This is a genomic window from Acetoanaerobium noterae (assembly GCF_900168025.1).
GTDB lineage: Bacteria > Bacillota > Clostridia > Peptostreptococcales > Filifactoraceae > Acetoanaerobium > Acetoanaerobium noterae.
This window is the reverse complement of record NZ_FUYN01000005.1, coordinates 57,672-115,342: the sequence shown is the minus strand read 5'-3', so window position 1 is coordinate 115,342 and position 57,671 is coordinate 57,672. Positions and strand designations below refer to the sequence as shown.

57 protein-coding genes and 1 tRNA gene (2 of these 58 cut by a window edge) are annotated in these 57,671 nt (G+C 30.5%); 1 reads left to right on the top strand and 57 read right to left on the bottom strand.

Features of this window, described 5'->3' with window-relative positions; genetic code table 11:
- The 25 genes from hemZ to hflX all read right to left on the bottom strand — a co-directional run.
- Positions 1 to 989: the 5' portion of a coproporphyrinogen dehydrogenase HemZ gene (gene hemZ, locus B5X47_RS10255; RefSeq protein WP_159446460.1), read on the bottom strand. Its footprint begins 418 nt before the window's first position; 989 of the gene's 1,407 nt are visible here — the first part of the coding sequence; the start codon lies at positions 987 to 989; the stop codon falls past the left edge of the window.
- Entirely contained in the window at positions 979 to 1,614 is a 636-nt protein-coding gene (locus B5X47_RS10250; RefSeq protein WP_079590061.1) for an MBL fold metallo-hydrolase, read from the bottom strand. The genes hemZ and B5X47_RS10250 overlap by 11 nt, the downstream gene beginning before the upstream one ends.
- Positions 1,615 to 1,624: 10 nt before the next feature.
- On the bottom strand, positions 1,625 to 2,089 hold the full coding sequence (dtd, locus tag B5X47_RS10245; protein WP_079590060.1) for a D-aminoacyl-tRNA deacylase: 465 nt from the start codon (positions 2,087 to 2,089) through the stop codon (positions 1,625 to 1,627).
- 10 nt (positions 2,090 to 2,099) lie between these two features.
- On the bottom strand, positions 2,100 to 4,289 hold the full coding sequence (locus tag B5X47_RS10240) for a RelA/SpoT family protein (protein ID WP_079590142.1): 2,190 nt from the start codon (positions 4,287 to 4,289) through the stop codon (positions 2,100 to 2,102).
- Positions 4,290 to 4,436: 147 nt separating this feature from the next.
- Positions 4,437 to 4,949 carry an adenine phosphoribosyltransferase gene (locus B5X47_RS10235; RefSeq protein WP_079590058.1) on the bottom strand — a complete coding sequence of 171 codons (513 nt, stop codon included), beginning with the start codon at positions 4,947 to 4,949 and terminating at the stop codon, positions 4,437 to 4,439.
- 24 nt (positions 4,950 to 4,973) lie between these two features.
- Positions 4,974 to 7,307 (bottom strand): single-stranded-DNA-specific exonuclease RecJ, encoded by a 2,334-nt coding sequence (gene recJ, locus B5X47_RS10230; RefSeq protein ID WP_079590057.1) that lies wholly within the window; start codon positions 7,305 to 7,307, stop codon positions 4,974 to 4,976.
- Between the two features lie 4 nt (positions 7,308 to 7,311).
- Positions 7,312 to 8,982, bottom strand: coding sequence for an ABC1 kinase family protein (locus B5X47_RS10225; protein WP_079590056.1), 1,671 nt, complete (start codon positions 8,980 to 8,982; stop codon positions 7,312 to 7,314).
- Between the two features lie 106 nt (positions 8,983 to 9,088).
- The gene (gene secF, locus B5X47_RS10220) at positions 9,089 to 9,952 is read right to left on the bottom strand and encodes a protein translocase subunit SecF (RefSeq protein ID WP_079590055.1); all 864 of its coding nucleotides are present in this window, start codon (positions 9,950 to 9,952) and stop codon (positions 9,089 to 9,091) included.
- A gap of 12 nt (positions 9,953 to 9,964) precedes the next feature.
- Complete coding sequence (secD, locus tag B5X47_RS10215) at positions 9,965 to 11,209, bottom strand: protein translocase subunit SecD (RefSeq protein WP_079590054.1); 1,245 nt, start codon at positions 11,207 to 11,209, stop codon at positions 9,965 to 9,967.
- 137 nt (positions 11,210 to 11,346) lie between these two features.
- Entirely contained in the window at positions 11,347 to 11,613 is a 267-nt protein-coding gene (yajC, locus tag B5X47_RS10210) for a preprotein translocase subunit YajC (RefSeq protein ID WP_079590053.1), read from the bottom strand.
- A 90-nt stretch (positions 11,614 to 11,703) separates the two neighbouring features.
- The gene (gene tgt, locus B5X47_RS10205; protein WP_013361525.1) at positions 11,704 to 12,819 is read right to left on the bottom strand and encodes a tRNA guanosine(34) transglycosylase Tgt; all 1,116 of its coding nucleotides are present in this window, start codon (positions 12,817 to 12,819) and stop codon (positions 11,704 to 11,706) included.
- Positions 12,820 to 12,838: 19 nt separating this feature from the next.
- Entirely contained in the window at positions 12,839 to 13,864 is a 1,026-nt protein-coding gene (queA, locus tag B5X47_RS10200; RefSeq protein WP_079590052.1) for a tRNA preQ1(34) S-adenosylmethionine ribosyltransferase-isomerase QueA, read from the bottom strand.
- A 14-nt stretch (positions 13,865 to 13,878) separates the two neighbouring features.
- Positions 13,879 to 15,357 (bottom strand): SpoIID/LytB domain-containing protein, encoded by a 1,479-nt coding sequence (locus B5X47_RS10195; RefSeq protein WP_079590051.1) that lies wholly within the window; start codon positions 15,355 to 15,357, stop codon positions 13,879 to 13,881.
- 12 nt (positions 15,358 to 15,369) lie between these two features.
- Positions 15,370 to 16,371: a Holliday junction branch migration DNA helicase RuvB gene (gene ruvB / locus B5X47_RS10190; RefSeq protein WP_079590050.1), complete on the bottom strand. Its 1,002-nt coding sequence runs from the start codon at positions 16,369 to 16,371 to the stop codon at positions 15,370 to 15,372.
- A 21-nt stretch (positions 16,372 to 16,392) separates the two neighbouring features.
- Positions 16,393 to 16,992 (bottom strand): Holliday junction branch migration protein RuvA, encoded by a 600-nt coding sequence (gene ruvA, locus B5X47_RS10185; RefSeq protein ID WP_079590049.1) that lies wholly within the window; start codon positions 16,990 to 16,992, stop codon positions 16,393 to 16,395.
- Between the two features lie 9 nt (positions 16,993 to 17,001).
- On the bottom strand, positions 17,002 to 17,493 hold the full coding sequence (gene ruvC / locus B5X47_RS10180) for a crossover junction endodeoxyribonuclease RuvC (protein ID WP_079590048.1): 492 nt from the start codon (positions 17,491 to 17,493) through the stop codon (positions 17,002 to 17,004).
- 72 nt (positions 17,494 to 17,565) lie between these two features.
- Positions 17,566 to 18,948, bottom strand: coding sequence for an MATE family efflux transporter (locus B5X47_RS10175; RefSeq protein WP_079590141.1), 1,383 nt, complete (start codon positions 18,946 to 18,948; stop codon positions 17,566 to 17,568).
- Positions 18,941 to 19,417: a MarR family winged helix-turn-helix transcriptional regulator gene (locus B5X47_RS10170; protein WP_079590047.1), complete on the bottom strand. Its 477-nt coding sequence runs from the start codon at positions 19,415 to 19,417 to the stop codon at positions 18,941 to 18,943. Before B5X47_RS10170 ends, B5X47_RS10175 begins: the two co-directional genes overlap by 8 nt.
- Before the next feature lie 114 nt (positions 19,418 to 19,531).
- Positions 19,532 to 21,538 (bottom strand): alpha/beta hydrolase family protein, encoded by a 2,007-nt coding sequence (locus B5X47_RS13975; protein ID WP_079590046.1) that lies wholly within the window; start codon positions 21,536 to 21,538, stop codon positions 19,532 to 19,534.
- An 88-nt stretch (positions 21,539 to 21,626) separates the two neighbouring features.
- A complete protein-coding gene (locus B5X47_RS10160) occupies positions 21,627 to 22,340 on the bottom strand; it encodes a YebC/PmpR family DNA-binding transcriptional regulator (protein ID WP_079590045.1) in 714 nt (237 codons plus the stop codon).
- 91 nt (positions 22,341 to 22,431) lie between these two features.
- Positions 22,432 to 23,181, bottom strand: coding sequence for an NAD(+) synthase (gene nadE / locus B5X47_RS10155; protein WP_143215805.1), 750 nt, complete (start codon positions 23,179 to 23,181; stop codon positions 22,432 to 22,434).
- Positions 23,182 to 23,184: 3 nt separating this feature from the next.
- Entirely contained in the window at positions 23,185 to 23,589 is a 405-nt protein-coding gene (locus B5X47_RS10150; RefSeq protein ID WP_079590044.1) for a CoA-binding protein, read from the bottom strand.
- A gap of 26 nt (positions 23,590 to 23,615) precedes the next feature.
- Positions 23,616 to 24,263 carry a YigZ family protein gene (locus tag B5X47_RS10145; RefSeq protein WP_079590043.1) on the bottom strand — a complete coding sequence of 216 codons (648 nt, stop codon included), beginning with the start codon at positions 24,261 to 24,263 and terminating at the stop codon, positions 23,616 to 23,618.
- 5 nt (positions 24,264 to 24,268) lie between these two features.
- On the bottom strand, positions 24,269 to 24,934 hold the full coding sequence (locus tag B5X47_RS10140) for a HEAT repeat domain-containing protein (protein ID WP_079590042.1): 666 nt from the start codon (positions 24,932 to 24,934) through the stop codon (positions 24,269 to 24,271).
- A gap of 1 nt (position 24,935) precedes the next feature.
- The gene (gene hflX / locus B5X47_RS10135; protein ID WP_079590040.1) at positions 24,936 to 26,234 is read right to left on the bottom strand and encodes a GTPase HflX; all 1,299 of its coding nucleotides are present in this window, start codon (positions 26,232 to 26,234) and stop codon (positions 24,936 to 24,938) included.
- A gap of 140 nt (positions 26,235 to 26,374) precedes the next feature.
- Here hflX and B5X47_RS10130 point away from each other — a divergent pair, with 140 nt between their 5' ends.
- Entirely contained in the window at positions 26,375 to 28,882 is a 2,508-nt protein-coding gene (locus tag B5X47_RS10130; RefSeq protein WP_079590039.1) for a transglycosylase domain-containing protein, read from the top strand.
- Positions 28,883 to 28,991: 109 nt separating this feature from the next.
- Here the strand turns inward: B5X47_RS10130 and B5X47_RS10125 are convergent, their stop codons facing one another.
- The 32 genes from B5X47_RS10125 to selD form a co-directional block, all read right to left on the bottom strand.
- The gene (locus B5X47_RS10125) at positions 28,992 to 30,230 is read right to left on the bottom strand and encodes a peptidase U32 family protein (RefSeq protein ID WP_079590038.1); all 1,239 of its coding nucleotides are present in this window, start codon (positions 30,228 to 30,230) and stop codon (positions 28,992 to 28,994) included.
- 29 nt (positions 30,231 to 30,259) lie between these two features.
- A complete protein-coding gene (locus tag B5X47_RS10120; RefSeq protein WP_079590037.1) occupies positions 30,260 to 30,919 on the bottom strand; it encodes an O-methyltransferase in 660 nt (219 codons plus the stop codon).
- 36 nt (positions 30,920 to 30,955) lie between these two features.
- On the bottom strand, positions 30,956 to 31,972 hold the full coding sequence (gene mltG, locus B5X47_RS10115) for an endolytic transglycosylase MltG (protein ID WP_079590036.1): 1,017 nt from the start codon (positions 31,970 to 31,972) through the stop codon (positions 30,956 to 30,958).
- A 16-nt stretch (positions 31,973 to 31,988) separates the two neighbouring features.
- Positions 31,989 to 33,314: a pyrimidine-nucleoside phosphorylase gene (locus tag B5X47_RS10110; protein ID WP_079590035.1), complete on the bottom strand. Its 1,326-nt coding sequence runs from the start codon at positions 33,312 to 33,314 to the stop codon at positions 31,989 to 31,991.
- 24 nt (positions 33,315 to 33,338) lie between these two features.
- Positions 33,339 to 34,220: a tyrosine-type recombinase/integrase gene (locus tag B5X47_RS10105; RefSeq protein ID WP_079590034.1), complete on the bottom strand. Its 882-nt coding sequence runs from the start codon at positions 34,218 to 34,220 to the stop codon at positions 33,339 to 33,341.
- Positions 34,207 to 34,752, bottom strand: coding sequence for an NUDIX hydrolase (locus B5X47_RS10100; protein WP_242951041.1), 546 nt, complete (start codon positions 34,750 to 34,752; stop codon positions 34,207 to 34,209). The genes B5X47_RS10105 and B5X47_RS10100 overlap by 14 nt, the downstream gene beginning before the upstream one ends.
- Entirely contained in the window at positions 34,718 to 35,836 is a 1,119-nt protein-coding gene (locus B5X47_RS10095) for a DUF3866 family protein (RefSeq protein ID WP_079590033.1), read from the bottom strand. Before B5X47_RS10095 ends, B5X47_RS10100 begins: the two co-directional genes overlap by 35 nt.
- Positions 35,837 to 35,838: 2 nt before the next feature.
- On the bottom strand, positions 35,839 to 36,642 hold the full coding sequence (locus B5X47_RS10090) for an MraY family glycosyltransferase (protein ID WP_079590032.1): 804 nt from the start codon (positions 36,640 to 36,642) through the stop codon (positions 35,839 to 35,841).
- Positions 36,643 to 36,669: 27 nt separating this feature from the next.
- The gene (locus B5X47_RS10085; protein ID WP_079590031.1) at positions 36,670 to 37,347 is read right to left on the bottom strand and encodes a glycosyltransferase family 2 protein; all 678 of its coding nucleotides are present in this window, start codon (positions 37,345 to 37,347) and stop codon (positions 36,670 to 36,672) included.
- Positions 37,348 to 37,364: 17 nt separating this feature from the next.
- Positions 37,365 to 38,225: a copper transporter gene (locus tag B5X47_RS10080; RefSeq protein WP_079590030.1), complete on the bottom strand. Its 861-nt coding sequence runs from the start codon at positions 38,223 to 38,225 to the stop codon at positions 37,365 to 37,367.
- Between the two features lie 13 nt (positions 38,226 to 38,238).
- Positions 38,239 to 39,360 (bottom strand): putative cytokinetic ring protein SteA, encoded by a 1,122-nt coding sequence (gene steA, locus B5X47_RS10075; RefSeq protein ID WP_079590029.1) that lies wholly within the window; start codon positions 39,358 to 39,360, stop codon positions 38,239 to 38,241.
- A gap of 117 nt (positions 39,361 to 39,477) precedes the next feature.
- Positions 39,478 to 41,157 (bottom strand): DNA repair protein RecN, encoded by a 1,680-nt coding sequence (gene recN / locus B5X47_RS10070; protein ID WP_079590028.1) that lies wholly within the window; start codon positions 41,155 to 41,157, stop codon positions 39,478 to 39,480.
- Positions 41,158 to 41,171: 14 nt separating this feature from the next.
- Positions 41,172 to 41,618, bottom strand: coding sequence for an arginine repressor (gene argR, locus B5X47_RS10065; protein ID WP_079590027.1), 447 nt, complete (start codon positions 41,616 to 41,618; stop codon positions 41,172 to 41,174).
- 28 nt (positions 41,619 to 41,646) lie between these two features.
- On the bottom strand, positions 41,647 to 42,447 hold the full coding sequence (locus tag B5X47_RS10060) for a TlyA family RNA methyltransferase (RefSeq protein ID WP_079590026.1): 801 nt from the start codon (positions 42,445 to 42,447) through the stop codon (positions 41,647 to 41,649).
- The gene (dxs, locus tag B5X47_RS10055) at positions 42,444 to 44,327 is read right to left on the bottom strand and encodes a 1-deoxy-D-xylulose-5-phosphate synthase (protein ID WP_079590025.1); all 1,884 of its coding nucleotides are present in this window, start codon (positions 44,325 to 44,327) and stop codon (positions 42,444 to 42,446) included. Before dxs ends, B5X47_RS10060 begins: the two co-directional genes overlap by 4 nt.
- A 28-nt stretch (positions 44,328 to 44,355) precedes the next feature.
- Positions 44,356 to 44,805 (bottom strand): divergent PAP2 family protein, encoded by a 450-nt coding sequence (locus B5X47_RS10050; RefSeq protein ID WP_013361557.1) that lies wholly within the window; start codon positions 44,803 to 44,805, stop codon positions 44,356 to 44,358.
- A gap of 10 nt (positions 44,806 to 44,815) precedes the next feature.
- A complete protein-coding gene (locus B5X47_RS10045) occupies positions 44,816 to 45,703 on the bottom strand; it encodes a polyprenyl synthetase family protein (RefSeq protein WP_079590024.1) in 888 nt (295 codons plus the stop codon).
- A gap of 3 nt (positions 45,704 to 45,706) precedes the next feature.
- Positions 45,707 to 45,916: an exodeoxyribonuclease VII small subunit gene (gene xseB, locus B5X47_RS10040; protein ID WP_013361559.1), complete on the bottom strand. Its 210-nt coding sequence runs from the start codon at positions 45,914 to 45,916 to the stop codon at positions 45,707 to 45,709.
- A complete protein-coding gene (gene xseA, locus B5X47_RS10035) occupies positions 45,903 to 47,114 on the bottom strand; it encodes an exodeoxyribonuclease VII large subunit (RefSeq protein ID WP_079590022.1) in 1,212 nt (403 codons plus the stop codon). Before xseA ends, xseB begins: the two co-directional genes overlap by 14 nt.
- Entirely contained in the window at positions 47,104 to 48,072 is a 969-nt protein-coding gene (locus B5X47_RS10030; protein WP_159446459.1) for a tRNA (adenosine(37)-N6)-threonylcarbamoyltransferase complex transferase subunit TsaD, read from the bottom strand. Before B5X47_RS10030 ends, xseA begins: the two co-directional genes overlap by 11 nt.
- Complete coding sequence (gene nusB / locus B5X47_RS10025; protein ID WP_079590020.1) at positions 48,062 to 48,463, bottom strand: transcription antitermination factor NusB; 402 nt, start codon at positions 48,461 to 48,463, stop codon at positions 48,062 to 48,064. Before nusB ends, B5X47_RS10030 begins: the two co-directional genes overlap by 11 nt.
- A gap of 50 nt (positions 48,464 to 48,513) precedes the next feature.
- Positions 48,514 to 48,879: an Asp23/Gls24 family envelope stress response protein gene (locus B5X47_RS10020; protein WP_079590019.1), complete on the bottom strand. Its 366-nt coding sequence runs from the start codon at positions 48,877 to 48,879 to the stop codon at positions 48,514 to 48,516.
- 45 nt (positions 48,880 to 48,924) lie between these two features.
- On the bottom strand, positions 48,925 to 49,935 hold the full coding sequence (gene plsX, locus B5X47_RS10015; RefSeq protein WP_079590018.1) for a phosphate acyltransferase PlsX: 1,011 nt from the start codon (positions 49,933 to 49,935) through the stop codon (positions 48,925 to 48,927).
- A gap of 142 nt (positions 49,936 to 50,077) precedes the next feature.
- Positions 50,078 to 50,254: a 50S ribosomal protein L32 gene (rpmF, locus tag B5X47_RS10010; RefSeq protein WP_013361565.1), complete on the bottom strand. Its 177-nt coding sequence runs from the start codon at positions 50,252 to 50,254 to the stop codon at positions 50,078 to 50,080.
- A 17-nt stretch (positions 50,255 to 50,271) separates the two neighbouring features.
- Entirely contained in the window at positions 50,272 to 50,775 is a 504-nt protein-coding gene (locus tag B5X47_RS10005) for a YceD family protein (RefSeq protein WP_159446458.1), read from the bottom strand.
- Positions 50,776 to 50,893: 118 nt separating this feature from the next.
- Positions 50,894 to 52,093: an acetate/propionate family kinase gene (locus B5X47_RS10000; RefSeq protein ID WP_079590015.1), complete on the bottom strand. Its 1,200-nt coding sequence runs from the start codon at positions 52,091 to 52,093 to the stop codon at positions 50,894 to 50,896.
- Positions 52,094 to 52,150: 57 nt separating this feature from the next.
- Positions 52,151 to 52,247: transfer RNA gene (locus B5X47_RS09995), tRNA-Sec, on the bottom strand.
- Positions 52,248 to 52,306: 59 nt separating this feature from the next.
- Positions 52,307 to 53,128, bottom strand: a complete 822-nt coding sequence (locus tag B5X47_RS09990; protein WP_159446457.1) for a sensor histidine kinase — start codon at positions 53,126 to 53,128, stop codon at positions 52,307 to 52,309.
- A 175-nt stretch (positions 53,129 to 53,303) separates the two neighbouring features.
- Positions 53,304 to 53,990 carry a response regulator transcription factor gene (locus B5X47_RS09985; protein WP_079590012.1) on the bottom strand — a complete coding sequence of 229 codons (687 nt, stop codon included), beginning with the start codon at positions 53,988 to 53,990 and terminating at the stop codon, positions 53,304 to 53,306.
- Between the two features lie 11 nt (positions 53,991 to 54,001).
- Positions 54,002 to 55,885 carry a selenocysteine-specific translation elongation factor gene (gene selB, locus B5X47_RS09980; RefSeq protein ID WP_079590011.1) on the bottom strand — a complete coding sequence of 628 codons (1,884 nt, stop codon included), beginning with the start codon at positions 55,883 to 55,885 and terminating at the stop codon, positions 54,002 to 54,004.
- Positions 55,886 to 55,896: 11 nt separating this feature from the next.
- Positions 55,897 to 57,315 carry an L-seryl-tRNA(Sec) selenium transferase gene (gene selA / locus B5X47_RS09975; protein ID WP_079590010.1) on the bottom strand — a complete coding sequence of 473 codons (1,419 nt, stop codon included), beginning with the start codon at positions 57,313 to 57,315 and terminating at the stop codon, positions 55,897 to 55,899.
- Between the two features lie 4 nt (positions 57,316 to 57,319).
- Positions 57,320 to 57,671 carry the end of a selenide, water dikinase SelD gene (gene selD / locus B5X47_RS09970; RefSeq protein WP_079590009.1) on the bottom strand. It continues 692 nt past the right edge of the window, so only the last 352 of its 1,044 coding nucleotides appear in the window; its start codon lies beyond the right edge, outside the window; the stop codon is at positions 57,320 to 57,322.

Below are 57,671 nucleotides of genomic sequence, written 5' to 3'. Positions count from 1 at the left end.
GGTTTTAATTCTTTTATATGACTTAAAGTTTTAGTTATATTTTCTATAGACTCATCTTCTAATCCTAAAATCAAATCCATATTAATATTATCAAAGCCTATATCTCTAGAAATTTTAAAACATTCAATAATATCACTTACTGTATGATTTCTTCCAATTTTTTTTAAAGTAACGTCGTTCATAGTCTGTGGATTTATCGATAATCTAGTTACAGGCGACATTTTGATAGCTTCGAGTTTTTCCCTATCCAAAGTATCAGGTCTTCCTGCTTCGAAAGTAAACTCTTTAACGTTTTTAAGCGGAACATAAGTTTGAAGAATTTTAATAAGTCTTTGAAATTGATTAATTGATAGAGTACTAGGGGTTCCCCCACCAATGTAAATCGACAACAATTCTTTATCGTAAATAACCTTATTACTATAAAAGAATTTTAGTTCCTTTTCTAAGCTATCTAGATATGGATCTATTAAATTTTGTCCTTTATCTAAGCTACATGAAAAAAAAGAACAATAGTTACATCTTGAAGGGCAAAATGGGATACTTATATAAATTGAATATGATTTCTCTATATCATCAAGATATTTAGATTGAATTTTTGCTATTCTCAACATCAAATCTATTTTTTCATCAGAAATATAATATATTTTATTCAACATTTTTTTTATTGTTATATAATCTATGTTCTTCTTTATTAAATCCTGAGCTATTTTAACTGGTCTAATTCCTGTGAGTATCCCCCAAGGATGATTTGAACTAGGATAAATACTTTTTAGAGCTTTAAATAAAGCTTTTTTATAGGATATAGTTTCTTTAAAGCCATCATCGACTTTTTCTATAAAGCATAGCTTTTCGCCATCATTTTTTATAATAGTTGAAATATCTTTAGCACTCCTAAACATTTCAATTTCAAGTTCATCACTAATATGAAATGAATTTAAGAGTTGCTTTACTTCAAATTCAACACTTTGATTGTCAACTTTAATAATCATGGAACTCATCTCTCATAAATGGATTTGAGGTTTTTTCATACTCTAGAGTTGTTGCGCCCCCGTGTCCTGGAAGAACAGTATAATTTATTGTAAGCTGCTTTAGTTTTTTCAGCGAAGCTTTCATTCTATCGGAATCCCCACTGTATAAATCTGTTCTTCCCATAGATCCAGCAAACAATGTGTCTCCACTGAACATTATTTCATTTACCAATATGCACATACTTCCCTTTGTATGACCTGGTGTATGCATAATTTCCAGCTTTAAATCCCCAAGTTCCAAAGTATCTCCATCGTGGAGCATCAAATCAGCATTAGAAGAAACTGAATTCATTCCTAATTGCTTTGAAAAATTATAGTCTGGGTTTTCAAGTATTTCTTTTTCCAAATAATGAATTACTATTTTGGGATTATAAGTATCCTTTAAATAGTTTATTGCTCCAATATGATCTCCATGAGCATGTGTTAGGATAATGTATTTTAAATCAAAACCATTGTCTTCAATTATATCTCTTATATTCTCAAAATCAGCACCTGGATCAATCACAGCTGCGCTCATCGAATTTTTATCCGCAATTACGTAACAGTTAACCCTATAGACGCCTACTTCTAGTTTTTCCAAAAACATGTACTTCCTCCTAAAATAACTTACTTGAGTCTAATAAAATTGTAACAGGTCCATCATTTTGAATGTCTACGAGCATATCTGCACCGAATATACCGACTTCAACTTTTATTCCTTTTAATTTTAAAGTTTCTATCATTTTTTCATATAGTGGTATTGCTATCTCTGGCCTTGCTGCATCTGTAAATCCAGGTCTTCTTCCTTTTCTACAATCTCCATATAATGTAAACTGAGAAATTAAAAGAATTTCTCCCTTTATATCATCAATTGATAAATTCATCTTTCCTTGCTCATCTTCAAATATCCTAAGACCTGATATTTTATCTGCGATATAGTCTAAGTCTTTATCATTATCTTCATGGGTAATTCCCAAAAATACTAAAAGACCTTTGTCAATCTCACCATTAATATAATCTCCATCAGAAGTATTTTGAATTTTAACACTCGCTTTTTTAACTCTTTGAACTACAGCTCTCAATTTATACCTCCTAGTTAAATAGTCTAAATATGTCGATAACTCCTTCTACCCGTCTAATTTGATTCATTATACTCTTTAACTGCTCTTTACTTAAAACTTCTAGAACTACATTCATAATCGCAGTTCCATCCTTGCTAGTTCTGGCATTAATTCCATTTACTGTTATTTTTTCATCAGCTAGTATTCTACTTACATCTGTAAATAAGCCTCTTCTATCAATTGCTTTAATTTGAATCTCAGCTTCGAAATTTTTATTTTTGTTTTTATCAATATCCCACTCAACATCTATTAGTCTTCCTCTTGAAGCATCATCGTCATTTAAAGTATTCGGACAATCAGATCTATGAATAGAAACTCCTCTACCTTTTGTAATATATCCTACAATATCATCACCTGGAAGAGGATTACAGCATTTTGCAAACCTAATCAAAATATTGTCAATTCCCTTTACATGAACTCCTTGATTACCAGTTTTTTTCTTTTGCGCTGATTTTTGAATTGTCTTTTCTTGGATTCTTTCTTGAATTTTCTCTTCTTTTAATTTATGATTGTCTGCTTCATATTTTTCTTTAAGCCTCGGCATTACTTGACTAAGTGTGATTCCACCGTATCCTAGCGCAGCATACAAATCATCTTCGCTTCCTTGTGTTACTAGTTTTGCAACCTGAACTAAATACTTGTGTTTTAGAAAATCTCCAATAGGAAACCCTTGTCTTTTAGTTTCTCTTTCTAGTATTTCTTTGCCTTTTTCAATATTTTCTTCTCTTCTTTCTTTTTTAAACCATTGCCTAATCTTGTTTTTAGCATGAGAGCTTTTTACTATATTTAACCAATCTCTGCTAGGTCCATTGGAATTTGATGAGGTCATAACTTCAACTATATTTCCATTTTTTAATTTGTAATCAAGAGGAACTATTCTTCCATCTACTTTAGCTCCTATACATCTATTTCCAACTCCAGAATGGACTTTGTATGCAAAATCAAGCGGGGTAGATTCAGCAGGCAATTCTATAACATCACCTTTTGGAGTAAATACAAAAACTTGATTTACAAATAAATCTATCTTTAATGATTCCATAAATTCAGTTGGATCAGATACATCTTTTTGCCATTCCATCATCTGTCTAAGCCAAGAAAGTTTTTTATCCATATCTGATTCATTAGGATCAATTTTTCCTTCTTTATACTTCCAATGTGCTGCAATACCAAATTCTGCAGTCCTGTGCATTTCCTTAGTTCTAATTTGTATCTCTAAAGGCTCACCATCTGGCCCTAGCACCGTAGTATGAAGTGATTGATACATATTCGGTTTAGGCATTGCAATATAGTCTTTAAACCTTCCAGGCATAGGTTTCCATATCGTATGAACTATACCTACTACCCCGTAACAATCCTTAAGTGAGTCTACCAAAATTCTTACAGCCATTAAATCATATATTTCTTCAAAAGATTTGCTTTGATACTTCATTTTTCTGTATATACTATAAAAATGTTTAGCTCTTCCTTTTATATCGCCTTCGATATTAGCTTCTGCTAATTTATTTTTAAGTAAATCAATTACACCTTGAATATATGCTTCTCTTTCTCTTCTTTTTTTAGATACTTTCTCAATTAAATCATAATAACCCTCTGGATCTAAATATCTAAGAGCTATGTCTTCCATTTCCCATTTTACTCTGGATATTCCTAATCTATGTGCAATTGGAGCATATATTTCAATTGTCTCGGTTGCTTTTTCCTTTGCTTTTTCCTCAGACATATACTTTAGAGTTCTCATATTATGAAGTCTATCAGCAAGCTTAATTAAAATAACTCTTATGTCCTTTCCCATAGCCATGAACATTTTTCGGAGATTTTCTGCTTGAGTTTCTTCTTTTGATTTATATTCAATTTTCCCTAATTTTGTTACTCCATCAACAAGCTCTGCAACTTCAGTTCCAAATAGTCTTTCTATGTCGGAAAACGAAACCTCCGTATCTTCTACTACATCATGCATTAATCCTGCGGCAATCGTAAAAACATCCAGTTCGAGTTCAGCTAAAATTTTAGCAACCTCTAACGGATGTATAATATATTTCTCACCAGATTTTCTATATTGACCCTCATGAGCATTATAAGCATAGTTGTAAGCTTTAATAACTATATCTAAATCTGCATCAGGATTATATTGTTCTATCATCAATAATAAATTTTCAAGCATAAAATCACCCACTAACATAAGAGTCATAAATTGAGCTTTATTAAATATAATAATTATATCATAATCACCTAGGTACAAAAATTATAACTTATCCTTTATTAGGATAAGTTATAATAACATATCTAGTATATACATTTTCTAAAATAACTAATATTTTACTAAAGAGTTAATATGATATTCAGAAAGCTTGTCTCTACCATTTAAAAATTCTAATTCAATTAAAAACTCCATAGCTTCGACTTTTCCTCCAAGACGTTCTATAAGCTTTGCAACAGCTTGAACTGTACCACCTGTTGCTAGTAGGTCATCTACGATAGCTATTTTATGTCCCTCTTCAATTGCATCCACATGTATTTCTAAAGAATCAACTCCATATTCTAACTCATATTCTATATTAGCAGTTGCTGCTGGCAATTTACCAGGCTTTCTTACTGGAATAAATCCAACGCCAAGGGCATAAGCCACAGCCGCTCCCATCAAGAATCCTCTTGCTTCTGGTCCAACAACATAATCTATATTTTTATCTTTTAGATCAGCTACCATTTTGTCCACAGCGTATTTAAAATAATCACTGTCTTTAAGTAATGTTGTTATATCTTTAAAATTAATTCCTTCTTTTGGAAAATTTTCTATTTCTCTAATTCTCGATTTTATATCCACTTGTTTTCCTCCTAAGAAAATAGATTATTTATCATAAAGATTAATAAAATCCAATGATTTAATAGTTTTTGTTTCATCTAAATTTTTTTTACCAATCAACTTATTTATAATTTTTACACTAACAGATCCATCTGAGTAATCTAACTCAAAATCTATAATTTTTAATTCTTTAAAAACCTCTAGGATTACTAAAAAACTAAGCTCAGAAATTCTAAAGTATTCGCAGGTTTCAAAGATATAGAACTTTATATTAAGTTTATTCATTATAACTTTATATAAGCTTATAAAAGTTTCTCTGCTTGGTACTATATCCTCAGTATGAATAATTTTATCTATAATACTTAAAACCTTAATATTTTTACTTTCAATATTAATCGAAGATAAAAAACTATCTGATTGATATATAACAATATTATTATATCTTGAAAGGTCTAAATTATCAATAATTGGTGATAGTATTATTGTATAGTCATTTATGGAATTTTCGAAATCTACAGTAGGCTTTATATTATAAAAATGTAATCTTTCTATTAAGCTAAAATAACTCTCACAGGTGTTTACTATCAGTAATTTTTTGCCATCCAAACATAACATCTCATCAAAATTTATTTTTTTATCTTTATCTATTTTTGTTAGTTGATTCTTAGCTAGAGTCAAGGACTTGCATTTCAATATAAAATCATGCATGATTTTAAGTGCCTCACTATAGTTATAAGAGCTTCTTAAATCTCTTAATAATAATTGGATTTTGTCTTTATTATTAAAAGAATTAATTTCTAACTCAAATACAAAATCTACTGGAAAATTCAAATCTATATTATTAATAAGCTCATGTTTGTTAAATCCAATTATTTCTATATCATCATTAATTTCACTTTTAAAATGCTTTTTCATTTTACCAATATATTTATAATTTGATAATTTATAATTAGTTAGACAAAATAAAGGCTTTCTATTTCCAATACCAAACGGTTCTAATTCGCTTAATATTTTTAAGGTATTAGAATTAATATCTTTCAATTTAAGTTTTGAATCAATTTCAATTATTCTTTGGAAATGATTTTTGTTTAAAATTTCTTCAGCAATTTCATTTATCATTAATTCGAACTCGGCAATTCTATCTTCATGGATTGTTATTCCAGCTGCTTGATTATGCCCCCCAAACTTAATTAAGCATTCATCCAATTTTAATAGATTTTCAAATAAATTAAATCCATCAATGCTTCTTGCTGATCCTTTGCCAATATTCTCGTCTTCGATAGCTATTACAAAAGTGGGTTTATTATATTTTTCCGTAAGCTTTGAAGCTACTATTCCTATTACTCCACTATGCCAATTCTTTGACGAGGCTATTAATATTTTATTATTTTTTGATTTCTGCTCTATAAGAGCTACAGCTTCTTCAAAAATTTTTAGCTCAACAGTTTGTCTTTCGCGATTTAGCTCTTCGATTTTTCTTGCCATAATAACAGCTTCTTCAAAATCATCTTCTATAATCAAGCTTACCCCTAATTCAGGAGTGCCCATTCTACCTGTAGAATTTATTCTAGGAGCTAATATAAAAGCTATATTTGATGAATTAATATTGCTGGAATTTATTCCTGAAACTTCCATCAATGCTTTTAATCCAATATTTATAGTCTTTTTTAAAGATAATAACCCATTTTTAACTATAACTCTATTTTCTCCACTTAGCTCAACTATATCAGCAATAGTAGCAATACAAGCAATTTCTATTAGTTCATCAAATAAAATGCTATCATTATCATCAATTAAAGCTTGAGCAATTTTTAAAGCGATACCTGCCCCACATAAATGTTTGTAAGGATAATGACATTCATGCTGCTTTGGATTAATTATTCCAATTGCATCAGGTAGTATTTCTTTACATTCATGATGGTCTGTAACAATAACATCCAAGTCAATAGTTTTAGCATACTCAATTTCATCGACTGAGGTAATACCACAATCCACAGTAATAATTAAATCTGCTCCCATTTTTTTAATTGTATCTATCGCCTGAGTGTTAATTCCATAGCCCTCTTCTATTCTCTTTGGTATATAAAATATTGAATTAATACCTAAGAAATTAAAGGTTTTTAGTAAAATGGAAACAGAGGATATTCCATCCACATCATAATCTCCATAAATACATATTAGCTGATTGCTATTTTTTGCTTTATTTATCCTACTTACAACCTTCTCCATATCTTTTAAAAGATACGGAGAAATCAAATCAGCTTTTGTTGGATTCAAAAATGATTTTGACTCTTCAATATTTATTTGCCTTACCTTTAATAAATGAGATTTTAAATCCTCTTCTTGGCCTTTTTCTCTAAGCAGCCATTTGTTCTTCATTATTTCACCTCTTACGTTGTGCTATTACTATTGATATAATCAGAACTAGTCCCATAATAGCAGAGGCTAAGTATCCAATTATCCCTAGAACTGGATACCCCCAAAGAGTAGGTTCTACTTTGGTAGTAATCACCAGTGAAGATCCTACTATTAAGCCTGCTATTATTAAGCTAATAGATATTATGTTTGTTACATGATTAAGAGTCTTGTCTATTTTCACAAAAGAGCTATCATCAATAGCAATCTTTATATTATTTTTTTCAATTGATTTAAGTAAAATTCTTAACTGTCTAGGCAAGCTTTTAAAATCAGATAAAAATCCCTTTATTGAATATTTTGATTCTAAAGCTATATTTTTCAAACTTAACTTATCTTTATAAAAATCCTTTGCAAAATCTGTTAAAATTTCAGATATGCTTATTGATGGATTTATTTCTCTTACTCCACCTTCTAATGTTATTAATGTTTTAGAAAGTAGTGAAACTTGACTAGGTAACTTAAGATTGTTTTCTCTACAGAACCTTAAGAACTCGGTTAACAGCTCTGTAATGTTTATTTTGCTTAAAGATAATGAATAATAGTAATGAATAAAAATATTTAGATCATGGTATATTTTTTGAACATCAGCATCCATAGATATTGCATCCATTTCAAACAAAGCATCTACTATGCTTTGAGTATCATTTATAGTTAAAGCTATAAAGATTTCAGATATAAATTCTATAGTGTTTTTATCAATAAATCCAACCATTCCAAAGTCAATTAAAGCAATTTTATTATTTTTTAATATCAATATATTTCCAGGGTGAGGGTCAGCATGAAAAAATCCATGTATAAAAACTTGCTTCATAATTGCTTTAATCCAAACTTGACTTATTTCAATTTTATTGTAATATTTATCATTATTTTCGATTTCATTAATTTTTATTCCATCAATCCATTCCATAGTTAACACTTTTTGAGAAGTTAACTCCCAATTTATTTCAGGAATATAAATTTTATAATCATTTTTATGAATTTCTCTAAATTTATCACAGTTTCTTGCTTCGAAATTATAATCTAGCTCTCTTAATATCTGATTCGAGAATTCCTCATAAATCTGAATAAAGCTTATTCCAGAATAATTTAAATACTCATCAAGTAATCTAGCAATGCTTCTAAGAATATCTAAGTCCATTCTGATAGTATTTTCTATATTAGGTCTTTGAATTTTAATTATTACTTTATCTCCAGTTTCTAAAACTGCAAAATAAACTTGTCCAATTGATGCTGCTGCTAATGGTTTTTTATTAATATACTTGACTTTATCTTCTATATTTTTATTGAATTGACTAAAAAATACAGTATTTAAGTCCTCGTAAGAATTTGGATTTACATCATCTTGAAGTTTTTTTAATTCTGTTAGAATATCTGAATCCAGTAAATCACTTCTTGTAGATAAAATTTGTCCTAATTTTATAAAAGTAGTTCCTAATTCTTCAAAAGCGCATCTAATTCTTTCTCCAGTCGACATATTCATTATATTACTATTAGCAGGTATTTTAATTTTTCCAAAAACTTCTTCAATATTTATTTTTTCGGCAAAAAAAGTAAAACCATACTTTCCAAGTATCTGAAGTATTTCTGAGGTTCTTTTTAAGTTATTATACTTAGGCTTATAATACTTAAATTTCATTAATACACCCCCTGAAGAAAACAATATCTATATTATATGCTCAATAAATTCTTAACAATATTTTATGAGTTCATAATAGAAAATATTCGAAAAAAAAAGGCAATATTTATATATTGCCCTTTTTTCCTTTAATTAAAACCCATATTGGGCTTGCAATAAAAATAGATGAATAAGTACCAACCATTATACCTGTGAGCAAAGGAAGTGTGAATTCTCTTATTGATTCAACTCCAAAGATATATAATGCAATAATGGCAAGCAATGTAGTAAGCGAAGTATTAATAGATCTAGATATAGTTTGTTTAATAGACATTTCTGCTACTTCTTCATATGCATTTTTCTTTGCATGTTTCATATTTTCTCTAATTCTATCAAAGACAACTATTGTGTCGTTAATAGAATAACCTACTACTGTAAGCATAGCCGCAACAAAAGGACTATTAAGAGGAATTCTAAAAATAGCATAAATAGCTAATACAAATAATACGTCATGTGTTAGAGCAAGTATTGCAGATATTCCATATGAAAGTTGGAACCTAAAGGTTATGTATATTAGCATTCCTATAGTTGCAATAATTACTGATAAAAGTGCTTTATTCTGAATTTCTTTTCCCATTGCAGGTCCAAATTGTTCAGATCTTAGAGGCTGGCTTTCATCTAAGCTATACTTTTCTTTGAATAAACCAAATAACTCCATTCTAGCTTCATTATTTAGGTTTTCGGTGGTCCTAATTTGAATTATATCTTTAGTTTCACCAATATGATTTATAGTCGCATTTTTATCAATTCCATCTGTAATTTCTCTTATTTCAGTAGCTTCAATATATTCTTTCATCTGAATTTCAATCAGCGTTCCTCCAGTAAAATCTATACCTAGATTATATCCTCTAATCATGCCTAAAATCATACCAATTATAATTACAATTAGGGATAAGCTAAACCAAATTTTCTTATTTTTTATAATATTCATTTGCTTTCCCTCCTATACTCCAAAGAATTTGGTATTTTTAACATTTGATATACCAATAGCAGATTTCAATAAAAATCTAGTGATAATAATAGCTGTAAACATCGATGCCATAATACCAATCATCAAAGTTATAGCAAATCCTTTAATGCTACCTGTACCAAAATTATATAGCACTACACCTGCAATAAAGGTTGTTATTTGTGAATCAATAATGGTTGACATAGCTTTTTGAAAACCTGAATCTACAGATACTCTTATAGATTTACCACTTCTAATTTCTTCCTTAATTCTTTCAAAAATTATTACATTAGCATCAACTGCCATACCAACTGATAGAATCATCGCTGCAATTCCCGGCAAAGTCAATGTTGCATTTATTCCAATATATGTATATATTACTATCAATATATATGCTACTAGAGCTATAGCCGCCATTAATCCAGGTAGTCTATAGTAAAGTATCATGAAAAGCATTACTAATAATATTCCTATACTTGCTCCATATATACTTTTATCTAAAGCTTCTTCTCCTAGAGTAGCTGTTATAGTAGAGCTTTGAACTTCCTCAAAATCAACTGGTAGTGCACCTGCCCTAATTAATCCAGCTAATTCTGAAGCACTCTCTATTGTAAAATTACCAGTTACTTGAGCTTGACCATTAGGTATTTCTTCGTTAACTCTTGGACTTGATATAACTTCACCATCAAGTACTATGAAAATCGGCTCATTAGTAGGAGCTAAGCTTCTTGTTGCCTCAGCAAATTTTTTGCTTCCCTCACTATTAAATTCTAAAGATACAAATGGCTGGTTATTTCTGCTATCTATCATAACATCAGCTTTTGTAACTTCAGCACCAGAAACCACTACATTTCCATCTGGCAAAATAAACTGTAATTGAGCAGTTTTCCCTATAGTTTCTATAGCTTGCTGAGCATCATTTACCCCTGGAAGCTCAATTCTTATTCTATTATCGCCCTCTTTTACAATTACAGGTTCAGTTAAACCCATACCATCTACTCTTTTTCTGAAAACTTCGATTGTTTGGTCTATAATTTTACTTAATTCTTCACCCTTGGCATCAGTTTTTGCTTCATAAACTACAAAAACTCCACCTTTGAGGTCTAGCCCTTGATTGATTTGCTTCCCTACTGGAGAAAGTTTTATATTCCCAATATTTAGTCCATTAATGGCAGTATAGCTAAAGCAAGCTACTATTAATATTATTAATATAAAAAGACTTAAGTTTTTAAATTTCATACAATTATCCTCCTTACTTTTTATATTTATTATATCGAATGAGGTGCGATACAAATCCCTATAAATTATATAACAGAATTTATACTATGTCCAAAAAAAATCTTCCACTAGCCTATTAGAAGTGGAAGACTACAAAATTATTGTTTTACTCTTGCTATACCCCATTTTTCAAGAGTTATCTTAGTTTTGTCAGATCCGATTTCTATGGTGACTTCATCTTCAAAGATTTTTACTATTTTCCCTACCATACCGCCTATTGTGACAATATTGTCGCCTACTTTAAGAGAATTTCTCATTTCTTTAATAGATTTCTCTCTTTTCTGCTGAGGTCTTATCAACAAGAAATAAAATATGATTAGAAAAATAAAAGGTATAACTAAACTACTTAATTGCTGAACATTCATTTACATTTCACCTCCTAATAGGAGAATGTTTTCCAAGTATTATAATATCTTATTTTTAATAATTCATCCACTTTTTTATTAATAAAAAAATTATAAACCATACTTAGAATAAAAATCTTTTTTAAAATCTAATAGTCTATCTTCTTTTATTGCTGTACGTACTTCGTGCATTAGATTTAAAAGAAAATGTAGATTATGGTTTGTAATCAATCTAGAAGCTAAAATTTCATTTGCCTTAACGAGATGTCTAATATACGCTCTAGAATAGTTTTTACAAGTATAACAATTACAATTAGGATCAAGTGGGGTAAAGTCCTCTTGATAAGTGGCATTTCTAACAACAACCTTGCCTTGGCTAGTCATTGCCGTTCCATTTCTCGCAATTCTAGTAGGAAGTACACAGTCAAACATGTCTACTCCTCTTATTACTCCTTCAATTAAATCATCTGGGCTTCCTACGCCCATCAAATATCTAGGTTTATCTTTTGGAAGTAAAGGCGTAGTATGCTCTAAAACATCATACATTATTGGTTTAGGTTCCCCTACAGATAGTCCACCAATAGAATATCCTGGGAAATCTATTTCCATTAGCTCATTTGCTGATTGAGTTCTTAAATCTTTGTACATTCCACCTTGAACAATACCAAATAAAGCTTGCTTTTCTGGATATTTATGAGCTTCTTTTCCTCTTTTTGCCCATCTTGTTGTTCTTTCTAGCGATTTTTTTACATAATTATATTCCGATGGATATGGTGCACATTCATCAAATGACATAATTATATCTGCACCTAATGAATTTTGAATCTCTATTGCCTTTTCTGGACTTATAAAATGTTTTGAGCCATCGAGATGAGATCTAAAATGTACACCTTCTTCTACTATTTTTCTAAGAGGTCCTAAGCTGAAAACTTGAAACCCTCCGCTATCTGTTAGAATTGCTCTATCCCAGTTCATAAATTTATGAAGACCTCCAGCTTTTTCAATAAGCTCATGACCAGGTCTCATATATAAATGATATGTATTGGATAAAATTATTCTTGCATCCATTACTTTTAATTCTTCTGGAGTCATAGATTTTACAGTCGCTTGAGTACCAACAGGCATAAAAATTGGTGTATCAATTACTCCATGAGGAGTATAAATTTTACCAAGCCTAGCTCCACTTTGTTTGCACGTTTTAATTAATTCATATCTTATTGCCGACATTAAAAAACCACACTTTCTATTAGAATATATACATTGCATCACCAAAACTAAAAAATCTATATTTCTCTTTTATTGCTTCTTCATAAGCGTCCATAATATAGTTCTTCCCAGCAAAAGCACTGATCATCATAATCAAAGTTGACTCTGGTAAATGGAAGTTTGTAATCATGGCATCAACAAATTTAAATTCATAAGATGGATAAATAAAAATATCCGTCCATCCTGAATCTCTATCTAAATTATTTATAATATTTGCAGACGACTCTAATGTTCTCACACTCGTCGTTCCTACGCACACTATTCTCTTCCCATTTTTCTTAGCTTCATTTAGTCTATTTTTAACGTCCTCTGCGATTTCAAAATATTCTTTATGCATTGTATGATCAAAAATTGACTCTGCTTTAACGGGTCTAAATGTCCCTAATCCAACATGAAGTGTTACATATTCAATCTGGACTCCTTTATTTTTTAGCTCCAGCAAAATTTCAGGAGTGAAATGAAGCCCTGCTGTAGGGGCAGCAGAAGAGCCAGTAACTTTAGAATATACAGTTTGATATCTTTCTTTATCTTCAAGTTTTTCATGTATATAGGGAGGTAGTGGCATATTGCCAAGTCTATCCAAAACATCTTCAAAAATACCTTCATATTCGAACTCTATAGTTCTTATACCTTCTTCTTGTAATTCTTTTACTACTCCAATAAGCAACCCATCTCCAAATATTATCCTTGTCCCGAGTTTCAATCTCTTTGCTGGCTTTGTTAGAGCTTCCCATGTATTTATATCTTTTCTAGAAAGTAAAAGAATTTCAATTTCTGCATTGGTTTCTGCTTTAAATCCAAATAATCTAGCTGGGATAACACGTGTATTGTTTAAAACAAGAATATCATTATCATTCAGACATTCTAAAATGTCTCTAAAGGTTTTATGCTTAACTTCTCCAGTATTTTTATCTAATGTCATTAATCTTGATTCATCTCTATTTTTGAGTGGAACCTGAGCTATTAAATCTTCAGGTAGGTCAAAGTAAAAATCATTTGTCTTCAATAATTTCTTCCTTTCTAATATACATCTATTCCTTTAAAATAGTATTTTAAAATTTCATCAAAGGTGTAACCTTGTTCTGCCATTTTTTTTGCTCCATATTGGCTCATACCTAATCCATGTCCATAGCCTTTGCCTTGAAACAAATAATCTTGAGAAGTAATAATATCATTATTACTTAGATTTGAATAGCCATTTATTTTATTTGATTCTGATTTATTCAAAAACAGCTGTAAATCGTTAAGCGCAGCAATATAAGAATCACTTACGATACTTTGAGTATTTTTTATGTTCTGACTGTTTATTGTAAACCAATTGCTTTTTAAATTGGAATATCCAAACAAGCCTCTTATTGCTTCCTTTTCAATGGTTGTTTCACCGCTATCTCCAACAAAGGTAAGTTTTATAATTCTTTCATTTTCAGAAATTTTATCGATTCTTACTCCTAGAAAATTTCCTATATTTTTACCCTTATTTTTTAGAAGGTTTTCTATTTCTGATTTTGAAATCTTATATTCCCAGTAATCATTCGGAGAACCTAGTGAATACGGATCTTCAACTCCTCTAAGGTATGGTACTGCATTTGACCAAATATTCTCTGAATTCTCAGTTTTCCCTCCACTTGATGAATGATAGAATAAGTCTGCAATATTTCCACTATAATAAGCTAAAATTCCTCTAGTCTCGTCTACAGCCTTATTTGTATTAACATGCTCAGCATCAACGCCACCATAAACTTGAGAATTTTGAGTAGTACATAAATCAAATCCTAAAGATTTGTATTTATTTAAATTTTTAATTGCATAATTTCTTGCCGATATAGCTTGAGCTTTTAGAGCTTCTTTATTCCAAGATGCCGGCATTTCTTTTGCAACTACTCCATATAAATAATCCTCAATAGGAAGTGTATTTATAACTGTAAGTTTATTTGAGCTATCTAATTGAAAGCTAATATTTCCTCTATACGGTTTATTTTGAATTTCTATATGCTTTTGATAGTCTGAATTTGAAAATTTTAATTTCATCGAATTATCATAAACTATAATTGGATTACCAGCTGAGGAAAAGAGTCCAATATTTTTGCTATTAATCATAGAAAAAACATTGTCAGCTTGAATAGAGTAAGTAGCCATTTTATATCCATCAGAGCTTAGGTATACGAAGTTATTATTAAGTAAACCTCCAGAAGTCTGTATTTCAATTAACGCTGTGTTTAAATCATAGTAGGTTTTATCAAGCAATATAATTTCTTTATTTACAGGACTAACAGTATATGAAGCATCTCCAAATATTGTTCCTAAAACAGAATTATTTTCATTTAAAATGTTTAAATTAGATGCTTTAATCTGGGCCTGAGGCAATGCCGTAGAATTAAAAAATAACCCAATTCGTATATTTTGATTTGCCAACTGATTTGAGAAGGCAGGAATTTGTGAATATGCCAAACAAGCAAGCGTAATTGCAATAATAATATATAATTTATTTATCAACTTCATATTACCAAACTCCTATCTCTTATAATTAAAATGCTTGTAAGCAAAATCTGTAGCTACTCTTCCTCTTGGAGTTCTATTTAGAAATCCCTTTTGAATGAGAAAAGGTTCGCAAACCTCTTCAATAGTTTCTTTATCTTCTCCTATCGATGCTGCTAAAGTATCTAGACCTACTGGTCCCCCTGCAAAATTTTTAATTATTGACTGAAGTAACCTCTGGTCAACTTTATCAAGTCCTTCCTCGTCAACTTCAAATACTAGCAGAGATTCTTTAGCAATTTTTAGGGTTATTTTTCCATCACCTATTACCTGGGCATAATCTCTCACTCTTTTTAAAAGTCTGTTAGCAATTCTAGGGGTTCCTCTAGATCTCCTAGCAATTTCTATAGCTGCATCATTATTAATAGGAACATCTAATATTTTGGCGGACCTAGTAACAATCTCAAGTAGCTGCTCTACAGAATATAAATCCAAATTTAAGATAACCCCAAATCTGTCTCTAAGTGGAGAAGTAAGCATCCCAGTCCTAGTTGTCGCTCCAATAAGTGTAAATTTAGGAATGTCCAACCTAATAGATCTAGCAGAAGGACCTTTTCCAATTATTATATCTAAGCAATAATCTTCCATAGCAGGGTAAAGAACTTCTTCAACATTTCTGTTTATCCTATGAATTTCATCAATGAAAAGTATATCCTTATCCTTGAGATTAGTTAAGAGTGCCGCTAAATCTCCGGCTCTTTCTATAGCTGGTCCTGATGTAACTTTAATATCAACTCCCATTTCCGAAGCAATTATATGGGATAAAGTAGTTTTTCCTAGTCCCGGTGGTCCATATAAAAGAACATGATCTAGAGTTTCGTTTCTCTTTTTAGCCGCCTCAATAAAAATATTTAATTGGTTAACAGCATTTGTCTGACCAATATATTCACTTATATTCCGTGGTCTTAGTGATACCTCTGATTCATCTTCTATTTTTAGTGATGAATCGATTAATCTATCTTGATTTATATCAAACATGGATAATACACCATCCTTATTTTATCTCAGCTCAAAAAGTGCATTTTTTATTAATGTCTCAACATCTAATGATTCTGTATCGTTACCTACGCTCTTAATGATTTTTTTAACTACATCCTCAGATTCTTTTTTTGAAAATCCGAGACTAATTAAAGCCTCTATAGCCTGATGTCCTATATTTAGCTGAGGTTCACTATAAGATTCTAAATCTGTAAAATAAACTACTCCTATTTTATCTTTTAATTCTAATATTACTCTTTCTGCTGTTTTTTTACCCATCCCAGGAATTTTAACGAGAGAATTTACATCTGATTCTACTATCATAAGTTTAATTTTCTCAGATTTATAAACTGAAAGAGAAGATAATGCAAGCTTTGGTCCTATTTTAGAAACCGATGTAAGTAAATTAAACATAGATAATTCTTCTTTACTTGTAAATCCAACTAGTTGAATATCATCCTCACGAACTAGTAGCTTGGTATGAATTTTTATCTTTTCTCCTATGTTTATTTCTTCTATTGTATTTAGTGAAGTTAATATTTCATAGCCTATGCCATTATTTTCTACGACAATTTTGTCAACTGCCTTTTCTTCCAAAATTCCTTTTATATAATTTAACATTTTCAGCTCCTATGCTCTAAACATACCTGTTATTTTTGAAGTATGGCAATGTGATATAGCAATTGCTAAAGCATCTGCTGCATCATCGGGTTTTGGTATAGTTTTTAGGTTTAGCAAAAGTTTTACCATTTCCTGTACTTGTCTTTTATCAGCCTTTCCATAGCCAGATACTCCTTGCTTTACTTGTAGAGGAGTATATTCATATATAGGTTTTTTATTCAACTGACCACATAAAACGATTACTCCTCTTGCATGAGCTACATCAATTGCCGTTTTGACATTTTTGCAGAAAAATAACTCTTCTACTGCTATTTCATCTATATTATATGAAGAAATAATTTGATTCAGTCCATTAAATATAAGTTCTAAGCGCTCAGGATAGGATAAATCAGATTTTGTTCTTATAACTCCATAATCTAAAACTTTGAATTTATTACCTATATAATCTATAATTCCATACCCCACTATTGCTATTCCCGGGTCAATTCCTAAAACAATCATCGAGCATTCTCCATTCAACAAATAAAGACTGCCTAGGCAGTCTTTTATTCAATATATACTAATATTATATATCTATATGCTTGGAATTTCCATACTATTCGCCGATTTAATTTTATTTTCATGAGAATCATTCAAATGCTTCATTTCATTGTAAAGAAAAACTGCAGTTACAATTGAAGCTGTAAAATCCGAAATCGGTCCAGCTAACCATACACCAGTAAGGCCTAAATACTTAGGTAAGATGATAAGCATAGGAATTAAAACAATAACTTGTCTAAGCAAACTTAAAAACATGGATTTTGGAGCTTTTCCCACTGCTTGAAAATAATTTGAGCTTACAATTTGAAAACCTACTAGCGGAAGCATTGCTAAAAATATTTTCATTCCTGTAGTTGTAAATTTTATAAGCTCAGGATCATCGTTAAATATTTTTATCAAGCCTACAGTATAAAACTGAGTTAATATAAATCCTAAGGTCGCAACTGCTGTTCCAGCAGCTACCGCAAGCTTTAGTGCACTTTTAACTCGTTTATATTCTCCAGCACCATAGTTGAACCCAATTATAGGTTGTGATCCTTGATTAATACCAAAAATAGGCATTAGAAAAAATATTGCTATCGCATTTATCACCGTCATTGCTCCAATTGCCATATCTCCACCGTGAGTCTTTAATGCATTATTAGAAATAATAGTTACAAGGCTAGCTGCTATTTGCATGAAAAAAGGGGCCATCCCTATTGCAAAAATATTTTTTATTATACTCATATCTAGTTTTAAATTATTAATTTTTAATTTTAAATTACTTTTTTCAGATAAAAAATGTTTAAATACCCAAACCATTGATACAAACTGAGATATTATAGTGGCCAGCGCTGCTCCTTTAATCCCCATATTGAAAGTAAAAATAAAAATAGGATCCAAAACTATATTTATAATTGCACCTATAAGCATTGTATACATTGCTATTTTAGGATTCCCCTCGGCTCTAATAATGTTATTAATCCCAAAACCTAAGCCCTGAAAAAGTGCTCCAGCTAGGATAATTGAAATATAGTCATCTGCATATCCAATAGTTTCACTGCTCGCTCCAAACAAATATAATAAATCTGTTTTAAAAATATAAGAAAGTACTACAACAATTGAAATTATTATAAAAATCAATGTAACTGCATTCCCAAGAATTTTTTCTGCTTCTTCTTTCTTATTTTGACCTAATCTGATTGAAATTATTGCTCCAGATCCAATCCCCACAAGCATACCAAAAGCCATCAAGATAGTCATAAATGGCAAATTCAGCCCTATACCTGTCATAGCTAAAGCTCCTAAACGCCCTATATACATCCTGTCTACAACGTTGTATAAAGCATTAACCATCATTCCAATTATTGCTGGTATAGAGAACTTAAGCAATAGCTTCCATATCTTTTCATCTTTAAGCTCTAATTGTTTAGTCATTCTTTTCACCTTTTCTACATCTATTTTTTTTATATTTTGAAGCATTCTCTGATATCTTATAAAGTAGACTTCTTAAATTTTCCTTTTCAGTCTCAGATATATCCTCTAATATAATTTCACTCCATTGTTTAGAAAAATTTATAATTTCTTCTTTTATATTAATAGATTTTTCTGTAAGATATATTCTATTGACACGTTTGTCACTCTCATCAGCTTCTCTTGTTATAAATCCTTTATCTTCTAATTTTGTAATAGCTCTTGCTGTAGTGGCTTTATCTATATCAAGCGCTTTACTTATTTCGTCTTGGCTAGCACCATTATCCTTATATAAATAAAATAAAAATGTATATTGTCCACTTCCAATTTCAAACTTGCTCATAGCAGTATCCATATAGCATCTTCCATGCCTATATAGCATAGATATATATTTTCCCGGATTAAACTCATGATAATCATCGGTTTTCTTCATTTACATTTTCCTCCATTCATAAGCATGAACTATTATACAATATGATAGTTGCTAATGCAACTAAAAAACATTGTTCATATGAACAATGTTTTAAGTCAAACTTAGTCAAAATGCTTATAAATATTTTTTGAACCACTCAGTTATTTCTTCTAAATTTTTAATTCTATTATCTGGTCTTCCGCTACGGGTCAGTTCATGATTTTCATTTTTGAAAATTATTAATTTACTATCTACATCATTGTGTTTCAAAGATGTAAATAATTGTAGTGCTTCTGATAACCAACATCTATAGTCCTGATCAGAATGAACAATAAGAGTAGGTGTTTTTATATTATTATAAAATTTCATTGGAGACTGATTCCACATTTTATCGTAGCTATTCCATGGGTCAGATGCTGTCTGATCAGTAGCAAAATAATAACCTATGTCTGTCGTTCCATACATGCTTGTCCAACTAGATATACTTCTTTGAGTAGCTGCTGCTTTAAAAATATCAGTATGTCCAATAATCCAGTTTGTCATAAATCCGCCATAAGATCCACCGGTTACATACATCTTATCAGTATCAATAAATGGATTAGTTTTTATAGCTTGGTTCAAGCACAGCATTATGTTATCATAATCAACCTTACCATATTCACCCCTAATATCAGCAAATTCATCTCCTTTTCCATCTGAACCTCTAGGGTTACAAAATAATACTACAAATCCCTCTGCTGCCCAGTACTGCATCTCATGATAATATACTTCTCCGTATACGGTCTTCGGACCACCATGAATATCTAGGATTAGAGGATATTTCTTATCAGCTTTAAATTTATATGGTTTCATAACCCAGTAATCTATACTATAATTATCACTATCCTTTACACAAAAGTGGTTTGGATAAATAATTTCTCTTTTTTCAGCTATATAATCATTAAAATTACTTATTTTTTCTTCACAATCTGAAACTCTATATATCTCCTGAGGCACCATATTTCTTAAACCAATGAAAAATATTCCTTTATCAGTTACTACATATTCATCGACCGACCCTGTATTATTCGTCAATTGCTTTAAATTACCTTTTAAATCAAGCTCAAATATATTCGATGAATAACCCACGGTGGATATAAAATATAGTTTATTATTAATCTGCTTTAAATTTTCAGAAGAATATAGCCTTATGTCCGTACCAACTGAATTCCATAAGCTCATGTCAAAATCAGAGTTCAAGCATTCAAAATCAAGTGTATGAAAATTGACTTTATAAAATTTAGGATTTTCATTAATGCCATACTTTTCCATAGCAGCTGCGGATACTATAAGATTATTTTCATCAAACATAAATGCACTACTTATATTGTATTTTTTATCTGTATAATCAAGGATAATCTTTTTATTTTCTATATCTATTATAGCTAATTTGTTTTTTAAATCCATTTTACCTAATTTAGTTCCATAGATTACAACTACTTTAGATTTTGTTGGATCTAATTGGAAGTCATATACATCTATATCATCTCCCAAAATATCAGATATATTTTTAATCTTATCGTTTTCTGCATCATAAGTGTAGATTTTAGTTATAGTATTGTGAATAAACCCAGATCCATTTTCCCAAAATGGCAAATTTTCTATTATCTCATAACCATCCTTATCTTTTCTTTTTTTTACTTCTAGTTCTTTCTCTTCATCTGATAGTAAATAAAAATCTTTTGTACCAAGGACATAGTCTGCTGAAAATATAAACTTAAATTCAGAAATCTGTTTAAATGACTTAATATTTTTTGGAATAATATATTTCTTTATAGCTTCACCCTTAAATAGGTCTAATTGATAAATTGATGATATTTCATAGCCGTTTTTTCTCTTTTCTTTGTCTTTAACATCTCTCAAGGAATTAATATAAATTATAGGTAAATTCATATCCCAAATAAAACTATTGTCTAATCCACTGCCAGTATATTGACCCCACTTATTTTGTTCAATATCATATATATGAATATTGCTTTCATATCCCTTTGTTTCACTATCTACTTGAGAGACAGAAACTGCTAGATATTTATTATCAGGCGATATTGATAAATTAGACAAAAATTTCATTTTAAGCAAATCATTTTTTTTAATTTTCCCCATTTTATATACTCCCTTCTGGTTATACAAAACAATAAAAAAAGTTTTCTTTGATAGTAATTCAAAGAAAACTTTTTGTCTAGTAAATTATTTAATCTTCAAGATTATGGTATACATTTTGAACGTCATCATCTTCCTCTAACATATCCATCATCTTATCCATACTTTTCTTTTGGTCATCAGAAATAGCTGTATATGTTTGAGGTATCATTTCAATATCTGCCGTAACAAATGAATAGCCATGACCAGATAAGGCATCTTTAACTAGTAAGAAACTTTCGATATCAGTTAAAACTACAAAACAATCTTCTTCAGTAATAAAATCTTCTGCTCCAGCTTCTAGAGCTTGCTCCATAAGCGTATCTTCAGATATATCATCAGATTTTTCTATTATAATTTGGCCTTTTCTATCAAACATAAAGCTAACGCATCCAGCAGTTCCTAGATTTCCGCCATTTTTATCAAGATAATATCTCATGTTTCCAGCAGTTCTATTTTTATTGTCAGTAAGAGTTTCTATAATAACTGCTACACCACCAGGTCCATATCCTTCATAGGTTATATGCTCATAGCTTTCTCCATCTCCTGAGCCTATTCCTTTTTTTATAGCTCTTTCAATATTGTCGTTGGGCATATTTTCACTTTTAGCTTTATCTATTGCATTTTTTAGATTGGCATTGTATTCAGGGTCTCCTCCACCCATTTTAGCAGCTACCGAAATAAGTCTAGCATATTTTGTGAAAATCTTAGCTCTTTTTGCATCTTGCTTTCCCTTTTTGTTGATTATGTTTCCTATACGTCCCACATTCAATCCTCCTTGAATAAGCTAAATCAAATTAACTATAAAATTTTAACATAAATAAATTTCATAGTAAATGGTTTGATTTTTTTTGTAGCTAAAAGATTGGTGGTGTAGGAATAGCACTTCTTTTATGCTCAGATGATATATGAAGTTTATCAATAATTACTCTGTCTTTTTCAGGAATTTCATTTCCACTTATATATTCATCGATATAATCATAAGTTGTCCCCATTTCAAGTTCATCAGTTTGGCCTTCCCACAAACCCGCAGATGGAGCTTTATTAATTATCTCATTTGGAACTCCAAGTACTTTCGCCCACTCGTAAACTTCTCTCTTTAAAAGATTTGCAATAGGCAATAAATCTACTCCACCATCTCCGTATTTCGTAAAATAACCAGTATATACTTCCGCCTTGTTGTCAGTTCCCACTACCATATATCCTAAATTATTAGCAATAGTATATAATGTGCTCATTCTCAGTCTTGCTCTTAGATTTGCATCAGATATTTTTTGATAGGTTGGATTCCATAATTGGTCATTTGACATTGTGTTTTTTATTTCATTAAATAAAAGTTCGTGAGTTTGAGTTAAATTGATATTCATAGATTCAATTCTACACTTGTGAACTAATAAATTAGCATGCTCTACATCCTGTGGATTGCTCTTAATTGGCAAAATTACTCCTAAAGAATTTTCTGGGAAAGCTTTTTTTATTAAATAAGCAACAACTGCTGAATCAATTCCTCCAGATATTCCTACAACTAAACCTTTGGATTTTGATTCATTAACCTTCTCCCTTAACCAATCCACTGTCAAATCTATTTTTTTTAACATAGCTTCCATTAACTATTCCTCCATACCAAGAATAGCATAAACACAATGGCCATAAACTATGTTTAAATTATTATCCAACGCTTTTTTTATAACCTCATCATCCCAAGTCCCAGGCTGAAACCAAAGATATTTTATTCCATTTTTTACAGCTTCATCTATAACCATCATGGCTATTTTAGGATTTACTACGATATCTATACAATCAATTTTTTCATTGATTTCATCTAAAGATGAATATATTTCAACATCATTCACAGTTTCACCCTTATATTTGGGATTAATCCCAAAAACTTTATAGCCATGATTTTTCATCCTTGTAGGTATTTTGTAGCCAAATTTATTTTTATCAGGAGTAGCTCCATAAATTGCCCAATTTTTACTCTCTAACATTGTTTTTTTAATTTCGTTCATATTCATATCAATTCCTCCTAAATGAATTCAAATCAAAGTAATATATAGTTATCATTTACAAAATCTAATAAAACTTCATCCTTAATATCTATTATAACATTACCTGAGGTTAAATCATTAATATGATTAATGTTCGAATCAATTTCTCCTTTATCAACATAAATAGTATATTTCACAACATCTTCGAAAGCAGGCTTTGAAGAGAGAATATTTCTTGTGCTGATATCATTTTGAATTTTTCCTAAAAAGCTATAATCAAATAAAATTTCAATCGGAATGAATATTTTTTTTTGAGATATTAATGAGTTTTCAAGGGTGGATTTTGCTGATTTTGAGTATGCTCTTACCAATCCTCCTGCCCCTAATTTTATCCCTCCAAAATATCTTGTCACTACTATAGCAGAGTTAGTTAATTCTTCCTTTTTCATAAGTTCTAAAATAGGTATTCCTGCAGTTCCAGATGGCTCTCCATCATCTGAATATTTTTGTGCATTCATTTTTTCACCTAGAATGTATGCCGAAACATTATGGGTAGCATCTTTATTTTTTTTCTTAATCTCGTTAATAAATGTCAATGCATCTTCCTCAGTTTCAACATGTCTGCTATAACCAATAAATTTTGACTTTTCTATAATTATTGTTGATTCTCCTGATTCAAAGACAGTTTTATATTCATTCAATTTTATTACCTCTCATTATTATTTCTATCTAAAATTAATTCAATTGACTGTTTTGCTGCTCTTCTTACATATTCTTTTTCATTTTTGTTTGTGTGTATATCATTTAGTTTATATATATATTCCTTATCAGCAATTTTCCCAAAAGCTATAATTGCGTATTGCTTAACTTGAGGCTTTATATCCTTCATTCCATTTGATAAATATGGTAAAAATTCCACGCTTCCTATTTTCCCCATAGCAGAGTATGTCATCCTTCTTATATTGCCATGAGGGTGACTAGCATAAAATTTCAGTTTATCATTGAAAGAGTTAGTTTTAAGTTCTCCAATAGTCCATATTATCACCATTAGGTCTTCAATATTATCTATGTCCATCATTGTTTTGCTAAATTCATCTAACAGACATTTTTCGTTTTCTTTATCAATGCATTCTAGATATTGTTCTCTTTCTGGTTTTGAAAGAGATAGATATTCCGACAATATATTACTATCTGCTATTTTCGCTTCAGACAACAATAAGTCCTTTTTTATTTTATAAATATGAAGTTTGACTATATCTTCACTTAAGTTTCTAATCTTCGATATTTGGTAAATAGTTTTATTTTCTAAATACAAAAGATAGGATATTTCATTATCACTCAAGTTCTCGATATTTTCCCAATCTAATTTCATTTTATAAAACCTCTTCTACAATATACTTGTTGTAGCGGCCATAATCTTCATCGGTAATATCTATTTGAACAAGTATTCCTTCTTCAGAATAGTTTTCTTCAAAATTATATTTCTTGTGTAAAGAATTGATGACCTCTCCGTTAGAAAAAGGAATCAAAAGCTTAACCTTTTTTAAATTTGAATTAATATGACTTTCTATTTTTTGTAGTAATTGCTCATTATTATATCCAGTTTTTGCAGAAATAAATACATATTCATCCTTAGGCTTATAATCAAGTTCATAGTTTACTTTATCAGCTTTATTGAATACATAAATCATAGGCTTGTCAGCAGCACCAATTTCTTTTAAAACACCTAATGTAGTGTCAATCTGCAAATTGAAATGCTCATTAGAAGAATCTACTACATGTAACAATAAATCTGCATAACTTACCTCCTCAAGGGTAGCTTTAAATGCTTCCACTAAATAGTGCGGCAAATCTGATACAAAGCCCACTGTATCAGTTATAAGATATTCTTTGTTAGAAGGGAGTATAGCTTTTCTAAGCGAAACATCTAGAGTCGCAAACAGCATATCTTTAACAAATACATCTTTATCCGAGCTATATTCTTTGTGTGATTGAATCAATTTATTCAATAAGGTAGATTTCCCAGAGTTTGTATATCCAACCAGTGCAACTATTGGCAAATTTGACTTTAATCTTTTAGATCTTTGAATCTCTCTATTTTTTTTAATTTCTTTTAATTCCCTTTGAATGTCATAAATTCTTTCTCTTATATGTCTTTTATCAGTTTCTAATTTTTTTTCTCCAGGGCCTTTAGTTCCTATTCCTCCTCCGAGTCTTGACATTTCTTTCCCGACACCAATTAACCTTGGAAGTCGATATTTATACTGTGCAAGTTCAACTTGAAGTTTTCCCTCTCTAGATAAAGCCCTTTTTGCAAATATATCCAAAATAAGCGCAGTTCTGTCTATGACATCCAACCCAATAATTTCTTCAAGATTTCTGATTTGAGCTCCAGATAGCTCTTCATTGAAAACAATTAAATTTGCTTGCATATTATTTGCATATTCTTTTATTTCCTCAGCTTTTCCCTTGCCAAGATAATATGCAACATCATAGTTATCTCTATTTTGAATTATACTCCCAAGTACATTGCCACCAGCGGCCTTAGCTAGTTCTTCTAACTCAATCATAGATTCTTCTATTTTGGTTGAAGAGGTATTCTTCTTATAGTCTGTAACATTTAATCCAACTAATATCATTCTTTCTTCTAATTTATTCATATTATCTTCCATTTGATTTACCTCGTTTTTAGTAGTGTTTTTTATATTATAACCTATAGTCAACAGTTATTAAATGTTACAGTTTATAAAAATTTATATTATACGAAAAGACTTATGATATAATATATTGGATGAAATTAAGGAGGTAATATATGAGTAGTAAAAATACAGAGACTAAAGCTAAAAATGTCTCCAAAAATAAAAAGAAAAAAAGAGTTAGTATTTTTAGAGTAATAATACTAGTTTTTTTATCTTTTTTTATAATTGGTTCAGCACTTGGCCTTGGATTACTGTTTGCAGTTGTAAAAACAGCTCAACCAATAAATGCTGCTAGTATCCAAAACATGCTCGATGAAAGTTCATTTATATATGATTCTAGCGGCAACTTGATTGAAAAAGTTCATGGTTCTAACTATAGAACAATTGTACCTTTAAATCAAATCCCTAAACATTTACAAGAAGCTGTAATAGCAATCGAAGACGAAAGATTCTATAAGCATCCAGGAGTTGATATAAAAAGAATAGGCGGGGCACTTCTATATGACATTAAAACTAGAAGCTTAGCTCAAGGTGCATCAACTATAACTATGCAGTTAGCAAAAAATCTTTATACCTCTCCAGAGAAGGATATAACCAGAAAGATTAAGGATGCATATTATGCTCTAGAAATAGAAAAACAGCTTAATAAAGATCAAATTTTGCACGCTTATCTAAATACTATGTCTCTAGGTAGAGGGGCTATAGGGGTTCAAGCTGCAGCTCAAACTTATTTTTCAAAAGACGTAGCTGAACTGAATTTAGCTGAATGTGCTATGGTAGCCGGTATAACTAAGTATCCCTATAAGTTTTCACCATACGTAACCTCAACTATTGATATTAATGATGAGTTATCGGCTTTAGAAATTGTAGTATTGCCAAGCACAGAGGAAACTCCTCTTCCAACAGAAAATGATTTATTAATATATGAAAAAGCTTTAAATATAGGAAAGATTGATAATTTTGAATATAACCTGTTAAAGAAAGGCGATGTATATTTAAGAAAAGCAGTTTTAAACCCTGAGTCTAAAAAAAGACAAGAAACAGTTCTTTTTAAAATGAATGAATTAGGTTATATAACTGACTCAGAATACCAAGAAGCAATTAATCATGAAATAGTAATAAAAATCGGTAAGAAAAAAGAGCAAGGAATTTCAACTTACTTCATGGATAAGCTAAAACAAGATGTAATTACAGCTTTCATGCAAAAAGGATATACAGAAGATGAAGCAATTGATATTTTATACAATGGCGGTTTAAGAATCTATTCTACACTAGATACTAACATACAAAAAATATTGGAAAAAGAATTTGAAAACAAAAGCAATTTCCCAGGTTCATATACCGATGAAAATGGAGTAATTCAGCCTCAGGGCGCAATGGTTATCATGGACCAATATACAGGAGAAGTTAGAGGTCTTGTTGGAGGAAGAGGAATTGGTGGAAATAGGATTTATAATAGAGCACTTAACCCTAGACAACCAGGTTCTTCCATAAAACCACTTGCAGTATACCTTCCAGCATTATCAAAAGGTATTACAGCAGCAGACGTCTATGATGATTCTCCAAGAGAAGATGGTAAAGGTGGATACTGGCCTAAAAACGTTGGCTCATATTACGGCCCTTCAACTGTTAGGCAATTACTTGAACGTTCTTCGAATGTCGGTGCTGTTAAAATAGGCGAGAGCTTATCTTCTTCACCTGAACAATCAATTAATACTATGATTAGCTATCTACAAAAAATGGGGTTCACAACCATAGTTACTAGAGATCAAAATTCAAGAGTCAATGATGAGAACTTATCTCTTACTCTTGGAGGTATGACAAAAGGACTTACACCTCTTGAAATAACTTCTGCATATACTGCTATTGCTAATCAAGGTAATCAGTCTAGACCAATATTCTTCACTAGAATTGAAAATTCTAACGGAGATATAATTTTTGAAAACAAAAATATTAGTAAAGAAATTACAGATCCACAGACTGCATACATTTTAACTGATATGCTAAGAACAGCTGTACTAAATGGCTCAGGAAAACAAGCAAAGCTTTCAAATATTACTACTGCTGGAAAAACAGGAACCACATCAGACAAAAAAGATGCTTGGTTTGTAGGCTTTACTCCTTACTATACCGCAGCTACATGGATTGGAACAGATATGCCAACAGAACTCTCCGATGGAAGTGCTATGTCTGCTAGGCTTTGGAAAAATGTTATGGAGCAGGTTCATAAGGATTTAAATAATAAAGAATTTTCTAGACCAAATGGCATCACAGAAGTATCTATCTGCAAGCTGTCTGGCGGCTTACTTACTGAAGCATGCAGTAGAGCTGGAACTGCTACAACAGAGCTCTTTAAATCAGGTAGTGCTCCTACACAATATTGCGAAATCCATAATGACGAAAATACCCCTATTGAAGAAGAGTTAACTGATGAAGATTTATTCCCAGATGATGAGCTTTTAGACGATGACCAAGAAGATGATGATTCTTTGAATAACCCAAATTCAAACAACGGAAATGGAAATCCGAATAATAATCCAAATTCAAATAATGGTAATCAAAATAATCAAAGTCCACCACCAGCTGGCGAGGATATAGTTCCAATATTTGATAATCCATAGATTTCAAAATTGTTTTATAAAAAAATACACTGTAGTTTACTCACAATAGTGATAAATCTAGCAGTGTATTTTTTTATTTTAAAGCATTAACAATCCATTTCTTATAGTTCTAATCATTTTTCTCAACTGCTCTTCTTAAAATATAATTTTCTTTCACATTAGCTTCTAGTTTTACATAGACCTCTTGTTTCGGAACATTTGAGGATTCAAGTGTGATATTTTTAATATCTTTAATTTCCAATATTTGAGAAAGCAAAACCGAGTTACTATCAGGTCCTATAATTTCAACAATTTCTCCTTTTGAAAACTTATTTCTTTGTTCTATAAGTGCATAGCCTTCTTGATTAGTGCCACTCTTAACTAAACCAACAAAATCAAAATTCCTTATATATGAACTTGAACCATAGTTTTGAGATTCAGATGTATCGTCAGATTCAAAAAATGCTGTTGTAAAATCCCTATAGCTTACTTTCATAAGCTCATCCATCCAAGCTTCATTAAACTTCCAATTTTCAGGATCTTCGTAATATGCGTCTATGGCCATTCTATATGCCCTAACTACAGTTGCAACATAATATGAAGTCTTAATTCTTCCCTCAATTTTTAAGCTATCTATCCCTGATTTAATTAGTTCAGGGATATATTCTATAAGACACAAATCTTTGGAGTTAAAGAAATATGTTCCTCTATCATCTTGCTCTACTGGATAAAATTGTCCTGGACGCTTTTCTTCCATTAGAGCGTAATTCCATCTGCAAGGTTGTGCGCATTCGCCTCTATTAGCATCTCTAGAAGTAAAATAATTGCTGATTAAGCATCTTCCAGAGTATGAAATGCACATTGCCCCATGAACAAACGCCTCTAATTCAAGCGTTGAAGGAATATTATTTTTGAAATCCTTTAGCTCATCTAAAGATAACTCTCTTGCAGTTACAATCCTTTTTATTCCTTGTGAATGCCAAAATTTAGCACTACTGAAATTAGTAGTATTTGCCTGAGTACTTAAATGCAACTCCATGTTTGGAACAGATTCTTTTGCAATTAATAAAAATCCAGGGTCAGAAATAATAATTGCATCCACACCTATACTTTCAAGATACTTAAAATATTCTGAAGCTCCATCTAAATCCTCATTATGTGGAATTATATTGCATGTTACATAAACCCTTTTCTCATGTTCATGTGCAAAATTTATCCCTTCAATCATTTCGCTTTCAGTAAAGTTTTTTGATGCTGCTCTTAACCCAAATTTTTCTCCACCTATATAAACTGCATCTGCACCATAAATAATGGCCATTTTTAATTTTTCTAAATCTCCTGCAGGTGCTAATAATTCAACTCTTTTCAAAAAATCACCTATAACCTTTCAAATTAAACTTATAAAGTATTTAAAATATTATTAACCATTAATCCATCTCCAATTGGGAGTATGCTTGTTCTTATATTGTCATTAGCGTAAATATAATCAATAAATGCCTTCATGTTTCTAACGATAGTCCTCTGTCTCCTTGGAACTTCATTAAGTGGAAGACAGACTAACCCCTTATGAAGAATGTTGTCGCCAATAATTATTGCTTCATTATTTAGCTTCGGAATAATAAGGTCAAAAAATTCCTTATAATGACCCTTTGCTGCGTCAATAAATACAAAATCGTAAGTATTTTTGAGCTTCTTTATCTCAACTAAAGCATCCCCATGTATCGGGTTTATTTTATATCCAGAGATTTTTATATTTTTTACAGCAATATCATACATATCATTGTTCTTTTCAATAGTATCTATGGTGCAATTTCCAGATAAAGTTTCCGCCATTAATATAGCTGAGTATCCAATTGCTGTACCAAGTTCTAGAATTCTTTTAGGTTTCTTTGTCAATAGAATATTTCTAATAAAACTAGATACATCATCTTTAATTATTGGAACTTTATTTTCAATTGCATATTGGTGCAAATCTTGAATTAAATTACTTTTATTACATGATAAATTATTTATAAAATCGTCTACTATTCTAGGGTTTATTGTATCTAATATATACATTATTCTCTCCTGTTAATCTAAATAGGTGAATAAAAATTATTCACCTAAATATTTCTTCTTAGCTTGTAAATGCTGCTCATAAGTTTCAGAAAATTCGTGTCCCCCATCTCCTTTAGCAACAAAATATAAAAATTTAGTCTGCTGAGGATTTGAAGTAGCCAATATAGCATCTAATCCTGGAGATGCAATTGGCGCAGGTGGCAGGCCTTTAATTAAATAAGTGTTGTATGGAGAATCAATTTTCGTGTCCGCAATAGATAGTACCGGTTTTCTTTCTTTCAAAATATATTGTACTGTAGCACAAGATTGTAGTGGCATTTGAATGCTAAGCCTATTATAAAAAATACCAGCTATAATTGGCCTTTCTTCTTTTTTTACAGCTTCTCTTTCAACAATTGATGCCAAGGTAATAAATTCATTTATATTCAAACCACTTTCTTGTATTTTAGATTCTAGCTGCTGCTCTTCATATACTTCGCTAAATCTATCAAGAAACATTTTTATTATTTGCTCATTCGTAGCCTCTTTAGATATATAGTAGGTATCCGGAAATAAGAAACCCTCTAATGATTTTACTTCTGGAAGGTTTAAGTAAGGGTACTGCGACTTATATAAATCTACATTACTTGTATCACTAATAAAAGAATCAAAATCAGTTATCCCAGCACTTTCTAGTTTTTCAGCTATATTTCTAATTTCATAACCTTCAGGTATTGTAATTTTTATCCCTATTGGTTTAGAGCCTTTATTCAGAATCTGCAAAATTTCCTCTACGTTTTGGGACTTATTGAGAGAATAGCTTCCACTTCTTATATTCTCAAGAGAATTAATTTTTGCATAAATTAAAAATGCTGTTTCGTTTTTAATAAGATTTTTTTCTTCTAAAAGTCTCGCAGCACTTTTTAAACTGCTTCCGTCAGATATATCGACTTCAATTAAGGAAGTATCATTTGATACTGGAGAAATCAAGGATTTATATCCAATGAATATACCTCCAATTATAATAAAAATTAAAATCAATCCCAAAAACAAAAATTTAATAATACTTTTCATTTAGTCACCTTTACCTCTAAAATCTAATAATCTCATCCTTGAGAACTAAACCATGAATTAATTTTTTCGGTGCTGTTTTCTCTGACGAAATAATATATGCTGATAGAATTAACTCTTTAGCTTCTTCATATTTACTCATATCATTGTGATGAACAACCGCCAAGCTTTCATCTAAATCTATCATATCTCCAATTTTTTTATTAAGGATTATTCCAGCACTTAAATCTATTTTCGATTCCTTTGTTTCTCTTCCTGCTCCTACTGCTAATGCTGCTCTTCCTATCATTTCTGCATTTATCCCTTTAATGTACCCTGATTTTATTGATTTAACCTCAGTTTTATAATCTGCTTGCTTAAATAAGCTATAATCATTAACAACCTTTGGATTTCCTCCTTGGTTTTCAATTAATTCTTCTAGCTTTCTTAAAGCTGAACCATTAGAAATCGAATTTTCAATCATTTTTTTTGCATCATCAATATTATCAGTTATTTCAGCTAAAATTAGCATATGAACACCTAAGTTAACACATAATTCATAAAAATCACTCGGTCCATTGCCTTTTAAAGTCTCAATTGCTTCTATAACCTCAAGTGAATTTCCAACTGCATTTCCAAGTGGCTGATCCATATCTGTTATTACAGCTAGTGTCCTTTTCCCCATTTCATTGCCTATATCAACCATTTCCTTTGCTAAAGAAAAGGATTCATGTAAGCTTTTCATAAAAGCTCCACTTCCTGTTTTTACATCAAGAACTATTGCATCTGCTCCAGATGCTAGTTTTTTACTCATAATACTGCTTGCAATTAACGAGATATTATCTACAGTCGCTGTTACATCTCTTAATGCATACAATTTTTTATCCGCAGGTGTGATTTTACCAGTTTGACCAGCTATAGCTATTTTAGACTCATTAACATTTCTAATAAAATCTTCTTTTTCTAAATCCGTAGATAAGCCTGGAATAGCTTCTAGTTTATCTAATGTTCCACCAGTATGTCCCAGTCCTCTTCCAGACATTTTTGCCAAAGGAGCCCCTAAACTAGCAATAATAGGTGCAAGTGCTATAGTAGTTTTGTCACCTACCCCACCAGTAGAATGCTTATCAACTTTAATTCCATTAATTTGATCTAAATTTATTCTTTCTCCAGAATTTATAATGGCTTGAGTTAGATATACCGTCTCAATTTTACTCATCTTTTGAAAATATATAGCCATTAGTAATGCTGACATTTGATAATCAGGAATCAAATCATTAGTGTAGCCATCAATTAGAAAATCTATTTCTGATTTAGTCAGCTCTAGTCCATCTCGTTTTTTTCTTATAATATCAATAGCTTTCATATAGCACCTCATTTATAAAAAGAATTATTTATTTTTAAAAAAATCCTTTATTTCAATATAAGATTGTTTATTATCAGCTTCTCTTAATAAAAAGTTTAAATTATCAATACCAAAAATTTCAGAAACAGTATTTATTGAAACACCATTTTTTATCAAATGTAGTGCAAAAGATTTCCTAAGTATTTTAGGATTTACTTTTGTTTCAATATTTTGATTTTCTGCATACTTTGCAATTATTTTCCATACGCTCTGCCTTGATAGCTTTTCTTTATTTTTATTTAAAAACAAATAATCTGTCTCTAAATTAATTTTTAATCTTTCATAGTTCAAATAGTTGATTAATGATGAGTTAATATCATTATCGAGAGAAAATGTTTTTTTTATTGAATTTCTATAAATACTAATAAGGTTAAGATTCAAATCAATATCATTCAGTTTCAGTTCTACTATTTCAGATGTTCTAAATCCTAATGTGTAAATTGTTTCAATAATAGCCTTATCTCTAAGCGAAATAGAATCATTAGGCGTATTGAGTAGGATATCAATTTCTTCTTCCGAAAGTATGTTATCACTAGATAATATGCTTTTTTTTTCAATTTTAATAGATTTTAAGTTTGAAAAAAACTTTATATCTTTGGCTATAAGACTATTTTGAGTTAAATAAAAATATGCTTTTTTTATTGAAGCTAATCTTCTTTTTTTAGTCGATTCACTAATTGAGGATTGATTAATAAATTCTCTTAGATAGTCAACCTTAAATAGCTCATCAAGCTCCACAGCCTCTGATATATCTAAATAATTTTTAAAATCAAAATAGTAAGCTAAAACAGTGTTTTTCTTAATATTTTGTTTAGATAGATAAAAATAGTACTCATCTAGCAGCTGATTAATATTAGAGAAGCTCATTTTGATTATCCTTTAACCAGTTTATTCCAATAATGGTTTTAGCATCTGAAATTTCATTTCTTTTAATCATATCTAGAGCTTCATTTAAGGATACTTCTAGCACATCAATCATTTCATCATCTTCAGGATTTGGCTCATTCTTTTCTTTTACCTTAGCAAAATAAATATAAATTCTCTCTGTAGAAAACCCTGGTGAAGTATAAAAAGATTGTATGAATTTAATGTCATGTGATATATACCCTGTTTCTTCATGAAGTTCTCTTTTTATACAATTTTTCGGATCTTCATTACTTTCTAGCTTCCCAGCTGGAAGTTCAATTGTATAATTTTCAATTGGTTTCCTAAACTGCCTTACCAATATTATTTTTTTAGATTCATTAATTGCAACAACACAAGCTCCCCCAGGATGGGTAACTATTTCTCGCTGAGAATATTTTTGATCCTTAATTTCAACTGTAGACACTTTAACTGTAATTACCTTTCCAGTATAAATATCTTTAGTCGAGACAGTTTTCTCTGGCATACTTTGCATTAGCTTCTCCTCCTAAGACAAACTCTGATGCAGATATACAAGCATCAAATAGATAAGGTTCATCCGTATAAGTCCTACCCATCGATTTTGGTTTAACTATAAATTCACTAACAATTTCATTGTAGTTATAGCCTTTAGTATTTATAATAGTATGTTTTAAATCTAACCCATTGTCTGCAAATTGATTATTTATAAAGCTGTCTTTATCTAAATCAGTAATACTGTACGGTATGATGCAGTGGGCATTTACAATATCTTTTAAAATTGTAATACTATGATGGCTAAGTCCTTTGTGTCTATCTCTAGAATCTGAAAAACTAATTCTAGGCAAAGCAACAGGTGTACCTCCAAGCTTCTCTATTGCATCTAAAATATAACCTTGCTCAATACCAGAAAAGCCATATTTTGTTCCTGTACCAACAATCCCTGGTCCCATACATATCATAATTATATCTGCTTTTAAAACTTCATATGCAAATACTATCCCAGAATATATATTAACAGCTTCATAATCTCCTCCAAATGCATTACCAACTGTAACCGTATAGTCAATTATCTTTTCAGACTTTAGTACTCTTATATTATTACTTAGCTGGATAGGTAATGCTGCTCCATCAGTCATTATATACACTGCTGTGGTATCCTTATTTGATAAATGTTTATAAGATTCAAAGAAAACTGATACTTGACTGTGAAGCGTTCCAACGACAACTGGAAATTTATTTAGCGTTTTAAATTTATCTACTTCTAAATGATAATCGCTATCTTGTTCTTCAACAGACAAGGTTTTAAATTGATATGGAGTGTATCTAAGCTTCATTATGTGCCCAGGAGCTTTGTCTAAAGCTTTGTTTTTGAGAGAATGATTAAACACTACAAAATCATAGCCTCCAGTACCTAGACTTAGTTCTACCGCTGTAGTATTTACTGTTATCTGATCTCCTATATTTACAATTCCCGTAAACATAGTATAATTAATAGCTTTTCTCACTCCAAAATCTGTTTTTACATTTATTTCTTGATAATCCTCGTATGATTTAATTATATCTACTACAATACCTTCGTTCCATGATATACTATTCATTTCTATCTTCCCATCATATCAATTTTGTTTAATAATTTGTTTTTTGCAATTATTTTTGAAAAGGACACTTTCTCTGCGAATATATGCATAACTATAAAGAAGACTACAAGAGCAATTTTATAATAAAATCCTAAATCAATTGCAAAGCATATTCCTAAAAATATACCAAGTAAATTTGAGCCCGTATCTCCAAGCATATACTTTGCAGTTAAATCTCCTTTTATATATATAAGACTTAAACATATAAATAATCCAAAATAGTACTGCGTATAAGATATAGATAAAAAGAATCCAATAATTGCAATTAATATAAACACTTTAGTAGCTCTGCCTGGCCTCAAATCCCACAAATTCATAAAATTAGTAAATAATGAAATTAGTAAAGTATTTATAATAATCTCTTGTAGGCTATTGGAAATGCTAAGAGATATATATAATGAAATGCCAAATCCTGCCAAAGCTTTCAGCATCCCTGTAGTAACTTTATTTTTAAAGAGCTGCTTTATATGTCCCTTTAATCCTTTGTTGGATTTATCTACTGTACTATCATCTAAATATCCTACAAAAGCCATCAATATACATCCTACCAAAATCAGATTTATGCCAGTATCGTTATAATATAATTGAAAAAACATAGAAAAAATAATTAACGATGGTATAAAGAAAAGTCCCATTCCAATGGGTATTTTTTCTCCCTTGAAATTTTCTTGGAGCATATTTGAATCAAATAGTATGTTATAAATTTGACTAAGAAAAAACTTTCCTGTCATCACTGCTATAACAAATCCTATAATAGCGTATTGCATAGTTCTCTCCTTATAAACCCTCTTTAATTAATTCTTAAGCGCTTTTTTTATAAGAATCAATATAATATGATAAAATTGTTTAAATCTATGGATAAAACCGGAAATATTTCTCCCTGTTTCATTGTGAGTCATTACAACAGGAACTTCTTTAATTGTAAAGCCCTTCTTTAAAATATCAATAGTCATTCCTACTTCGACTCCATAGCCAAACGGAATCTCTTCTATAATTTCAAGCACTTCTTTTTTAAAAAATCTTTGGCCAGATAACCCACTGTAAATTTCTTTTCCAGTAAAATATTTAATTCCTGAAAATGACAATCTCTTTACAAATCCAAATCCACCTTTTTTCTTTGCAGATGGGAACTGAGCAATAGTCACATCAATTTTGTCGTATAAAATGGGTTTTATTAGCTTCTCAGCTTCAGATGATGTTTCTCCAATATCTCCATCTAAAAAACCAATTATATCATAATTGCCAATTACTTTTTTTAGTCCAAAATTGAGAGCAAACCCTTTTCCTTTATTTGCTCCATAAGTAAGCAGGTTAACGTTTTTAAACTCTTGAACATATTTTACTGTATTATCAGTTGAACCATCATCTATTACAAATAGATCTATATCATAAGGTATATTCATTATTCCTTTTATTGTATTTCTAATTTGATTTTCCTCATTATACGCTGGAACTAACACTGCTATTTTCATAATTTCACCTTTTTTATTTATTTGTATGTTGGAAACAGTTTACTTGCAGTATCTTTTATACCATAGTTTCCATCTACCCCTGATAAAACCACAGATAAAGATATTCTTCCTATAGCTTGGTCAACATTATCAACAGTTGAAATTTTAAGATTTTTAAATTGTTCAATCGAAGAATAATTTGCATTTGATTCTTCTGCAAAAACTATTGGAATGTTTTTAGAAGAAATGCTTCTTGCTAAAGCTAAATCTACTTTTTCAACTTTTTCTTTACTTTCTTCAAGCTCTCCACCTAGTAAAACAACTTGATTGAATGGTTCTTGATTATTCGAAGTTGAAACTATCTTTAGTATCCCCAGCTGTTCAAGTTCAGCTAGTTTTAAACTGTTGTTCTCTGAAGTTAAGTTTATTATGTAATTAAAAAGCTTCTCAGTATCTAGACTGTCTTCAGTGAACAAATCTGGGTATTGAGCTATAGTTAAGCTATTAAAATTATTTGAATTAATAGTGAGGTAGGTATGAATATTTGCTCCGGATATAGCTGCCCACTGTGATATATCAGAAAAGAAATAATCACCTGTTGTTTGAATTATTAGAAGGTTCTTATCAACTAATCTATCTTTAATTAAATCTTCATAGTAAGAATTTACAAACTCATTATAAATTTCTATAGATTTATCCTTTTCTACTAATTGATTGTTCATTTCGTCATTTTTTACTCTAAGCTCATTAAGTTTCTTATCCATATCATCTACTAATTTTATTTGCTGTTGAGTAAATATTTCTGAATTATTGAGATTAAAGCCTATCATTATACCTATGCCTAGTGAAAAAAACACTGCCGCAATAGTTACAATAAAATATTTTATATTGATAAACATATTTTATCCTCCATTAAAAATTCAATAAAATTTTAAGCTGTATTTCCAACAGTTTTATTATCTGCTGCATAGGCTGAGACAGATATATAAGAATCAATATTGGAAACATAGCTGCTATAAAAAGCCACCAAACGTATTTTAGTTTTAAACTGCCCTTATAAAGCAAACTAACCCCTTTTGCGTCAATTAATTTATATCCTATTTTAAGTCTAACTAGGAATGTACTTGACATCCCCTTTCTGCCTTTTTCTAAGAAATCAATTATATTTGAATGGGTACCTACAGCAACAATCAGCTCTGCATTATTTTCATATGCTATTAGCATTGCAATATCTTCACTTGTTCCAGGCGAAGGAAGTACAACCGATTCTAATCCAAGTTCTTCAATTCTAGAAAGACCAGGAGCCCTTCCATCAGGATAAGCATGGACAACTATTTCCTTTGACTTTTTTAAACATTCATCACTAATACTATCCATATCACCAACAACTAAGTCAGGGATTAACCCAAACTCCAGTAGAGCATCTGCTCCACCATCTACTCCAACTAATATCGGAGAAACTTCGTCTATGTAAGATCTTATTGTAGATAAATCCTCTTTGTAATTTTGCCCTCTTACTACAATTAATACATGCTTATTATTAAACTTCGTTTTGAGTGGTGGAATAACTACATCACCTAATATCATTCCTTTTTCTTTTTTTGCATATTCTATAGTATTATCTATAAATTTTTCAAGCTCCTCTGAAATATTTTCATATGCAAATTTTATCAAATTCTCAACTTTTTCTTTATCAATTATCAATCCGTTACAAATCTTTTCTTCATCCTTAAAAATATTCCCATCTTCATCAATCTCGATTAAATCACCCTCATCAAGCCTATCCATCAAATCAAAGTCAACATCTATAATAAATATTCCATTATCTAAAAGAATACTAGGTCCTTTGTTAGGGTATTTTCCGCTAATTGAAGGAGATTGATTTATTATTGCTTTAATTTTAGAATTTACAAGCGAGTTTGCCGCTATTTCATCTAAGTCTTTGTGGTCAATTATAGCAATTTCACCAGGCTTTATTCTTTTTGCTAAATCTTTAGTTCTCTTATCTTTAGCTATATTTCCTTTAAACAACATATGTATTGCCTCCAATAAACTATGCATATATTAATTGCATTCAAAGCTTATTATATCACATTACTCCATAGAAAAAATAACAAATAAAACTCCTATTAAGGAGTTTATATAAGTAATTCAATTTAATTCTATCATTTCTTTTGCATACTTATAGGAAGTAGTAGAAGTATCATCTCCACTAATCATCTTTGCTATTTCAGATATTCTCTCGTCCTTGCTTAGCTGAGTAATAAATGAATGTGTTTTATCGCCACTTTCTAATTTCTGTACTGCAAAATGATAATCTCCTTTTGCAGCAATTTGAGGCAAATGTGTAATACAAATGATTTGTCTATGTTTTGATATTTCTTTTAGCTTTTCTCCCACTACCTTGGCAGCTTTTCCGCTAATTCCAGTATCAATTTCATCAAATACAATAGTTGAAATATTATCAAATGTTGCACTCACCTTTTTCAGCGCAAGCATGAATCTAGATATTTCTCCTCCTGATGCAATTTTGTTAAAAGGTTTTAGGTCTTCTCCCTTATTGAATGATATCAAAAAAGAAATTGAATCTCTTCCATTTATTCCAAATTCAGTTGTATTCTCAAGTTTGATATCAAATTTTGAATTTATCATATCGAGTGATATTAGCTCATCAACAATGGCGCTTTTAAGCTCTGAAATTCCAATTAAACGCTTTTGAGATATTTTTTTTGAATAATTCTCAAGATCTATTTCAAGAGATGAAATTTCATTTTTAAGATTAATAATATTTGAGTCAATATTTTCTAAATAATTTTTTCTATTATACATTTCACCAAGATAATCAAATACCGAATCGATATCCTTGCCATATTTTAAAAGAATTTTATTAATGTCACTGTAACGTTGCTTTAAATCTGCAAGTTTTCCATAATCATAACTGAATTTGTCTAGATTGTCCCTAATCGTAAGTGTAATATCCTCAAGCTTATAATATACTTCGTTAAAACCTTCATACCAGTTATTAATGAGTTCATCAGACTTAGAAAACTTACTTAAAGAATTTTTAAATAAATCTATCTTTTTGAGTATGTTATCAGAATTTGAATAAGAATCATTATAAATATTATTTATAAGCAAAGAAATTTCCTCTGAATGTTCTAATAAATTTATTTTAGATTCAAGGCCTTCAAATTCCCCTTTATTTAATTTTGCCTCTTCAATTTCTTTTATTTGATATTTTATAATATCTAGCTCTCTTAGCATAAATGCGTTATCATAAGTAGTTAAAATTTGGCTAAGCTCTTCTTGCTTTAGTCTATATGACAAAAAAATTTTTTTATAAGAATTATAAACATCGTCAGATTTTAAGCTAATAAAATCATCCAATATATTGAGCTGAGACTCTTTTGTCAATATCTCGGAAAATTCATTTTGACTATGAATTGTTATCATAAGTGAAGTAATTAGACTTAAAAAGCTCCTAGTAACTAATTTGCCATTTAGTCTACAAGTGCTTTTTCCATCTTCATAAATCTCTCTCCTTAGAATAATCATATCTTCATCTAAATCGATACCCTCTTCGATTAAAAGACTTTTTATAGCATCTTTATTATTTGATTCTAAATAAAAAATAGCTTCAATGGTCGTCTTTGATTTGTTTTTTCGAATAAATGATTTATCAGCTCTCTTTCCTAGTGCGAAAAGCAGTGCATCTATGACTATTGATTTTCCTGCACCAGTTTCACCAGTAAAAATATTAAAGCCTTCAAAAAAATTTATTTTAGAATAATCTATTAATGCAAAGTCTTTTATACATAGCTCTTTTAACATGAATAGTCTCCTAATTAAAGAAGTTTTCCAAATCTTTCAACAAAGCCTGGAATATCTTCTCTATTTTTCATTAATACAAACACTGTATCTGTTCCACCTATTGTCCCTAAAATTTCTTTTTCTTCTAGCGAATCAATTACTTTAGCAACTAAATTCCCCGCTCCATCAACAGTTTTTAGGCAAATTATATTTTCTGAGTAGTCAATAGATAATAATACTTCTTTAACAAATCTAACTAACTTATCAAATGAGTTTTTATCCGATTCTCTTAGTGATGCATATTTGTATTCTCCATTTCCTCCTAGAACCTTAACAAGTTTTAGTTCTTTGATGTCCCTTGATATAGTAGCTTGGGTAACTTGAATACCTGCTTTTCCTAATTCAAAAACTAGTTCATCTTGAGTGTCAATTTCATTATTTTCAATAATCTCAAGTATTTTTGCATGTCTTTGTTGTTTCAAATTGCTCCCCCCTTTATTTTTATTGTAATTATAGTAATTGGTTATGCGCCATACCTACTACATCATCAATATCAATATCCTTATTATTTTCACAATTAGCATTAAAATGTACTAAAAACTCAATATTTCCTTTAGGTCCAGTAATAGGTGAATAAGCTAGATTTTGCGCTTCAAGCCCTATCCCTTGAGCGAACATCAATATTTCTTGTATGACTCTTTTATGGACTGAAGCTTCTTTTACTACTCCATTTTTTTTAACCTCTTCTCTTCCTGCTTCAAACTGGGGTTTTATTAAAGCTATAATATCAAATTGTTCTTTTGATATTATCTTCACTAATACAGGTAGAATTATTTTTAACGAAATAAAAGATACATCTATACTTGCAAAATTAACATTTTCATTTTCAAATAAATTTGTGTCTATATATCTGAAATTGGTCCTTTCCATACAAACTACTCTAGAGTCGTTTCTAAGCTTCCAATCCAGCTGACCATAGCCTACATCAATCGAATAAACTTTTTGCGCTCCATTTTGAAGCATACAATCCGTAAATCCTCCAGTTGAAGCACCTATATCTATGCACACCTTGTTTTTTAAGTCGATGTCAAAATCAGCAATAGCTTTTTCAAGCTTTAATCCACCTCTGCTTACATACTTCAATGCTTCAGATTTTAGATTTATATTTGCATCTTCATCTATTAAAGTTCCAGCCTTATCACAAACTAAATTATTTACATATACATTTCCAGCCATTATATTTCGCTTTGCTTTTTCTCTAGTCAAACATATATTTTTTTCAACTAATAATATATCTAATCTTTTTTTCATGAAATTTCCTCATAACCTTCATTATATCTTATGCACTCAATTATATTTTTGTGTATAGTATTATTGTCTAATCCATATTTTGATAGCAATATTTCAGTGTTCCCATGTTCAATAAACTCATCTGGTAATGAAAAAGACTTAAATTTTCCTATATATCCACTATCGAAAAGCTTTTGTTTTAACTTTGAGCTAAAACCACCTGAATAAACATGATCTTCAAGTGAAAATATATAGTCCATCGTTTCTGATAATTTTTGAATACTTAAATCATCCATCGGCTTTATGCATCTAGCATTTACTACAGCAATTTTAATTCCTAATAAAGCCATGCTTTCTCTTATTTTTATAGCAGTTTCTACCATTTTACCAATAGCCACAATTGCTATTTTGGGTTCTTCATAAATCCATTCCCACTTCATTAATCTTGAATCTCTAACATGGCTACTCAGATTCACAGCTTTGCCTCTTGGATATCTTATAGCAAGAGGATGATTATATGAATGCGAAAACTCTATCATATCTTGAAGCTCTACTAAATCTCGAGGCGACATAATTGTGAGATTAGGTATAGTCGAAAGAAAACCAATATCAAAAACCCCATGATGAGTTTCTCCATCTTCTCCCACTAATCCTGCTCTATCAATCAATAATGTAACAGGCAAATCTTGCAAAGCCACATCGTGTAAAATTTGATCATAGGCCCTTTGCAAAAATGTCGAATAAACTACAAAATATGGCTTTATCCCAGAGGTTGCTAGTCCAGCAGCCAAAGTCACAGCATGCTCTTCAGCAATCCCTACATCAATCACTCGTTTAGAATGTTTTTCAAATAATATATCAAGTCCAGTCCCACTAATCATAGCCGCTGTAATAGCAACGCTTTTTGAATCTCTTTCAAAAATACTATTTAGTGTATTTCCTGCTACACTTGAATATGTAAGCTGAGAACTTGAGATTACTCCCTTTGCTATATCAAATTTGCTTACACCATGATAGTCACTTGGATTATCTTGTGCATATTTATACCCTTTTCCTTTCGTAGTTAAAACATGAAGAATTTTAGGTCCTTCTATATTATTTAACTCCTTCAAAGCATGTACAATTGATTTATAATCATGTCCATCTACTGGACCAAAATATTTTATACCCATTTCCTCAAAGAAAGCTCCTGGCATTACCATATGCTTCAAGCTATCTTTAATCCTCACTGCAGCATTTGTAGCCTTTACTCCAACAACAGGTACAGAGCTAATAAAATTAATCATGTTTTTAGAGAATTTTCTATAAGCTTTTGTCATTCTTATATTGTAAAGAGAATTTGATAATCCTCCAACATTCTCACATATAGACATATCATTATCATTTAAAATAACTAACATATCAGTATTTGTACTGCCAAGATGGTTTAGCCCCTCTAAAGCTAGCCCGCCTGTTAGCGCTCCATCCCCTATTACTGAAACTACTTTAAATTTATCTTTACAAAAATCTCTTCCTAGTGCAATTCCAAGTCCAGCTGAAATAGAGGTAGAACTGTGGCCAGTTTCAAAACAATCGTGTACACTTTCTTTTCTTTTAGGAAATCCACTTAGACCCTCATATTGCCTTAAGGTTGAGAATTTTTCTTTTCTACCAGTAAGTAGCTTATGGACATATGATTGGTGCCCTACATCAAATACTATCTTATCTTTAGTTGTATCATATACACTGTGAAGAGCAAGCGTTAGTTCAACTACACCTAAGTTAGATGCTAAATGTCCACCTGTTTTTGAAACAGATTTTATCAAAAATTTGCGTATTTCTTTTGCTAGCTCATCCATTTCAATTAAAGATAATCTCTTTAAATCACTAGGTTTATTTATATTATCAAGATATTTATACATAGTTACTCTCTCTTTCATAACTTTTAAATTAAACTACTAAATGTGCAATCAAAATCCCTAAAATAGCCCCTGCAAAGACTTCTATCGGTGTATGTCCAATCAGTTCTTTCAATCTTTCTTCATTTAGAGGATCTTTTCTATGTTTTTGAAAATCATCAATAATTGCATTTAGTATTTGAGCTTGTTTTCCTACTGATCGTCTTACTCCCGCAGCATCATACATTACTACAAGTGCAAGGACTAGCGAAAGTGCAAACTCAGAAGATTCGTATCCAGAAACTAAACCTACTGCAGTTGCTAAGCTAGTAACAAATGAAGTATGAGAACTAGGCATACCTCCTGACCCAACAAATCTAGAAGCATCGAATCTGTTTTCAAAAAAATAGGTGAGTACAACCTTAATCAATTGAGCTATAAACCAAGCTAAAAAACAAGCTATAAAAACTTGATTATGAATTATTCCATTAAAAAAATTCAAGATTTACCTCCTATTTTTTTCTACAAATTATATAATCCGCTAATTCTACGAAAAATGCTTTTTCTCTAGGTTCAAATACATTTAAGCTTTCAATAGCATTTGTTATAGTATTTTTAGCATATTCCTTCGATTTCTCTAATCCAAAATATTTAGGATAGGTTGCTTTATCATTTAGCTCATCACTGCCAATTTTTTTCCCTAATTCGGCTTCATTTCCTTCTATATCAAGTATGTCATCAGTAATTTGAAATGCTAAGCCAATATATTTCGCATAAGTCTTTAGAGCAGCTATCCTTGTATCATCTGCGTCTGACATGACGGCTGCTGCAACAATTGAGGCTTCAATTAAAGCACCTGTTTTATTGCTGTGTATAAATTTCATTGTGTCAATATCAATACTTTTTCCTTCAGACTCTATATCAACCGCTTGACCTGCAATCATTCCATTAATCCCTGCAGCTTTTGAAATTATATTTATCCCATTTATATTATTCTTAGTCAATTTTTTTGATACAAAAGCTATCATAATTTCATGAGCTAAATTTAAAAGCCCATCTCCAGCTAATATGGCAGTAGCTTCGCCAAATACCACATGATTCGTCGGCTTTCCTCTTCGGAGCGAATCATTATCCATGGCTGGCAAATCATCGTGAATCAAGGAGTAGGTGTGAATCATCTCTATAGCACATGCTATTTCTATAAAATCAAAAGGATTTTTATTTAATAATTTTATAGTTTCCAAAAATAGAATTGGTCTTAACCTTTTTCCACCTGCTTGTACACTATATTTCATTGATTCAATTAATTTTTTTTCGTAAATAACATTTATAGATAAAAGTTCATCCATATACTTTTCTACAATTTGCTTATCAAATTCCATTAATTCCTTGAAATTCATGTCTTAGATGCCTCCATCACAATTATCGTCATTAAGTACTTTAATTTTTAACTCTGCACTATTTATTATATCATGACATTGCTTATATATTCGAATACCTTCTTCATATTTTTTTAGACTTTCTTCAAGATTGAGGGAGTTACTTTCTAATTCCTTGGTTATAGTTTCCAACTGTTTCATTAAACTTTCTAAGGAGTCCTTATTTTTTTTCATTTTTTCTATCCTCATTTCTTACTGATATGATTTTTGCTGTAGCTATTCCATCGCTAAGTTTTATATTTACAATATCATCAGCTGAAATCTGATTAATAGTAGTTATTATAGCTTTATCCTTATCGATAATAGCATAGCCTTTGTTTATTATTTCTATAGGATTTAAACTACTCAGCTTGTCTCCAAATTTTTCAATTGAATTTTTTTCTTTATTAACCAATTTATATATTGAATAATCTAGTCTAATTTTCATATTAAATAAATCTTTCCTATTATTGGCAAGTTTATAACTAAAATTTGATTTTTCAAGAATAGAAACAATATTCCCTAAATTAATTTTATGAAACTCAAGCTTTCTGTTTAGAGAGTAGTCTATCTTTTCCTTTAATTGCATTATATAGGTTTCAATATGATTTATATCCGGTAGAAAGTTCTCTATTGCTGAAGATGGTGTTGATGCTCTAGCATCAGCTACAAAATCTGAGATTACAAAATCTATTTCGTGTCCAATTGCAGAAATAATTGGCTTTTTTGATTCAAAAATACTTTTTGCTATCATTTCATTATTAAAGATACTCAATTCATCATAAGACCCTCCGCCTCGCGTCAAAATGATCAACTCAATATCTTCTATATTATTTAACATATTTATACCTTCAACTATATTTATTACAGCTTCTTGTCCTTGCATTTTTGCATTATGTATTACTATTTCAATTATTGGATATCTCTTTTGTGCCAATTTAATAATATCTTTTATTGCTGCTCCTGAAATAGAAGTTACTATACCTATTTTTTGAGGATGTTTGGGAAGTGGCTTTTTATTTGATTTATCAAAATAGCCTTTTTCCTCTAACGCTTTTTTTATTTTCTCAAATTCCAGATAAGAATCTCCTAATCCAATCGAATTAAATTTCTTCACAATTATTGAGTATGTTCCATTTTTTTCATAAATATTTAACTTTCCCTCAACCACTAATTTATCTCCATCTGAAATTGTAACTTTATTTTCAGAAAAATAAATGCAATTAATTTTTGAATTTTCGTCCTTCAAAGAAAAAAATATATATCCATATTGTGTCTGTTTTAAATTAAATACCTCTCCAGATACTGAAAAATTATGCAGGAGAGGATTAGAATTTATTATTTTAGATATATAATTGTTTAATTCAGTAACTGACAAAGTTTTAATTTTCATTGTAATTTCCTTTCATATATTCATTCGCTGCAAAGGCGCAACCTAATGCATTATCACTTGAGATATAACTAGGAGCAAAATGAATAGTTGTGTTAATGAAAGTATCATTGTTTAAAATATATTCTCTTAAAACTTTACTAGATGCTACACCACCAAAAAAAATAATGCTACTGTCTATGTAACAATTCATTTTTTTTATGCCTTGAACTAAAGTTTCTCCTATTATATCTATTGCTAGCTTAGAAATTACTTCTTTACTATAGATATCAATATATTTTTTTAATTTAGTTTCTATCCCTGAAAAATGAAATCCATATTCTTTAAGACTTATATTTAAATTAATTCTCTTTTTTATCTCAGATAGCTCTTTTACATTTGACACCTTCGAGGCTAAGTCATCTATATATTTACCACCTGGAAATGAATATCCCATAGAAACGGCAAGTCTATCAAGAAGCTGCCCAGCGCTTATGTCCATTGTAGCAGAAATAATATCCGTGGAGTATTTATAATCATGTTTACTGCATTTAAGTATCTCGGTAGTTCCACCCGATAAGTGAACTCCAAAAAAATTATCTTGATTTAAATTCAAATGATTGTAAACCGCAGAAATATGATTTTCTTGATGAGAGTAAGGAATATATTTCGCTCCTACCAAATTGGCAATTAGAAGGCCTATGGAATCACTAACCATAAAAACAGGCATATAGGAGCCTTCTAAATCTCTAGGCTTTTGAGATGCGCATACAGCCAAAATTTCTATATTTTGTTTATCTACAATAGTTGTAAAATTTTTTATATGCTTAAATATAGCATCAGATTGTCTAAGCCCTTTTTCCCCAGCTTTAACATCAAGCAAAATAGTTTTATTAAAAATTATATTTTTATTCATATCAACTGCAGCAATTGAGGTGCTATAACAACTTGTATCCAAACCTAAATAAACTTTAGTTTTCATTTTTGACAATTTTCCCCAAAAGTCCATTGACAAATTTATATGAATTTTCATCTCCGTATTTCTTTGCTAAATCTATTGCTTCATTAATGGAAACCTTATCTGGTATATCACTAAGATATAAAATTTCCGTGATTGCAACTCTTAAAATGCTTAAATCCACTTTAGCAATTCTCTTGATATCCCATGAAGTGCTAGATTTCTGAATTATATCATCAATATTATCTCTATTTAATAAGAAGCTATCAAACACTTCCTTCAGGTAGTTATCCTTTAAAGCAATTAATTCATTTTCTGCCAAAAAATTTTTATAAAACTTATGTTCAAAAGTCTTTTGAATATCCATTTCATAAAACAGCTTTACAGCCGCTTCCCTAAGCTCTTTTCTTTTCATTTTTCCTCCTATATTATCAAATAGAAAATACCCTCAATATAGAGGGTTGTTTATTTTGTTTCTATATTTTTTTCATGCTTAGTTGTAACCCCTTGTATATACACATTTACCAATGTTACTTCTAGTCCAGTCATAGTTTCAACTGTTGTCTTTACATTGTCCTGAATTTTTTTTGCAATTTCTGGTATCACACTTCCGTATTCAACGTGTACAAATACATCTATCTCTGCTTTATCTTCAGCCACTTGGACTTTTACACCTTTTGAATGATTTTTTTTGCCTAAAATTTCGCTAATATTTCCAGTGATGCTCCCACTCATTTGCGCTACGCCCTCAACTTCTGTTGCAGCTAAACTTGCTATTATTGATATAACATCTTCAGATATTTTTACTTGACCAATATTTTTACTATTCATATTTTATACCTCCAAAAATGTTCTTAAAAATACATTATCTATATTTTAAATTATATCATTGTTTACGTGTTTTTTTGCATAATCTTTTATAGTAGTCAAAGAATTACTCTCATGAAATTTTACTGCTTGCTTAATAGCATTCTTTATAGCCTTAGCTTTTGAACTTCCATGAGCTTTTATTATTATTCCATCTATTCCTAAAAGCGGAACACCGCCTTGTTCATCCGCATCTAACTCTTTCTTCATATTATACAAGGATTTTTTTAGCATCAAAGCTGCAAACTTTGTTTTAATATTTTCAAACATAACTTTTTTTAACATGTCAAAGAATCTTGATGCAATTCCTTCAGTCAGTTTTATAATTATATTACCTGTAAATCCATCACAAACAATGACATCTACATTAGAAGTTGGTATTTCTCTAGCTTCAATGTTACCAACAAAATTATAATCGGCGTTTGCTTTCATTAATTCAAAAGCAGTTTTATATAGTTCGTTGCCTTTTCCTTCTTCTGAGCCTATGTTTACTAATGCTACCTTAGGATTTTTTCTTCCGAGTATATTTTGAGCATAAATAGAACCCATCATTGCAAATTCATCTAAATTTTTAGGTTTACAATCTGCATTTGCTCCTACGTCCATAATCAAGCTTCCGCCATTTTCGTTTGGAAAAACTCCTGTTAGTGCTGGTCTATCAATACCTTTTATTCTCCCAACTACAAACAACCCTCCAGCTAATATTGCTCCAGTACTGCCTGCTGAAACAAAAGCATCTACTTCATTATTTTTAAGCATATTAAGTCCAACTACAATGGATGATTTTTTTTTCGTTCTAACTGCTTTTACAGGTTTTTCATCAAAGGTGATAGTTTCATCACAATGAACTACAGTCATTTTTGAGCTTAAAGCTTCATCCTTAGGCATAATTTCCAGAATTTGAGCTGAATCTCCAAGTAAAATTATCTCAACATTAAGCTCTTTAATCGCTTCTATCGCACCATCAATATTTGATTTTGGAGCATTATCTCCACCCATGACATCCAACGCAATTTTCATACCATTATCACTCCTTTTTATGCAAAATAATTTTCCCTTTTAGAATATAATCTACTTTTAAGAGAAAAATAAGATCCTTTTATATCAAGCAATGCAATCTATTATGGTAAAAAAAAAGCATGTAGTTTTCTACATGCCTCTTTTATTTAGCTACTACTTCTTTTCCTTTGTAATGTCCACATTCCGGACATACTCTATGAGATAATTTTGGTTCATGACACTGAGGACATTCAACTAGACCATTTGCTGTTATCTGCATATTTGCTGCTCTTCTTGAACGAGTAGCTGACTTAGCCGTTTTTCTCTTTGGTACTGCCATTTAGTGCACCTCCTTCATTATTTTTTTAAAAGATCCTTTAGTATTTGCATTCTCGGATCTATATTCTCATCCATAATGTTACAACTGCAAGTCGTGGTATTTAGATCCGCTCCACAATTCTTGCAAAGGCCTTTGCAGTCAGATTTACATAACAACTTAGAAGGAGCGTAATCTATTAGAGCCATATCTAAAATATGTTCCAAATCAAGCATATCTTCTTGCGTTAAAATTACATCTTCATCTTCTTGCATAATTTCATCGTTGGAAAGTACTCCACTGATAGAAACAGAGTGGTGAACTATCATGTCTTTTAAACATCTAGAACAATTCTCTTTTATAAATACACTGATATTAAAATCAGCATAAACTTCAGAAGAATCTTTATATATTTTTCCAACTATATGAGGAAACTCTGAAAATTGAAAATCGATATATCCCAAATCTCTTTTTAAGATTGGAAGTGTAGTATCTATTTCTTTATTTCTTTGAGAACTCATTCTAAAATCTTTTATTGATATCATAACCATTCACCTCAATAATCAACAAGGCTTATTATACAAATTCATTGCAAATTTGTCAAGTAAAATTACTTGATAGAAGCAGGTGACAAAAGCCCCCTGCTTCAAAATTAAAATCATATTAGATTGATTTTACTATTTCTAAAGTGTCTCTAGCTATCATTAATTCTTCATTTGTAGGAACTACTAAAACAGATATTTTTGATGAAGGCTTAGAAACTACTTTTTCTTCTCCACGCATATCGTTTTCTTTAGCATCTATTTCTATACCAATGCCTTCCATTCCACCACAAATCGCTAATCTAGCAGAAGATGAATTTTCTCCTAATCCTGCAGTGAAAACTATAGCATCAACACTTCCCATTTCTGCCATATAAGCTCCAATATATTTTTTAACTTTTTTATAATAAGTTTCTAGTGCTATTTTAGCATTTTCATTTCCCTTTTCTGCTTCTGTTTCAACATCTCTAAAATCAGAGCTTACTTTTGAAATTCCTAAAACACCAGATTTTTTATTCATTACATCATTGATTTGTGCTGTGCTTAAATTTTCTTTTTCCATCAGGAAAGTAACCATCGCCGGGTCAATATCTCCACATCTAGTACCCATGATAAGTCCTTCAAGCGGTGTAAAGCCCATAGAAGTATCTACTGAGTGGCCTTTTTCAACTGCTGTAACACTTGCTCCATTTCCTAGGTGGCAAGTAATTATATTGATATCTTCAAGTTTCTTATTTAAGATTTCTGCAGTCTTTTGAGCTACATATTTATGAGATGTTCCGTGGAAACCGTATCTTCTAACTTTATATTTTTCATAATACTCATATGGTAATCCATATAGATATGAAGACTTTGGCATAGTTTGGTGGAAAGCTGTATCAAAAACTGCAACCATAGGTACATTAGGAAGAATTTCTTGACAAGCATTTATACCGATTAAATTCGGTGGGTTATGTAGTGGTGCTAATTCAATACAATCTTCAATTGCTTTTTTAACATGCTCATCAATTAGAGCTGAATGTGAGAAAGCTTCTCCGCCGTGAACAACTCTGTGTCCAACTGCTGATATTTCTTTTAAATCTTTGATTGCGCCGTGTTCTGAATTCATAAGTGCTTCTAAAACTAATTGTAAGGCAATCTTATGGTCATGCATAGGTTGTTCAATTGATACTTTGTCTTTTCCTGTAGTTTGGTGCTTTAATATAGATCCTTCAATACCAATTCTTTCAACTAGCCCTTTTGCTAATACTTCTTCAGATGTCATATCAATAAATTGATACTTTAATGAAGAACTACCGCAGTTAATAACAAGTACATTCATGCTTCTTCCCCCTATTTTTTTTATTATATTATAACATAATTATTCATCAATATTTTTTGGCGGGAGTATGTAGGAATCGAACCTACCTAAGAGGCTCCTAACCCCTCAAACTGGTTTTGAAGACCAGAGGACACACCAGCACCCATCTACTCCCATTCAAACACTATTGAATTATATCATATTTTTATCAAATTTAAATAGAAAATTTTAATTTTAGCTATTTTTATTAAAAATAGTTTGAGAATATAGATTCATTGGAAGCTTTATAGTAAATATACTGCCTATATTTTCTATACTTTTTATGTCGATTTCACCCTGATGCATATCAATAATTTTTTTAGTAATATATAAGCCTAGACCACTTCCTCCAGTAGTTCTACTTCTATCTTTTTTTACTCTATAAAATCTCTCAAAAATCCTATTTATTTCACTTTGAGATATTCCAATTCCTTCATCTCTAACGCTTATACATGCTCTGTTTCTTTCTTGATATAAGGTTACTTCTATCTTGGAATCGTTCTCACTATACTTAATAGCATTCTCAATTATATTGGAAACTGCTCTATCTATTTTCGTTGGGTCAATATAAATCTGCAAATTAGAAAGAGCTACAAACTCTATCGTTATATTTTTTTTAAATGCTATAGGCTGTAATCGTTTAACTATGCTTTCACATAAATAATTGAGATATGAGAGCCTTAGTTTAACTATATAGCTGTTAGGATCTAAATCAACAGACTGCATCATATCAGTTATTATATTATCCATCCTATCAATTTCGTTTACGATATCCGAAAAAAATTCCTTATAAATATCCACTTCATCATTTTGAGAGTATTGTATGCTCTGAGATAATATCTTTATAGTGCTAAGTGGCGTTCTAAGTTCGTGAGATATATCATAAATAAAGGAATCTTTCTGCTTTTCCAAGGTTTCAACTCTTGCTGATATCATGTTAAGCTGAGTATCCATTTCTGTATGCTTGTTTTCATCCAAAGATTTTTTTTCATATCTTCCATTTGCAATATTTGACATTACACTTAGCAAATCATTTAAATATATCCTATTAATAAAATAATTGTATGAAGTGAGCGAAAGAAACAGTATAACTATAAAAATTATCGCTGAATACATCAACTGCTTTTGGCTAGTAAATGTATACAATAAATACAAAGTTAATATATAAGATAGTACTATATTGATGATTATGCTATTCTTTTTTAAATTGGAAATAATATCCTTCACCCCATTTTGTCATAATATGAACGGGATTCGAGGAGTTATCTTCTATTTTTTCTCTTAATTTTCTAATATGCACATCAACTGTTCTCAAATCCCCAAAATGTTCATACTTCCATACCTTCTCGAGCAATGCCTCTCTCGAAAAAACCTTATTAGGATTATCCATTAATAAAAACAACAAATCAAATTCCTTCGAGGTCAAATTTATTTCCTCAGAGTTTCTAGTTACTTTTCTGTCTAAATAGTTTATAGTAATATCCCCTAAATGTTTTTGAGCAACTATTTTTTTCGATTTTTCCATTCTCCTCAGTATTGCATTAACTCTAGCCTTTAACTCCATTATGTTAAATGGTTTTGTTATATAGTCGTCTGCACCTATTTCTAGACCTTTGATTTTGCTAATGTCTTCTCCTTTAGCGCTTAAAATTATGATTGGAACATCAGAGGTTTCTCTGACTTTTTTGCATACTTCAAATCCATCTATAATTGGTAGCATCAAATCCAAAAGTATAATGTCGTAATCCTTTGATTTAATATTTTCAAGCGCATCATTTCCATCAAATGATGTATCAATTATATGACCTTCTTGTTCAAGTGAAAACTTCAGCCCTTTTACTATCAAAGGCTCATCGTCAACGACAAGGATATTTGCCATGAACTCACCTCTTAGTTTCTATCATATGATATTCTAACTTCACCGCTTCGCTTTGTGAATTTTATTCTATCAAAATATTCCATTATCGCTATTAAATATTTCCTGCTTAATTCTGTCTCATCTTTTAAATTCTTTATACTTACTTCTCCATTTTTATCTAAATATTTTTTAACTATACTCTGATATTCTTCAATAAGTAGCTTGTCATAAAACAAATCATCACTTAGTTTAACTAGTGATCTACCAATAAGGTAATGAATCATTTCAAGACTTTCTAAACTATTGCCAATAATCTTATCTGTTTGCAAAGGTGTTTTATTATTAATATAGTAGCTCTCAATTTCATTTTTTAATGCAAGCGCTTTATCATCAAAGCAAACTTCAAAGCCGTAACTTGAAACATATTGATCATTCATACTAACTATACTTTTGCTCTCCAGAAAGTTCATTAGAGCATCGAATTCTTTAGGCTTTAATTTAAATGTTATTTTAGTTCTTAACTCTTCTTTACTAGCTCCAGCTCTAAATGGGAATTTGCTGTGATAATACTTAAGTTGTTTTTGAATTTGGCCAACTATATTATCTAAGCCTTTTGTATCTATAAGAAGACCAGCAACTTCTATGAGCTCTTCATTTTCAAGCATCAAATCAATTTCATTTGCTATCTTGGATGCTTCGTCTCCTAACTCTTTAATTAATATTTCCTTATTAACTAATACTGTTTTACTTTGAATTAATTGTAATATTCTATCTGAAAGTGTCCCTTTTTCCTTCAAGCTGAGTTTTTCAACTATATTCAAAGTATTAATAGTGTGCTTCTCAGGATCAGAATCTAAAATTATGCCTCCTCCAATAGTTTCAAGAGGAGAATAGAATCTTAATATTATATGGTCCTTTTCCTTACAAGAGACTTCCTCTTCTAACCTTAATTGAACATACCCCGATTTTCCTTTTGCAAGTATATCAGATTCTAAAGGAACAACTCTAGCTAGAATTTCTCTAGCTCCATGATAAACTCTGACTCTGTCCCAATGTTCTAAATCCTTTGATATATCATTTAGCATAGTAAGTTTTGCATCTAGCATCATTGAAACAGAAAGATTTGGATTAGAAGATAAAATATCTCCTCTTTGTACATCGTCTAAAGAAATATTACTTAGATTCACTGCTACTCTTTGTCCAGCATAAGCAATATCTGTTTTTTGAGAATGCACTTGCAAACCTCTTACTCTACTTTCAATTTTTTTAGGATAAAGATATACCAAATCATCAACTCTTAAAATACCTTCAATTAAAGTCCCTGTTACTACACTTCCAAAACCTTTAATAGAAAAAATTCTATCTACAAACAATCTAGGTGCAACATTCAAATTTTTAGGCTCAAATTCTTCAGTTAGCTTATCTATTTTGCTAATTAATAAATCAATTCCTCTTTTCGATATAGAATCAACTGGAATTATTTCCGCATCTTCTAAAAATGATGATTTTACATGAGCCCTTAAATCCTCTTTTACCATTTCTAAAAATTCATCATCTACTTTGTCAGCTTTAGTTAATACTATTATTCCTTTTTTTATTCCAATCAAATTTAATATATCTAGGTGTTCCTTAGTTTGAGGCATAACACCTTCTTCAGCAGATACTACAAGCAGGATGATATCCATGCCTGCAACCCCAGCTAACATATTTTTTAAAAATTTTTCATGACCTGGTACATCAATTATTCCAGCAGTTTTATTAGGATTAATTTTAAAGCTTGTAAAACCTAGGTCTATAGAAATCCCTCGCTTTTTTTCTTCTTTGAGTCTATCGGTATCTACTCCAGTCAAAGCTTTTATTAAAGTTGTTTTTCCATGGTCTATATGTCCCGCTGTTCCAATTATTATATTATTCATTTTTATACCTCTTATAACAATATTTGCTTTAGGGCAGCTGATATTTTTTCAAAATCATCTTCAAATAATGTTCTTACATCTAATATCAGCATATCATTTTGGATTCTAGATATGATATGATATTTCCCTTTTCTCAAATCCTCTTCTAGCTTTGCTACACTTATTTTTAATGGCTTCAAGCATACAGCATAGCTATCTATATATTCATTTGGAAGTGAGCCTCCTCCTACCTGAGCCTTGGTTTCATTAATCGTTACTTCTGCTATACCATTAAAATTAATATCTTCTAATAAAACATTATACAGTCCTTGGGCTTTTAGTTTTAATTCATCTATCGGTTTAGACATCATATCAAGTATAGGGATAGAATTGTATGGCAGTTCAAACTTATCATATTCTAATAAGGTATGGTAAAGAAGAGATATCATAACTTTATCAATTCTAAGCGCTCTTAAAAGTTGGTTTTTCTTAATCTTTTGAATATATTCTCTCTTCCCTACAATAATTCCAGCTTGAGGACCTCCAAGTAGCTTATCTCCACTAAATGAAACTATATCTGCTCCCTGATTAATAGAATCTTGAACTGTTGGCTCATAAGGCATATTCAATTTTCTTAAATCAATCAAAACTCCGCTGCCAATATCCTCCACAACAGGTATATTATATTTCTCACCTATTTCTTTAATCTGTTTGATTTCTAAACTTTGGGTGAAGCCCATTATTTTAAAATTGCTTGTATGTATCTTCATAAGTAGTGCAGTGTCATCAGTTATCGCATTTTCATAATCATAAGCATGAGTTTTATTGGTTGTTCCTACTTCAACTAGTTTACTTCCACTTTGCTCCATAACAGAAGGAACTCTAAATGACCCTCCAATTTCAACAAGCTCTCCTCTTGAAACAATCACTTCTTTATTTTTAGCAAAGGTTGATAGTATAAGCAAAACAGCAGCAGCATTATTATTAACAACAACTGCATCTTCTGCTCCTGTAAGCCTACATAATATATCTCTTAGATAGTCATGTCTAGATCCCCTTTTACCTGTCTCAATATCAAATTCTAGATTGGAATAGTTTTCAATAGTCTCTAGAGCTGCTCTAGTAACGTATCTTGACAAAGGAGCTCTTCCTAAGTTCGTATGCAGTATTACACCAGTTGCATTAATTGTTTTTTGTAATTTTTTATTTTCATATTGCTTTAACTGTTGTTCAAATCTTAATAATATTTTTTCAAGTTCAAGCTCTTCCACCGTTTTTATTCTATCATTAAGTACGTCATCTCTTAGTGCGGATAAAGTGTTCCTTATCAATATAGCTGTTTGATTGTGTCCATTTATATTTATGCTATCTACAGCAATTGAGCTTTGAAGCAATTTATCAATGGAGGGTAAATTTCTCATAAGAATATTTTTATCTATGCTTTTATTCATTGTTCTACTCCAGTACTATATATTTATCTTTCTTACTTGTTACTCTACCTATTAGTTCGCATTTTATTGCTTGAGTTGAATTTAAAATTTTCATATACTCTATAGCTTCACTCTCCGGCAAGCTTACCAAAAGTCCTCCTGATGTCTGAGGATCATATAAAATGTCACATAGAATAGATGACTTGAATTTATCATTTTGATATATAACCTCATGCTCAAAGTATTCTCTATTGTTGTACATTCCAGCTGGAATAATTCCCATTTTCGCATAATCAAAGGCACCATCAATGACTGGAATAGTTTTTGTTTCAATAACAATAGTGGTGTTTGAACCTTTAGCCATTTCCACAATATGT

What these genes read in the sequence shown, in the direction of transcription:
- B5X47_RS10250 (WP_079590061.1), bottom strand. Translation starts at nt 1,614, where the DNA reads ATGTTTTTGGAAAAACTAGAAGTAGGCGTCTATAGGGTTAACTGTTAC.
- B5X47_RS10240 (WP_079590142.1), bottom strand. Translation starts at nt 4,289, where the DNA reads ATGCTTGAAAATTTATTATTGATGATAGAACAATATAATCCTGATGCA.
- recJ (WP_079590057.1), bottom strand. Translation starts at nt 7,307, where the DNA reads ATGAAGAACAAATGGCTGCTTAGAGAAAAAGGCCAAGAAGAGGATTTA.
- B5X47_RS10225 (WP_079590056.1), bottom strand. Translation starts at nt 8,982, where the DNA reads ATGAAATTTAAGTATTATAAGCCTAAGTATAATAACTTAAAAAGAACC.
- secF (WP_079590055.1), bottom strand. Translation starts at nt 9,952, where the DNA reads ATGAATATTATAAAAAATAAGAAAATTTGGTTTAGCTTATCCCTAATT.
- secD (WP_079590054.1), bottom strand. Translation starts at nt 11,209, where the DNA reads ATGAAATTTAAAAACTTAAGTCTTTTTATATTAATAATATTAATAGTA.
- yajC (WP_079590053.1), bottom strand. Translation starts at nt 11,613, where the DNA reads ATGAATGTTCAGCAATTAAGTAGTTTAGTTATACCTTTTATTTTTCTA.
- tgt (WP_013361525.1), bottom strand. Translation starts at nt 12,819, where the DNA reads ATGTCGGCAATAAGATATGAATTAATTAAAACGTGCAAACAAAGTGGA.
- B5X47_RS10195 (WP_079590051.1), bottom strand. Translation starts at nt 15,357, where the DNA reads ATGAAGTTGATAAATAAATTATATATTATTATTGCAATTACGCTTGCT.
- ruvB (WP_079590050.1), bottom strand. Translation starts at nt 16,371, where the DNA reads ATGTTTGATATAAATCAAGATAGATTAATCGATTCATCACTAAAAATA.
- ruvA (WP_079590049.1), bottom strand. Translation starts at nt 16,992, where the DNA reads ATGTTAAATTATATAAAAGGAATTTTGGAAGAAAAGGCAGTTGACAAA.
- ruvC (WP_079590048.1), bottom strand. Translation starts at nt 17,493, where the DNA reads ATGATTGTTTTAGGAATTGACCCGGGAATAGCAATAGTGGGGTATGGA.
- B5X47_RS10175 (WP_079590141.1), bottom strand. Translation starts at nt 18,948, where the DNA reads ATGACTAAACAATTAGAGCTTAAAGATGAAAAGATATGGAAGCTATTG.
- B5X47_RS10170 (WP_079590047.1), bottom strand. Translation starts at nt 19,417, where the DNA reads ATGAAGAAAACCGATGATTATCATGAGTTTAATCCGGGAAAATATATA.
- B5X47_RS13975 (WP_079590046.1), bottom strand. Translation starts at nt 21,538, where the DNA reads ATGGGGAAAATTAAAAAAAATGATTTGCTTAAAATGAAATTTTTGTCT.
- nadE (WP_143215805.1), bottom strand. Translation starts at nt 23,181, where the DNA reads ATGGAAGCTATGTTAAAAAAAATAGATTTGACAGTGGATTGGTTAAGG.
- B5X47_RS10150 (WP_079590044.1), bottom strand. Translation starts at nt 23,589, where the DNA reads ATGAATATGAACGAAATTAAAAAAACAATGTTAGAGAGTAAAAATTGG.
- B5X47_RS10140 (WP_079590042.1), bottom strand. Translation starts at nt 24,934, where the DNA reads ATGAAATTAGATTGGGAAAATATCGAGAACTTGAGTGATAATGAAATA.
- hflX (WP_079590040.1), bottom strand. Translation starts at nt 26,234, where the DNA reads ATGGAAGATAATATGAATAAATTAGAAGAAAGAATGATATTAGTTGGA.
- B5X47_RS10130 (WP_079590039.1), top strand. Translation starts at nt 26,375, where the DNA reads ATGAGTAGTAAAAATACAGAGACTAAAGCTAAAAATGTCTCCAAAAAT.
- B5X47_RS10120 (WP_079590037.1), bottom strand. Translation starts at nt 30,919, where the DNA reads ATGTATATATTAGATACAATAAACCCTAGAATAGTAGACGATTTTATA.
- mltG (WP_079590036.1), bottom strand. Translation starts at nt 31,972, where the DNA reads ATGAAAAGTATTATTAAATTTTTGTTTTTGGGATTGATTTTAATTTTT.
- B5X47_RS10110 (WP_079590035.1), bottom strand. Translation starts at nt 33,314, where the DNA reads ATGAAAGCTATTGATATTATAAGAAAAAAACGAGATGGACTAGAGCTG.
- B5X47_RS10105 (WP_079590034.1), bottom strand. Translation starts at nt 34,220, where the DNA reads ATGAGCTTCTCTAATATTAATCAGCTGCTAGATGAGTACTATTTTTAT.
- B5X47_RS10100 (WP_242951041.1), bottom strand. Translation starts at nt 34,752, where the DNA reads ATGCAAAGTATGCCAGAGAAAACTGTCTCGACTAAAGATATTTATACT.
- B5X47_RS10095 (WP_079590033.1), bottom strand. Translation starts at nt 35,836, where the DNA reads ATGAATAGTATATCATGGAACGAAGGTATTGTAGTAGATATAATTAAA.
- B5X47_RS10090 (WP_079590032.1), bottom strand. Translation starts at nt 36,642, where the DNA reads ATGCAATACGCTATTATAGGATTTGTTATAGCAGTGATGACAGGAAAG.
- B5X47_RS10085 (WP_079590031.1), bottom strand. Translation starts at nt 37,347, where the DNA reads ATGAAAATAGCAGTGTTAGTTCCAGCGTATAATGAGGAAAATCAAATT.
- B5X47_RS10080 (WP_079590030.1), bottom strand. Translation starts at nt 38,225, where the DNA reads ATGTTTATCAATATAAAATATTTTATTGTAACTATTGCGGCAGTGTTT.
- steA (WP_079590029.1), bottom strand. Translation starts at nt 39,360, where the DNA reads ATGTTGTTTAAAGGAAATATAGCTAAAGATAAGAGAACTAAAGATTTA.
- recN (WP_079590028.1), bottom strand. Translation starts at nt 41,157, where the DNA reads ATGTTAAAAGAGCTATGTATAAAAGACTTTGCATTAATAGATTATTCT.
- B5X47_RS10060 (WP_079590026.1), bottom strand. Translation starts at nt 42,447, where the DNA reads ATGAAAAAAAGATTAGATATATTATTAGTTGAAAAAAATATATGTTTG.
- dxs (WP_079590025.1), bottom strand. Translation starts at nt 44,327, where the DNA reads ATGTATAAATATCTTGATAATATAAATAAACCTAGTGATTTAAAGAGA.
- B5X47_RS10045 (WP_079590024.1), bottom strand. Translation starts at nt 45,703, where the DNA reads ATGAATTTCAAGGAATTAATGGAATTTGATAAGCAAATTGTAGAAAAG.
- xseB (WP_013361559.1), bottom strand. Translation starts at nt 45,916, where the DNA reads ATGAAAAAAAATAAGGACTCCTTAGAAAGTTTAATGAAACAGTTGGAA.
- xseA (WP_079590022.1), bottom strand. Translation starts at nt 47,114, where the DNA reads ATGAAAATTAAAACTTTGTCAGTTACTGAATTAAACAATTATATATCT.
- B5X47_RS10030 (WP_159446459.1), bottom strand. Translation starts at nt 48,072, where the DNA reads ATGAAAACTAAAGTTTATTTAGGTTTGGATACAAGTTGTTATAGCACC.
- nusB (WP_079590020.1), bottom strand. Translation starts at nt 48,463, where the DNA reads ATGAAAAGAAAAGAGCTTAGGGAAGCGGCTGTAAAGCTGTTTTATGAA.
- B5X47_RS10020 (WP_079590019.1), bottom strand. Translation starts at nt 48,879, where the DNA reads ATGAATAGTAAAAATATTGGTCAAGTAAAAATATCTGAAGATGTTATA.
- plsX (WP_079590018.1), bottom strand. Translation starts at nt 49,935, where the DNA reads ATGAAAATTGCGTTGGATGTCATGGGTGGAGATAATGCTCCAAAATCA.
- rpmF (WP_013361565.1), bottom strand. Translation starts at nt 50,254, where the DNA reads ATGGCAGTACCAAAGAGAAAAACGGCTAAGTCAGCTACTCGTTCAAGA.
- B5X47_RS10005 (WP_159446458.1), bottom strand. Translation starts at nt 50,775, where the DNA reads ATGATATCAATAAAAGATTTTAGAATGAGTTCTCAAAGAAATAAAGAA.
- B5X47_RS10000 (WP_079590015.1), bottom strand. Translation starts at nt 52,093, where the DNA reads ATGAATGTACTTGTTATTAACTGCGGTAGTTCTTCATTAAAGTATCAA.
- B5X47_RS09990 (WP_159446457.1), bottom strand. Translation starts at nt 53,128, where the DNA reads ATGTCAAATATTGCAAATGGAAGATATGAAAAAAAATCTTTGGATGAA.
- B5X47_RS09985 (WP_079590012.1), bottom strand. Translation starts at nt 53,990, where the DNA reads ATGGCAAATATCCTTGTCGTTGACGATGAGCCTTTGATAGTAAAAGGG.
- selB (WP_079590011.1), bottom strand. Translation starts at nt 55,885, where the DNA reads ATGAATAATATAATAATTGGAACAGCGGGACATATAGACCATGGAAAA.
- selA (WP_079590010.1), bottom strand. Translation starts at nt 57,315, where the DNA reads ATGAATAAAAGCATAGATAAAAATATTCTTATGAGAAATTTACCCTCC.